54 protein-coding genes, 1 tRNA gene and 2 pseudogenes (1 of these 57 only partly in view) are annotated in these 55043 nt (G+C 66.7%); 28 read left to right on the top strand and 29 right to left on the bottom strand.

Going from position 1 to position 55043, the window contains the following annotated elements; all coding sequences use genetic code 11:
• Positions 1 to 34: 34 nt before the first annotated feature.
• Entirely contained in the window at positions 35 to 196 is a 162-nt protein-coding gene (locus tag ABIB14_RS10705) for a hypothetical protein (protein WP_354235853.1), read from the bottom strand.
• A gap of 98 nt (positions 197 to 294) precedes the next feature.
• On the opposite strand from ABIB14_RS10705, the pseudogene ABIB14_RS10700 reads away from it, so the two are divergent.
• Positions 295 to 605, top strand: a pseudogene (locus ABIB14_RS10700) (Tn3 family transposase); the annotation flags it as partial.
• A gap of 77 nt (positions 606 to 682) precedes the next feature.
• Here the strand turns inward: ABIB14_RS10700 and ABIB14_RS10695 are convergent.
• Positions 683 to 763, bottom strand: a pseudogene (locus ABIB14_RS10695) (recombinase family protein); the annotation flags it as partial.
• Positions 764 to 1358: 595 nt separating this feature from the next.
• On the opposite strand from ABIB14_RS10695, the gene ABIB14_RS10690 reads away from it, so the two are divergent.
• On the top strand, positions 1359 to 1670 hold the full coding sequence (locus tag ABIB14_RS10690; protein WP_354235852.1) for a hypothetical protein: 312 nt from the start codon (positions 1359 to 1361) through the stop codon (positions 1668 to 1670).
• Between the two features lie 383 nt (positions 1671 to 2053).
• Here the strand turns inward: ABIB14_RS10690 and ABIB14_RS10685 are convergent, their stop codons facing one another.
• The 5 genes from ABIB14_RS10685 to ABIB14_RS10665 form a co-directional block, all read right to left on the bottom strand.
• Positions 2054 to 2905 (bottom strand): MBL fold metallo-hydrolase, encoded by an 852-nt coding sequence (locus ABIB14_RS10685; protein ID WP_354235851.1) that lies wholly within the window; start codon positions 2903 to 2905, stop codon positions 2054 to 2056.
• 83 nt (positions 2906 to 2988) lie between these two features.
• On the bottom strand, positions 2989 to 3567 hold the full coding sequence (locus tag ABIB14_RS10680) for a TetR/AcrR family transcriptional regulator (RefSeq protein WP_354235850.1): 579 nt from the start codon (positions 3565 to 3567) through the stop codon (positions 2989 to 2991).
• A gap of 65 nt (positions 3568 to 3632) precedes the next feature.
• The gene (locus ABIB14_RS10675) at positions 3633 to 3935 is read right to left on the bottom strand and encodes a hypothetical protein (protein WP_354235849.1); all 303 of its coding nucleotides are present in this window, start codon (positions 3933 to 3935) and stop codon (positions 3633 to 3635) included.
• Positions 3932 to 4435, bottom strand: a complete 504-nt coding sequence (locus ABIB14_RS10670) for a maleylpyruvate isomerase N-terminal domain-containing protein (RefSeq protein ID WP_354235848.1) — start codon at positions 4433 to 4435, stop codon at positions 3932 to 3934. Before ABIB14_RS10670 ends, ABIB14_RS10675 begins: the two co-directional genes overlap by 4 nt.
• 82 nt (positions 4436 to 4517) lie before the next feature.
• On the bottom strand, positions 4518 to 5102 hold the full coding sequence (locus tag ABIB14_RS10665; protein ID WP_354235847.1) for a TetR/AcrR family transcriptional regulator: 585 nt from the start codon (positions 5100 to 5102) through the stop codon (positions 4518 to 4520).
• A 72-nt stretch (positions 5103 to 5174) separates the two neighbouring features.
• Between ABIB14_RS10665 and ABIB14_RS10660 the strand changes: the two genes are divergently transcribed.
• The 3 genes from ABIB14_RS10660 to ABIB14_RS10650 are packed head-to-tail and all read left to right on the top strand — an operon-like array spanning position 5175 to position 7751.
• Positions 5175 to 6011 carry an SDR family NAD(P)-dependent oxidoreductase gene (locus ABIB14_RS10660; protein WP_354235846.1) on the top strand — a complete coding sequence of 279 codons (837 nt, stop codon included), beginning with the start codon at positions 5175 to 5177 and terminating at the stop codon, positions 6009 to 6011.
• A 10-nt stretch (positions 6012 to 6021) separates the two neighbouring features.
• On the top strand, positions 6022 to 6849 hold the full coding sequence (locus tag ABIB14_RS10655) for an enoyl-CoA hydratase/isomerase family protein (RefSeq protein WP_354235845.1): 828 nt from the start codon (positions 6022 to 6024) through the stop codon (positions 6847 to 6849).
• Positions 6850 to 6896: 47 nt separating this feature from the next.
• The gene (locus tag ABIB14_RS10650) at positions 6897 to 7751 is read left to right on the top strand and encodes an alpha/beta fold hydrolase (protein ID WP_354235844.1); all 855 of its coding nucleotides are present in this window, start codon (positions 6897 to 6899) and stop codon (positions 7749 to 7751) included.
• Positions 7752 to 8501: 750 nt separating this feature from the next.
• Here the strand turns inward: ABIB14_RS10650 and mshC are convergent.
• Both mshC and ABIB14_RS10640 read right to left on the bottom strand, forming a co-directional pair.
• Positions 8502 to 9785: a cysteine--1-D-myo-inosityl 2-amino-2-deoxy-alpha-D-glucopyranoside ligase gene (mshC, locus tag ABIB14_RS10645; RefSeq protein WP_354235843.1), complete on the bottom strand. Its 1284-nt coding sequence runs from the start codon at positions 9783 to 9785 to the stop codon at positions 8502 to 8504.
• A 15-nt stretch (positions 9786 to 9800) separates the two neighbouring features.
• Positions 9801 to 10634: an undecaprenyl-diphosphate phosphatase gene (locus ABIB14_RS10640; protein WP_354235842.1), complete on the bottom strand. Its 834-nt coding sequence runs from the start codon at positions 10632 to 10634 to the stop codon at positions 9801 to 9803.
• Positions 10635 to 10685: 51 nt separating this feature from the next.
• Between ABIB14_RS10640 and ABIB14_RS10635 the strand changes: the two genes are divergently transcribed.
• The 3 genes from ABIB14_RS10635 (at position 10686) to ABIB14_RS10625 (ending at position 13054) form a co-directional block, all read left to right on the top strand.
• The gene (locus ABIB14_RS10635) at positions 10686 to 11621 is read left to right on the top strand and encodes an aldo/keto reductase (protein WP_354235841.1); all 936 of its coding nucleotides are present in this window, start codon (positions 10686 to 10688) and stop codon (positions 11619 to 11621) included.
• Positions 11622 to 12119: 498 nt separating this feature from the next.
• On the top strand, positions 12120 to 12359 hold the full coding sequence (locus ABIB14_RS10630) for a DUF2188 domain-containing protein (RefSeq protein ID WP_354235840.1): 240 nt from the start codon (positions 12120 to 12122) through the stop codon (positions 12357 to 12359).
• 383 nt (positions 12360 to 12742) lie between these two features.
• Complete coding sequence (locus tag ABIB14_RS10625) at positions 12743 to 13054, top strand: hypothetical protein (RefSeq protein ID WP_354235839.1); 312 nt, start codon at positions 12743 to 12745, stop codon at positions 13052 to 13054.
• A 110-nt stretch (positions 13055 to 13164) separates the two neighbouring features.
• On the opposite strand, the gene ABIB14_RS10620 is transcribed toward ABIB14_RS10625, so the two are convergent.
• Positions 13165 to 13428 (bottom strand): hypothetical protein, encoded by a 264-nt coding sequence (locus ABIB14_RS10620; protein ID WP_354235838.1) that lies wholly within the window; start codon positions 13426 to 13428, stop codon positions 13165 to 13167.
• A gap of 39 nt (positions 13429 to 13467) precedes the next feature.
• On the opposite strand from ABIB14_RS10620, the gene ABIB14_RS10615 reads away from it, so the two are divergent.
• Entirely contained in the window at positions 13468 to 13701 is a 234-nt protein-coding gene (locus ABIB14_RS10615; protein ID WP_354235837.1) for a DUF5703 family protein, read from the top strand.
• A gap of 16 nt (positions 13702 to 13717) precedes the next feature.
• On the opposite strand, the gene ABIB14_RS10610 is transcribed toward ABIB14_RS10615, so the two are convergent.
• Together ABIB14_RS10610 and ABIB14_RS10605 are read right to left on the bottom strand one after the other, a co-directional pair.
• On the bottom strand, positions 13718 to 14878 hold the full coding sequence (locus tag ABIB14_RS10610) for an acyl-CoA dehydrogenase family protein (RefSeq protein ID WP_354235836.1): 1161 nt from the start codon (positions 14876 to 14878) through the stop codon (positions 13718 to 13720).
• A 30-nt stretch (positions 14879 to 14908) separates the two neighbouring features.
• Entirely contained in the window at positions 14909 to 16213 is a 1305-nt protein-coding gene (locus ABIB14_RS10605; protein WP_354235835.1) for a M20/M25/M40 family metallo-hydrolase, read from the bottom strand.
• Positions 16214 to 16364: 151 nt separating this feature from the next.
• Between ABIB14_RS10605 and ABIB14_RS10600 the strand changes: the two genes are divergently transcribed.
• Positions 16365 to 16447, top strand: a tRNA-Leu gene (locus tag ABIB14_RS10600).
• A 268-nt stretch (positions 16448 to 16715) separates the two neighbouring features.
• Here the strand turns inward: ABIB14_RS10600 and malQ are convergent.
• Positions 16716 to 18884 (bottom strand): 4-alpha-glucanotransferase, encoded by a 2169-nt coding sequence (gene malQ / locus ABIB14_RS10595; RefSeq protein WP_354235834.1) that lies wholly within the window; start codon positions 18882 to 18884, stop codon positions 16716 to 16718.
• 166 nt (positions 18885 to 19050) lie between these two features.
• Here malQ and ABIB14_RS10590 point away from each other — a divergent pair, with 166 nt between their 5' ends.
• The 4 genes from ABIB14_RS10590 to ABIB14_RS10575 all read left to right on the top strand — a co-directional run bounded on the left by ABIB14_RS10590 (position 19051) and on the right by ABIB14_RS10575 (position 22616).
• The gene (locus ABIB14_RS10590; protein WP_354235833.1) at positions 19051 to 19431 is read left to right on the top strand and encodes a TraR/DksA family transcriptional regulator; all 381 of its coding nucleotides are present in this window, start codon (positions 19051 to 19053) and stop codon (positions 19429 to 19431) included.
• Positions 19432 to 19436: 5 nt separating this feature from the next.
• Complete coding sequence (locus ABIB14_RS10585; RefSeq protein WP_354235832.1) at positions 19437 to 20225, top strand: M50 family metallopeptidase; 789 nt, start codon at positions 19437 to 19439, stop codon at positions 20223 to 20225.
• A gap of 56 nt (positions 20226 to 20281) precedes the next feature.
• A complete protein-coding gene (locus ABIB14_RS10580) occupies positions 20282 to 21349 on the top strand; it encodes a glutathione S-transferase family protein (protein ID WP_354235831.1) in 1068 nt (355 codons plus the stop codon).
• 172 nt (positions 21350 to 21521) lie between these two features.
• Entirely contained in the window at positions 21522 to 22616 is a 1095-nt protein-coding gene (locus ABIB14_RS10575; RefSeq protein WP_354235871.1) for an FUSC family protein, read from the top strand.
• A 10-nt stretch (positions 22617 to 22626) separates the two neighbouring features.
• Here the strand turns inward: ABIB14_RS10575 and ABIB14_RS10570 are convergent, their stop codons facing one another.
• Genes ABIB14_RS10570 through ABIB14_RS10560 form a run of 3 tightly spaced genes read right to left on the bottom strand, consistent with a single transcriptional unit; the run spans position 22627 to position 26258 of the window.
• Entirely contained in the window at positions 22627 to 23541 is a 915-nt protein-coding gene (locus ABIB14_RS10570) for a MaoC family dehydratase (protein ID WP_354235830.1), read from the bottom strand.
• A complete protein-coding gene (locus ABIB14_RS10565; protein WP_354235829.1) occupies positions 23538 to 24878 on the bottom strand; it encodes a 3-oxoacyl-ACP reductase in 1341 nt (446 codons plus the stop codon). The genes ABIB14_RS10570 and ABIB14_RS10565 overlap by 4 nt, the downstream gene beginning before the upstream one ends.
• A 9-nt stretch (positions 24879 to 24887) precedes the next feature.
• Entirely contained in the window at positions 24888 to 26258 is a 1371-nt protein-coding gene (locus tag ABIB14_RS10560) for an acetyl-CoA C-acetyltransferase (protein ID WP_354235828.1), read from the bottom strand.
• A gap of 62 nt (positions 26259 to 26320) precedes the next feature.
• Here ABIB14_RS10560 and ABIB14_RS10555 point away from each other — a divergent pair, with 62 nt between their 5' ends.
• Together ABIB14_RS10555 and ABIB14_RS10550 are read left to right on the top strand one after the other, a co-directional pair.
• A complete protein-coding gene (locus tag ABIB14_RS10555) occupies positions 26321 to 27061 on the top strand; it encodes a TetR family transcriptional regulator (protein WP_354235827.1) in 741 nt (246 codons plus the stop codon).
• A 66-nt stretch (positions 27062 to 27127) separates the two neighbouring features.
• Positions 27128 to 29323 (top strand): acyl-CoA dehydrogenase family protein, encoded by a 2196-nt coding sequence (locus ABIB14_RS10550; RefSeq protein ID WP_502909646.1) that lies wholly within the window; start codon positions 27128 to 27130, stop codon positions 29321 to 29323.
• A gap of 82 nt (positions 29324 to 29405) precedes the next feature.
• On the opposite strand, the gene glgA is transcribed toward ABIB14_RS10550, so the two are convergent.
• On the bottom strand, positions 29406 to 30605 hold the full coding sequence (gene glgA / locus ABIB14_RS10545) for a glycogen synthase (protein ID WP_354235826.1): 1200 nt from the start codon (positions 30603 to 30605) through the stop codon (positions 29406 to 29408).
• Positions 30606 to 30707: 102 nt separating this feature from the next.
• Here glgA and glgC point away from each other — a divergent pair, with 102 nt between their 5' ends.
• The 4 genes from glgC to ABIB14_RS10525 all read left to right on the top strand — a co-directional run bounded on the left by glgC (position 30708) and on the right by ABIB14_RS10525 (position 35403).
• Positions 30708 to 32126: a glucose-1-phosphate adenylyltransferase gene (glgC, locus tag ABIB14_RS10540; protein ID WP_502909645.1), complete on the top strand. Its 1419-nt coding sequence runs from the start codon at positions 30708 to 30710 to the stop codon at positions 32124 to 32126.
• Between the two features lie 126 nt (positions 32127 to 32252).
• Positions 32253 to 33776 (top strand): SDR family NAD(P)-dependent oxidoreductase, encoded by a 1524-nt coding sequence (locus tag ABIB14_RS10535; protein WP_502909644.1) that lies wholly within the window; start codon positions 32253 to 32255, stop codon positions 33774 to 33776.
• Between the two features lie 106 nt (positions 33777 to 33882).
• Positions 33883 to 34353, top strand: a complete 471-nt coding sequence (locus tag ABIB14_RS10530) for a pyridoxamine 5'-phosphate oxidase family protein (RefSeq protein ID WP_354235825.1) — start codon at positions 33883 to 33885, stop codon at positions 34351 to 34353.
• 315 nt (positions 34354 to 34668) lie between these two features.
• A complete protein-coding gene (locus ABIB14_RS10525; protein ID WP_354235824.1) occupies positions 34669 to 35403 on the top strand; it encodes a response regulator in 735 nt (244 codons plus the stop codon).
• A gap of 6 nt (positions 35404 to 35409) precedes the next feature.
• Here ABIB14_RS10525 and ABIB14_RS10520 read toward each other — a convergent pair whose 3' ends face one another.
• Positions 35410 to 37104, bottom strand: a complete 1695-nt coding sequence (locus ABIB14_RS10520; RefSeq protein ID WP_354235823.1) for a GAF domain-containing sensor histidine kinase — start codon at positions 37102 to 37104, stop codon at positions 35410 to 35412.
• A gap of 161 nt (positions 37105 to 37265) precedes the next feature.
• Between ABIB14_RS10520 and ABIB14_RS10515 the strand changes: the two genes are divergently transcribed.
• Positions 37266 to 37751: a pyridoxamine 5'-phosphate oxidase family protein gene (locus ABIB14_RS10515; RefSeq protein ID WP_354235822.1), complete on the top strand. Its 486-nt coding sequence runs from the start codon at positions 37266 to 37268 to the stop codon at positions 37749 to 37751.
• A 41-nt stretch (positions 37752 to 37792) separates the two neighbouring features.
• Here the strand turns inward: ABIB14_RS10515 and ABIB14_RS10510 are convergent, their stop codons facing one another.
• The 3 genes from ABIB14_RS10510 to ABIB14_RS10500 are packed head-to-tail and all read right to left on the bottom strand — an operon-like array spanning position 37793 to position 41161.
• Complete coding sequence (locus tag ABIB14_RS10510) at positions 37793 to 38644, bottom strand: transglutaminase family protein (RefSeq protein WP_354235821.1); 852 nt, start codon at positions 38642 to 38644, stop codon at positions 37793 to 37795.
• Positions 38641 to 39567: an alpha-E domain-containing protein gene (locus ABIB14_RS10505; protein ID WP_354235820.1), complete on the bottom strand. Its 927-nt coding sequence runs from the start codon at positions 39565 to 39567 to the stop codon at positions 38641 to 38643. The genes ABIB14_RS10510 and ABIB14_RS10505 overlap by 4 nt, the downstream gene beginning before the upstream one ends.
• Positions 39560 to 41161 carry a circularly permuted type 2 ATP-grasp protein gene (locus ABIB14_RS10500; protein ID WP_354235819.1) on the bottom strand — a complete coding sequence of 534 codons (1602 nt, stop codon included), beginning with the start codon at positions 41159 to 41161 and terminating at the stop codon, positions 39560 to 39562. Before ABIB14_RS10500 ends, ABIB14_RS10505 begins: the two co-directional genes overlap by 8 nt.
• 176 nt (positions 41162 to 41337) lie before the next feature.
• On the opposite strand from ABIB14_RS10500, the gene ABIB14_RS10495 reads away from it, so the two are divergent.
• Together ABIB14_RS10495 and pepN are read left to right on the top strand one after the other, a co-directional pair.
• Complete coding sequence (locus ABIB14_RS10495; RefSeq protein WP_354235818.1) at positions 41338 to 42369, top strand: YeiH family protein; 1032 nt, start codon at positions 41338 to 41340, stop codon at positions 42367 to 42369.
• 77 nt (positions 42370 to 42446) lie between these two features.
• On the top strand, positions 42447 to 45059 hold the full coding sequence (gene pepN, locus ABIB14_RS10490) for an aminopeptidase N (protein ID WP_354235817.1): 2613 nt from the start codon (positions 42447 to 42449) through the stop codon (positions 45057 to 45059).
• Between the two features lie 132 nt (positions 45060 to 45191).
• On the opposite strand, the gene lplAB is transcribed toward pepN, so the two are convergent.
• The 5 genes from lplAB to ABIB14_RS10465 form a co-directional block, all read right to left on the bottom strand.
• Positions 45192 to 46295, bottom strand: a complete 1104-nt coding sequence (gene lplAB / locus ABIB14_RS10485; protein WP_354235816.1) for a lipoate-protein ligase LplAB — start codon at positions 46293 to 46295, stop codon at positions 45192 to 45194.
• Positions 46296 to 46419: 124 nt separating this feature from the next.
• Positions 46420 to 46677 carry a type B 50S ribosomal protein L31 gene (locus tag ABIB14_RS10480; RefSeq protein WP_290258891.1) on the bottom strand — a complete coding sequence of 86 codons (258 nt, stop codon included), beginning with the start codon at positions 46675 to 46677 and terminating at the stop codon, positions 46420 to 46422.
• 209 nt (positions 46678 to 46886) lie between these two features.
• On the bottom strand, positions 46887 to 47696 hold the full coding sequence (locus ABIB14_RS10475; RefSeq protein ID WP_354235815.1) for a TrmH family RNA methyltransferase: 810 nt from the start codon (positions 47694 to 47696) through the stop codon (positions 46887 to 46889).
• Positions 47697 to 47703: 7 nt separating this feature from the next.
• On the bottom strand, positions 47704 to 48489 hold the full coding sequence (locus ABIB14_RS10470) for a sulfite exporter TauE/SafE family protein (RefSeq protein WP_354235814.1): 786 nt from the start codon (positions 48487 to 48489) through the stop codon (positions 47704 to 47706).
• An 18-nt stretch (positions 48490 to 48507) separates the two neighbouring features.
• Positions 48508 to 49293, bottom strand: a complete 786-nt coding sequence (locus tag ABIB14_RS10465) for an ABC transporter ATP-binding protein (protein WP_354235813.1) — start codon at positions 49291 to 49293, stop codon at positions 48508 to 48510.
• A 132-nt stretch (positions 49294 to 49425) separates the two neighbouring features.
• Here ABIB14_RS10465 and serB point away from each other — a divergent pair, with 132 nt between their 5' ends.
• Positions 49426 to 50322, top strand: coding sequence for a phosphoserine phosphatase SerB (serB, locus tag ABIB14_RS10460; RefSeq protein WP_354235812.1), 897 nt, complete (start codon positions 49426 to 49428; stop codon positions 50320 to 50322).
• An 85-nt stretch (positions 50323 to 50407) separates the two neighbouring features.
• On the opposite strand, the gene ABIB14_RS10455 is transcribed toward serB, so the two are convergent.
• The 3 genes from ABIB14_RS10455 to ABIB14_RS10445 all read right to left on the bottom strand — a co-directional run bounded on the left by ABIB14_RS10455 (position 50408) and on the right by ABIB14_RS10445 (position 52771).
• The gene (locus ABIB14_RS10455; protein WP_354235811.1) at positions 50408 to 51163 is read right to left on the bottom strand and encodes an SDR family oxidoreductase; all 756 of its coding nucleotides are present in this window, start codon (positions 51161 to 51163) and stop codon (positions 50408 to 50410) included.
• A gap of 303 nt (positions 51164 to 51466) precedes the next feature.
• Positions 51467 to 51886: an Hsp20/alpha crystallin family protein gene (locus ABIB14_RS10450; protein ID WP_354235810.1), complete on the bottom strand. Its 420-nt coding sequence runs from the start codon at positions 51884 to 51886 to the stop codon at positions 51467 to 51469.
• A 159-nt stretch (positions 51887 to 52045) separates the two neighbouring features.
• Entirely contained in the window at positions 52046 to 52771 is a 726-nt protein-coding gene (locus tag ABIB14_RS10445) for a beta-ketoacyl-ACP reductase (protein WP_354235809.1), read from the bottom strand.
• Between the two features lie 153 nt (positions 52772 to 52924).
• Between ABIB14_RS10445 and ABIB14_RS10440 the strand changes: the two genes are divergently transcribed.
• The 4 genes in view from ABIB14_RS10440 to ABIB14_RS10425 are tightly spaced (at most 44 nt apart) and all read left to right on the top strand, a layout consistent with a single transcriptional unit that may run on beyond the window.
• Positions 52925 to 53407, top strand: a complete 483-nt coding sequence (locus ABIB14_RS10440; RefSeq protein WP_354235808.1) for a DUF3099 domain-containing protein — start codon at positions 52925 to 52927, stop codon at positions 53405 to 53407.
• Positions 53404 to 53718, top strand: a complete 315-nt coding sequence (locus tag ABIB14_RS10435; RefSeq protein ID WP_354235807.1) for a hypothetical protein — start codon at positions 53404 to 53406, stop codon at positions 53716 to 53718. Before ABIB14_RS10440 ends, ABIB14_RS10435 begins: the two co-directional genes overlap by 4 nt.
• Positions 53719 to 54597: an SURF1 family cytochrome oxidase biogenesis protein gene (locus tag ABIB14_RS10430; protein WP_354235806.1), complete on the top strand. Its 879-nt coding sequence runs from the start codon at positions 53719 to 53721 to the stop codon at positions 54595 to 54597.
• 44 nt (positions 54598 to 54641) lie between these two features.
• On the top strand, positions 54642 to 55043 hold the 5' portion of the coding sequence (locus ABIB14_RS10425) for a maleylpyruvate isomerase family mycothiol-dependent enzyme (protein WP_354235805.1). Its footprint extends 282 nt past the window's final position; 402 of the gene's 684 nt are visible here — the first part of the coding sequence; its start codon is at positions 54642 to 54644; the stop codon falls past the right edge of the window.

Below are 55043 nucleotides of genomic sequence, written 5' to 3'. Positions count from 1 at the left end.
TTTCCGCCAGCGCCGACGGGGGTCAGTCCGCAGGTTAGGTGTCCTGGGTGCGGATGCTGATGTGCCCGGTGGGGCTGGCGGCGATACCAAATCGCGGGTCGTCGTCGGCGTCCGGCGCGGCCGTCGCAAACTTCACCATCGCTTCCAAGCCCAGGGCGCAACCAAGCATCTCCCCGGAGTCCTTGGCCAAGGGCACCCGCGTGACCGCAACGGGACTGTTGAAGTCGGGGGTAGGTGACCAACCTTCCGGCGGTGGCTTAGCGCTACTTTTCAGCGCATTGGTCCCGGACGCCCGACGAGGCGCTGGTACCGCCAGCGTGGCCTGCGGCGGTTTTCGGACGGGGCGAAGAAGTTGAAGTGTACCGGGATGCGTGGGTGGTGTGCGTGCTGGAGCAACGGCGCACGAATCTGCGCCGCCGTGACAAAAGCCGAGGTGCTCGATGCCGCTTGGCGGGGCCGGCGGACGCAATCGGGCAGTCAGGTGCCGAGGCGGGCGTCCGCCTGGTCGACGACGGCAACGGGAGGGTGAAACTCTCGGTGGCACCGCTGGGCGCCTTGGAGGCCCCGCATCACTGACCCGGTTGCGGGCGCTGGTGGCGGACATGCGAGCCTGTCAAGTTCTACCTGCTGGACACGATACTGAACCTGGACGGCGGTCCCCGGCCGGAAATGGTCACCTCCTGACTCGCTCAATGATGAGTTCGCGTTCGTATTCAGCGAGAGTGGCGAGCATATTCAGCATCAGCCGGCCTGTGGAAGTGGCATGGTTTTCGTCGAGACGAGTTCCTGAGACACGGGAATAGCCGAAACGGTGCAGGCACTGTCACTTTCAGAAGTCGTCTGCACCGGATATCAGAATTGCTCTGCACTATGGGTTGAGAGGCCCTTCCGTGGTGTCGGGAGGCTGTATCCATCGGCGGAGACCAGGCCAGCCCCTACTTGGACCCGGGTACGATCGCGCCCTGCAACTGGGGCTACGGGGATGTCAGCGTAGCGAGCTTTAACTCAGTGTATCTCGGCACAGTTGATCTTCGCTGCGGGGATTCCGTCTCGGGATACGTCCACATTCGGGATAATCACCAGTCCCACTGGCAGGATCGCATCAATCAGGTGGGTACCGGAGGCCTGTGGGATGACCTGATGGTCTGGGCGACGGCGCAGGAGGTCGAGCATCCTGCGGGCGGATATCCGAGGAGTGTGGGCGGCGGAAAGATCTGCTGCACAACGCCGATTTTCATGTCCGGCCCGTACGGCTCGATACAGTTCAATCCGACGGTCATAGTCTCCGACGGCAACCGAAAAATCATAACCTCATTCCCGTCAACCAGACCCGGTTGCTGAGAGGATACAGTTGTATTGTGGCTATGCCTTCACAAGATTCGCGACCCGAGATCCTTATCGACGTCGATTACGGGTATTCCTGGCCGATGTCCACCATATTCTGGGCTCCAGGAGATGTGCCTGATTGGCGGAGCGAACTTCCAGAGGCTCTGTACGAGGATCTGGTGGCCTGGGCGAAATTCTTCAACGAACATGCGAATGAAGAGACAGGGATGTTTGGGAGTGAGGGACGCCGTAAGCTCTTTGACCTGGAAGGGGTTCGCCTACGAGATGAACTCGAAAAAGTTCTGGGAGATAGATTTCGATTCCGTCTCCGGCTGTGGTTCTAAGTATAAAGTCAAATGATGCAACATTTTTTTGCGCACTCCGCTTAAGAAAGAACCCGGATTGGCCGGGGCCTCCAGGGGCAACAAAGAAGGGGGGCGCCAACTAGCCCGGCGCTCCTCTTCGTGTGCGCAGTTCTAAACGACCTTTCGGCTGAGACCACGCGGACGAATTGCCTCGAAAAGCTTTTGTATTTCGAGACGCCACCCGGAAGTCACAAAGAGCACTCTGCGGGCATTTTCCTCGGGTGGGCTACACATGGTGAGCACTCTGGGTGCTCTCTTTCGCCACCCGTGACCTGTGGAATGCAAAAGGTAGCCGGCCCCGGTGTCAGCTAGGCCGGTCAGGTTGGCATTCTGCTGCCGGCAGTACGGACCTAACTTCGCTTCTATGCCTGGCGGAGGCCCAGGAGAGCCGTGCCGAAGAGCAGTGTGCTCAGGTTGATCCTGTCCGGGTGAGCCTCGAGCATCTTGGTGGTGAACTCTTCAGCGGTCGGGTTTGTGGCGAGCAGTTCATTGGCGTCGCGGACGTAGGCGATGGTGGCGTCGAGGACTTCGCTGCCGAGGTCGGATTCGGCGCTGCGGTGGGCGGGCACGACGATTTCGGGCTTGAGGATCTGGATGGATTCGAGGGTCTTGATCCAGTTCCGGCGCGTTTCGGGGGTGCTGTCGACGAGGGTTGGGTGCACATCGCCGTAGGCAATGTCGCCGACGATGACGGCCTGCAGCTCAGGGATGTGGACGTAGGAGGAGTCGCTGACGTCAGACTGTCCGGTGGGAACGGCAAGGATATCGTGGCCCTCAAGCTCGATCCGGCCATTAACGACAGCTTCGGGAACAACAATCTCGGAGCCGATCTCCTGGACGAACATTGGAGTGTAGTTCGCCAGTGCCTTGCGGGTTTCGGCTTCCTCAGCAATGAGATCCACAGTCGGCCCGGTGGCGAGTACCCGGGCCTTGGGGAAGCGCTGCACCAGTGCTGCGGCTCCGAGGAAGTGGTCGAAATGCCCGTGCGTGATGTAGATGGAGGTCAGTTCCTTGCCGGAAGCTTCGATCCAGTCGGCAAGCCGCTGGCTGTCCGCAACGCCGGGGACAGTGTCCACCAGGATCGCCTCGCGCTCACCCGATACGAGGGTCACTGAGGTGGACGGCCAGGTCCACCCGCCCTCGGGTGCCGGCATGGGGACGCTCACGGGCTGGGCCGGTGCGGTGAAGATCGCGAGGGTCAGTGGTGCAGTCATTGCAGTGTCTCCTATGTCGATTTATTTGACTTACAGGTACAGAAAAAGCTGAAAAAATAATTGCGGACTAACCCCGGCGTCCCTTAAAGCAGGTCGACCGTCGCGCCAACAACCCGCTGCAGCCGCCCGTCGCCATGATCGACGCGGGCCAGGGCATGGAGTCCCGTGACCGTATTCAGCAGCATGCTGGCTACGGCGCCGGCATCCAGGTCGGAGCGCAGTTCCCCGGTGGCCTGGCCCTCGATGATGACCGAAGCAAAGGCCTGCTCGGTGTAGTCGAACAGGTTGCCCACCCGACCGGCAACCTCTTTGTCAGCAGTGCCGAATTCCACGGCACTGTTGGTAGCAAGGCAGCCCCGCTGGTGGGGGTCGGCAAGGTCGGTCTCCACCAGGAACGTCAACGCACTGCGGATGCGTTCCTTGACCGGCCCGGGGGCCTCGAGCCATGAGGCAAGAACGGCCCTCTGGGCTTCGAGGTAATGCTGCAGTGCCAGGTCGTAGAGTTGCCGCTTGCCACCGAAGGCGTTGTAAAGGCTTCCCTTGCCGATGCCGAGCGCATCGGCGAGCCCCTGGGGTGTTGTCGAGGCATAGCCCTGACGCCAGAAGACGTCCATCGCCTGAATGATGGCTGCCTCCGGATCAAACTGCTTGGCTCTGCCCATTACCCAAACCTACCTATTTTGTACCTGCAGGTCAAATATACTCCGGAGGTCCCACTGCCGACCACTCAGATGACGTTGACAGTGTCCAGGTATTGGGCGGCCAGGCCGGCGTCGCCCTCCACGGAAACCTCCGCATCGCGCCAGGATGAGCGCTGGGTCCCCCACTCCGGGAAGGAAATGGCGGAAGCCGTAATGCGTGCCGCAGGAGTCCTGGTTCCGGGCTTCGAGAGGCCATGTGAATCAATCCACCAACTGCCGCCGCCGGGACCGGTCAGCGTCAGGGTCAGACCTGCGTCGAGACCCGGCACGGGAGCCATGGCCGTCTGGTTACTCAGGACCGCTGTCATCCAGGTGAGCACAGCCTTCATCCGTTCATTATCAGAGGGAGGAGTGGGCAGCCCCAGGGCAGGAGCCATGTCGTGACGAAGGTGCGTGTGGAGATCGAACACGAGGGCCCCGCCCACCAGCAGCGCCATGGGGATTTGCCCAGCTCGTTGAGCTGCATGGGGACGTTCCGCAGCGGCGTGCGCCGGACCATGCTGAGCAAGCGATCCGCCGTCCGGGTCGAGGTGGCGAACTCGGCCATGACCCGTTCCCTGCCCCAGCTCCGGCGAACCTCCACCGGGCCCTCGTTGGCTGCTTCAAGGCTGGGCCTGCGGGAGGAGAGGACGCCGGCGGGGATGTACATGTTGTGGGCAGTGGAGCCGATATGCCCCACCATGTCCGCAATGCTCCAGCCGGCCGCCTTGCTGGGCGCGTTCCACTGGGCATCGGTCAGTCCGCCCACGAAATCGAGCATCACAACGCTTTCTGCACGGTAGGCGTCCTGGAGATTCTTGAAGTCAGGGGCGGGGAGCGTGCGTGTCATGACGAATCTGCCTTCGTGAGGTGGGCCCGGATGAGGGCAGCCACGGATGGCCTAGCGACTGGTGAAATGGCAGCGGAGCCGGTCATGGGGTGCGCACCGCTGCTATTGCGGTGTCATACAGGTCGAACAATGGCTTTGCACCCTCTCGTCGAAGCCATTCCTCCGTGGCGCCTTGGAGGCAAATGATGGCGGTGCCCACGATCGCCCTCGCCTGAAAAGTCTTGTCGCCCGAGTCAGGGATCTTCGCCTCAACCAGAGGTGCCAGCAGATCGGTCCACCGCGCCTGCTTCTCAGCATGACCGGCCCGGAGCGCGTCGTTGTCGAAAAGCATCGAGGTGATTTCAAGCCTGTGCTGAGGGGTGGCCTCTATCTCGTCGAGAACCTGGAACGCGTAGCGCAGCGATACCCAGACGTTTTCATCGGCAGGACGACCGCTGAGCCTTTTGGCAATAACGTCCCCCTGCTCCGACAGGCCGCTGAGCGCGAGGTCCTCTTTGGTGCGGAAGTAGTTGAACAGGGTGCGCCGGGACACTCCCGCCGCCGCGGCGACCTCATCGACGGTGGTTTCGTTGTATCCCTTCTCGGCAAACAATGCCATCGCGGTCTGGGCAAGGAGCGATCGGACGACAGCCCGGGTCTGAAGGCGGAGGGGGGAAGGAGTGGGCATGCACCAATAGTACAACGGTGCAGTTTTAGAAACAACTTGCACTTTGTGCAGAACTCTGCATAGAGTGTGCCTATGAAAACTATTGACTACAGCACACAGACCGTCATCGTCACCGGAGCCAGCTCCGGCCTCGGTGCGGAATTCGCCCGCCAACTTGCCGCCCGCGGCTCCAGCCTTGTCCTGATCGCCCGCCGGGAAGACCGGTTGGTTGCCCTGGCAAAGGAACTGACCGCCAAGCACGGGGTCAAGGTCACCACCATTGCCCGCGAATTGGATAGGCCCGACGCCGGCCGCACACTCCGCGCAGAACTCGAGTCCCGGGGGATCTTCGCAACAGGCCTGGTCAACAACGCAGGCTTCGGTACGCACAACCCCTTCGGCGAAGAAGACCCCGAGCGGTTGCAGCAGCTCATCACCTTGAACATCGGCGCCCTGGTCGACCTCAGCCACGCCTACTTCGACGTCTTCGCCAAGCAGGAGACGAGTATCCTCATCAACGTCGCCAGCTTGCTCGGCTTCATGCCAACCCCGTACCTCAGCGTCTACGGCGCTTCCAAGGCCTTCGTACTGAGCTTTACCGAATCCCTCTGGGAGGAGGCCCGCGGAACGGGCCTGCGCGTTCTCGCCATCTCACCCGGTGCGATGAAGACGGAGTTCTTCGACGCCGCCGGCAGCCAGGCCGCCGACTACGGCGCCCGCCGGGCCCGTCCCGAAGACGTTGTGAAGACTGCCCTGGAAACCGTCAGCAAGCCCTCGCACCGCCCATCAGTCATCACCAACGGACGCCCGCTGGCCATCGCCGCCCGCTTCCTCCCACGAAGCGCCGTCGTGCGTTTCATGGGCTCCACCATCCGCCGCAGCAAGCACTCATCCACCGCGCCCCACCGATCCATCCAGCACGCCCGTTAGGAGCATCATCATGAACACTGCAAGCACCGTCATCCTGGAACGCCCCACCCCCAAGATCGCCACTATCACCTTCCACAATCCGCCGGCCAACGTGGTGGCCGCCGAGACCGCCATCCGGCTGCACGAAATCGTCGAAGAGATCGAAAACGACGCGGATGTCCAAGTGGTCCTCTTCAAGAGCGACGTGCCTGACTTCTTCCTGAACCACTTCGACATTGCCGCCGTCGACGAACTGCCGGTGCCCAACCCCGGCGAACTGCCCATCTGGACGGACCTGGTGGTGCGCCTGACGAATGCCCCCTTCATCACCGTTGGTTCCATCCGGGGCCGCACCCGCGGCGGCGGAAACGAGCTGGCACTGGCCCTGGACCTGCGCTACGCCAGCCTGGAGAAGGCCTTCTTCGGACAGCCCGAGGTGGGTGCGGGGCTGCTGCCCGGCGGTGGCGGCACTGAGCGCCTACCCCGCTTCCTGGGCCGGGACCGCGCCCTGGAAGCCATCCTCGGCAGCGGTGACTACGACGCCGCGCAGGCCGAGAGGTGGGGCTGGGTGACGCGCGCCCTCCCCGACGCCGAGCTCGATGCCTTCGTCGATGCCATGGTGGCCCGCCTGGCCAGCTTCGACAAGGCCTCACTCGCCGCTGCCAAGGCCGCCGTCAACCGCGCCACCCTGCCGCCGGTGGGCGACCTTGTCACGGCGTTCTCGGAGTTCGTACAGTCACTGGCGCTTCCGGGATTCCAGATGCGGGCCGCAGCCACCCAGGCAATCGCTGCCGAGGTCGGCCTCGATTTCGAATACAACATGGGTGAATACGTCGCCAAGGCCAACGCCCAGGTATGACCACCCCACTCCCCAAGAAGCAACGGACACCAGAGCAGGAGAAAATCATGGGCAGCAGCACTTACTCAGCAGCAACCGCAACCACGCAGTACATCGAGTCAGGCGGAACAAGCTTCGCGTACCGCCGATTGGGACCCACCGGCGGCGTACCCCTCCTTCTGCTGCACCGGTTCCGCGCCACCATTGACTGGTGGGACCCGCGATTCATCGAGTCGCTGGCGGCAGAACGCGACGTCATCCTCTTCGACAACGTCGGAATCGGCTACACCGAAGGCGCCCCGCTGACAACCGTGAACGGCTTCGCGGACGGTGCCATCGCGCTGGCCGAAGCCCTGGGACTGCAGCAGGTGGATCTCTTGGGCTGGTCCTTCGGCGGCGTCGTCATCCAGGAAATGGCACTGAAGCGCCCGGATCTGGTCCGCAAGCTGGTCATCGCCGGCAGCGGTTCAGGCACGGCCCCCGGCATGGTGGCCATGCCGGACCGGGTGGCCACCATCATGACCAAGCAAGATTCAGGCCTGGAGGACCTGCTGTACCTCTTCTACCCGGAGACCCCGGAGGCCCGCGCAGAGGGCCTGGACCACTTTGGCCGCGTCCAGGTGGAGATGCCCGCAGGCGCACCGCAAGTCACGCAGGATGCAGCCATGGGCCAGCTCCAAGCCATCACAACAGCACTCTCCGCTCCCTGGGAGGACGTGGCGCGGGAACGGGCCACCATCGACGCCCCAGTGCTCTACGCTGGCGGCGCCCACGACGTCATGATTAACGCCTACAGCTCCTACGCGGCGGTGCAGGAACTACCCAACGCCAAGCTAGTCCTTTACAGCGACGCCGGGCACGCATTCCTGTTCCAGCACCTCGAAGAGTTCGTCCGTGAAGTCCAGATGTTCCTAGCGAACTGAACGGCACACAGGAGTCGGAGCAATGCAGGAAGGGGGCCATCGAGGCGAAGCCGCGTGCCCTGCACTTCGGCCAACATGCTCCGGATCCCAGCGCCCCGACCGAGGCCATAGTAGCTCTCGAACTATCTTCGGCTCTGGCCCACAGAGGGAGAGCTTCCGCGAATGAGTCCTTCCGACTGTCAGTTATATGAGTTAGCCGGTCCCGTGCTAAAAGTTCGCGTGCAAAAACCCGCACTTTGCAAGGGACTTGCAATTGGTAGCACAAGCGATTGTGTCCACGCCCACCCCGTCAGCAGTTTCCTAGCGCCAAACAGCGATCACAAAACACCGCCAGGAAGCGTTAACCACCACAGGCCGGGGCGGCGGCCTTTTGGAAAAGCGCACCAGGTGCTGCCGCGGCCGGTGGAGGACCGGCTTACGGGCGCTGGTGCGAGACCGAGCGATCACAAAACGCCGCCACATTGTCGTTTTCAGAAGTCGTGTGCACCAGTTCTGAAAACGACAGGATTCAGGGTGTCGGCAATGACCCTTTTCACGACGTCTGCCCGTCACTAGCCCTAGTCAAAGTCGATGAAGTCCAGCAGGTGCCGGTTTTGGCTATTCTGCCGTACTCCGCCAACGCTCGTCCGAGACGGGTGGGTGTTCCTCCGGCCGGGTGACCCGCAGGACTACCCCAAAATGACGCCAAAGGGCTTAGCGCGCAATTTCACGCCGTTATTACCAAGACCCCATCTACAGTTCGACTCGCAGCTACAGTTCGACGCCGAGCAGCGCGTCGACGGCGTCGGCCACCTGGGCGGCGTCGACGGACGAACCGGCCGTTGCGCCGGGTGCGAGGGCCGCTGTAGCCCAGGCATCCACGGCGGTCAAGGCACGCGGGGCGTCGAGGTCATCCGAGAGCGCGGCCCGCAGCTCCCCGACGAGTGCCGCGGCGGAGCCAGCCGGGGCGTGATCCGCGGCGGCACGCCACGCACGCAGTCTGTTTTTGGCTTCAGCGAAGCCTTCGTCGGTCCAGGACCAGTCGCTGCGGTAGTGGTGTGCCAGGATGGCGAGCCGGATCGCGGCGGGCTCCTCCCCCGCGGCGCGCAGCCTGGACACCAGCACGAGGTTGCCCTTGGATTTGCTCATCTTTTCGCCGTCAAGACCCACCATGCCGGCATGCGCGAAGTGACTGGCGAGCGGCACCCCGGTCAGGGAGTACGCGTGGCCCGCTCCCATTTCGTGGTGCGGGAAGACGAGGTCGGAACCGCCGCCCTGGACCGTGAAGGGCGCGGGCAGGTATTTCTGCGCGATGACGGTGCATTCGATGTGCCATCCTGGGCGCCCCTCCCCCAGTTCGCCGCCCCGCCAGCTCGGCTCACCCTCCCGGGCGACGCGCCAGAGCAGCGGATCCAGGGCCTGGCGTTTCCCGGCACGGCCGGGGTCGCCGCCGCGTTCGGCGAACAACTCGAGCATTTCGGCGTCGGAGAGTCCCGAGATGGACCCCAGAGTCCAGGCGTCTTGAGCCTCGGCGGAGTGCTTTCCGGCCGCTTCCACGTCGTAGTAGATATCGCCGTCGGGCTCTCCGGCAATGCCGGCCACGGGGTAGGCCAGTCCGCGCTGCACGAGTGACTCGATCGCCGGAACGATCAGCGGGATGGCTTCGACGACCCCCACGTATTCGTCCGGCGCCAGCACGTTTAGCGCTTCCATGTCGGTCTGGAACAGTTCGATCTGGCTCGCCGCGAGGTCGCGCCAGTCCACACCGGTCGCCGTCGCGCGCTCCAGCAGTGGATCGTCGACGTCGGTGACGTTCTGGACGTACGCAACCTGCTGGCGGCCGTCGCGCCAGGCCCGGTTGAGCAAATCGAAGGCCACGTAGCTGGCCGCGTGGCCCATATGGGTGGCGTCGTAGGGGGTGATCCCGCAGACGTACAGCGACTGGTTCCCCGTCGCTTCAAGAGTGACGTAGGCGCGCTTGGCGGTGTCGAATAGGCGCAGCGCGGGCATGCTGCCCGGAAGGTGGGGAACAGGGCGGGAGGTCCAGGATTTCACATCCCAAGCCTAGTGCTAGGCGCTGATGACATTGAAACCGAGCAGCAGGTACAGCGCGAGGCCCAGGAAGATCCGGTACCAGACGAAGATCCGGTAGCTGCGGGTGGAAACATATCGGAGGAACCAGCCGATGATGAAATAGCCGACCACGAAGGCGATCACGGTGGCGAGGCCGGTCTCGGGCAGGCCGTAGGGACCGGTGATCCCTTCCTTGGAGACGACCTTGTACAGCTGGTAAAGGCCGCTGCCGAAGACGGCCGGAATGGCGAGCAGGAAGGAGTACCGTGCCGCGGCTTCGCGGGTGTAGCCCATCAGCAGACCGGCGGTGATGGTACCGCCGGAGCGCGACACCCCGGGGATAAGCGCCATCGCCTGGGCGAGCCCGAAGAAGATGCCGTGCTTGTACGTGAGCTGGGTGAGGTCACGTTCCTGGCGGCCGACGGCGTCCGCTACCGCGAGGATCATCCCGAAAACGATCAGCGTGGTGGCAACGACCCAGAGGCTGCGGAGTACCGATTCGATCTGGTCCTGGAAGAGCAGGCCCAAGATAATGATCGGAAGGCTGCCTAGGATCACGAGCCAGCCCATCCGGGCGTCCGGGTCCTGCCGGGACACCTTTCCGGTCAGCGATCCAAACCAGGCCTTGACGATCCGGACGATGTCACGCCAGAAGTAGACGATCACCGCGGTCTCGGTTCCCAGCTGGGTAATGGCCGTGAAGGCCGCGCCGGGATCGGCGGCGTCGGGCAGGAGAGCGCCCACGATCCGCAGGTGGGCACTCGAGGAAATGGGGAGGAATTCTGTCAGTCCCTGCACAAGGCCCAGAAAGGCCGCTTCTAACCAGTTCACGTTTATAGACCCTACGTTATGAATATTCCGAAGCATCGTAAGCTTGCAGTCATGCAGCAGCGATATGTCGGCAACAGTGGGTTGCGAGTCTCGTCCTTATCCCTTGGCACCATGTCGTGGGCCGGTGAGACCGATGAACAGGATGCCTCCGGCCTGCTCCGCACCTTTGTCGACGGCGGCGGCACACTGATTGACACCGCTGCTTCCTACGCCGGAGGCCGGGCCGAGGCCCTGCTCGGCGGCTTGCTTGGCGACGTCGTCGCCCGTTCTGAAGTGGTGATCTCCACCAAAGCCGGGCTGACGACGTCGGGCGGCCGGCACAGCGTCGACACGTCCCGTAACGGGATGCTGTCCGGCCTCGATGCGAGCCTCGCACGGCTGGGAACCGATTACGTGGACATCTGGTTCGCCCAGGCTTGGGATCCGAACGTGCCGCTGGAGGAAACCCTTTCCGCCCTGGACTTTGCGGTGCGTTCCGGCCGGGCACGGTACGCCGGTGTCTCGAATTTTAACGGCTGGCAGACCGCCAAGGCCTCGGCCGTGGCGGGTTTCCCGCTGGTGGCGTGCCAGACCGAGTACTCGCTGGTGCGGCGACAGGCCGAATCCGAATTGATTCCCGCCGTCGAGGACGCCGGGCTCGGACTCATGGCGTGGGCCCCGCTGGGACGCGGCGTGCTGACCGGAAAGTACCGCGGGCATATTCCCGCCGACTCACGAGCCGCGCACCAGAAGCTGGCCAGCTACGTTGAGCCCTACCTTGAAGGCAACGCCTCGAGTGTCGTTGAAGCAGTAGCGATGGCGGCCAAGGGGCTGGGGCGTACCGCCTTGGATGTAGCGCTGAGCTGGCTCCTGTCCCAGCACGGAGTGGCGACGGCGGTAGTGGGCGCCCGGACTCCGGTTCAGTTGAAGGAAATCATGGACGCGGTGCTGACGCCGTTGCCGCCGGAGATTGCCACGGCCCTGGAGGATGTTTCCAACCCGGCCTGAGCGCCTGCTGCCCTTGATTTCCAGACCTCTGCCCTGACCGGCTGTACAACGCGATGCTGAAATCCGCCAGGATAGCCGGCCCCAAGAGCAAGCCGATACGGGCGATAACGCCGGTATCGATGACCCGGACGGGGACACCGTGAGCAGCACAGGAAGCTTCGACGCAGGCTGCCAGTCTCGACGGTCAAGCATCACGCACCCCACTGCGCCCAAATGGCAATGGCACCGGACCGATCCTCGACCGACGAGGACGACCACTGCCTGACCGGATGGGCCCGTCTGCTATTTAGCCGTGAGCACGAGGGCTTCCTTTTGTCACAGGCTCCGGAGTGGACCAGCACCGACAACACTAAGGAAAGTTCCCTAAAGAGTAGGGCTCAAAGGCTTGTTTTTCCTACGAAGCAGGAGTGGAATGACGCCATGGCTTGTGCTGCGAGCCAGTATTGTTCGAGTGGCGAAGCCTGGTCAACGAAGACAAAATAACGGACGGGGATTGTCATGAGCACAGCGAGACTCGAAAAAGAGACGGTGAAGCGCGCCATCTTCCATGTACAGCCCTGCGACGGGACGGATGGCAACAAATGGGATCTGCATAAGTTCAGGACCAGCAAGCACCAGTATTTCCGCACGCAGAAGGAAGCCATAGCCGCTGCGCACGTTGCCGTCGGATCGCAGCCCGCGCATGTGGTGATGCACGCCCTGGACGGGCACGCTTACCGGGAATTCGACCTGAACTGAATCAGAAAGGAAACGGACGACGGTCGATTTTCCCGCCGTCGTCCGTTTTCTGCGGTGACCCGACTCCTCTATTGCCGCGTCCTAGTTCCCGCCGCAGAGGTCTCAACTCGGCACTGCTATTCAGGCAAAGAAAAGGCGCCGCGACCCGCGCCGCCTTTGAGTTCTTGCCAGGCATTCACGGACTTAGTTAGACGTTCGACAGCATCCGGCTCGGAAACGAAGACCCCTTGGCCCAAATACGGGACGATGCTTTACCCTGTGGTTGCGGTCTGTAGTTCCGAAGACCTGCCAACCAGCCCCGAGATTGATATGCCGCCACCGCCGATGATCCTGCCCTCCCACGAGATTCCTGCAGCATTTAGCCTAAAGAGCTGCCCGTCGAGGTGTCCGAACTGCTTGGCGGCCGCGACGATTTGCAGGTGCTGCAGGCCGTGGCGGGGACGGCGGAGGAATGCGCCCTGGAGCTGGCGCAGGACATCCTCAGCCGGTTCGTCGCCGTCCTTGTCGATCGCGTCCAGCCAGAGGCAGGTGATCCGGGCCTCAAAGTCCGGATCAGGCTCGACGGCGGTGCGGGTTCAGGGCGTGTTCCCTTCGGAGCCGCGCTCACCACAGGCCGGACGGGTTGCCCGACGGGCGGCCGGACGAGAGCCGAGCACCGCACCGATTCCCATGAATCAAGCCTGCGAGCGGGGTAAGACCTTATGAGCCGCACCCGAACAGCCTGCGGCAGAATCCACGTCCGAAGATGCGCCGGGACCGGATGCCCGCCGACCGGAAAACCAAGCAGCCTGAACCCGCCCCGCCACTAGTCCTGAAGCAGTTCGAGGTCTTCCTCATCGTCGACGTCTTCGCTTTCGTCGTCATCTTCTTCCTCGATGACTTCGAGCGGCGTCACTTCGCCGTAGGCTTCGTAGAGCGAGTCGTCGTAGACTTCAAAGGCATCGGCTACGGCAAAGAAAGCCGCTTCCACCGCGGGATCGCCGTCCCCCCGCCGCGCTGAGGCAGCGGCCAAGTGTTCTTCCAAAGCCGCGGTAAGGGACTCAAGCGCGACGCGCGGATCGATGCTCATGACTTCACGTTAGCCCGAAACAGACGAAAATGGAGAGCGATGAAGGAACATTTTCCGAGCAGTTCCGTCCGGCGCGAGAGGGACTACGTGAGGCAGTACGAGTACCTCGTGCTGACGGTCAGCCCTGAGGATTCCCTGCCCGAGGCCCGCCGCCTTCTTGCCGCGCACTCCGAATATGGCAAATGGGAACTCGAGCGGAGCGTCCTCTATGTCGGCGGCGGACGGCGCTTCTGGCTCCGTCGGAAGGTCATCCAGGTCCAGCGGACCGTGTAGGGGTTCCGTGGACCGTTTAGGACTCCAACGGGCCCAGCCAGGCGCTGGCCACAGTGTTGTGCGCCGACTCATCGTCCGAGGGATGAAACATGCCCGCGAGGACATCCCGATAGAGGCGTTCGAGTTCGGAGCCGCGGAAATAGCTTGACCCGCCGGACACCCTGATCGCCAGGTCCACCACAGTGCGCGCGGTTTCGGTGGCGCGCACCTTGACCCCGACAAGCCGTGGGAACCATTGGCCGCCGTGATCGGTAAGGGCGTCGACGTCGGCCGTAACTGCGGCGAGCTGCGGGTAGAGCGCATCCATGGCCATCGCCGCTTCCGCGACCTTCCACCGGATGTCCGGGTCCTGGGCGTAGCTGCGCCCGCCGTTCTTGAACGAGGTGCGACGCTTGACCGCCTCAACGCCAAGCTGCAGGGCGCGCTCCCCGATACCGGTATACACCGCCGCCAGCAGGGTCTCAAAGCAGGCAAAAATTGCGAAGATCAGCGGATCCGCGTTGGGGCCGACGGGGAGTTTGCGGAAGATCCGCTCGGGCGGCACCACCGCGCCTTCCAGGACCGTGGTGTTGGACTGGCTGGCCCGCATGCCCAAGGTGTCCCAGTCGGACAGGATTTCGTAGCCGGGAGTTTCCCGCTCAATGAAGCCGTGTACCAGTTCGCCCTCGCCGTCGCGCGCCGCAGCGTCTTTCCCGAAGATTCCCAGCCGGGTCCACGCCGGCGAGAGGCTCGTGAAGATCTTCCGCCCGGTGAAGCCGTAGCTGCCGTCCGGCAGCGGCGTAGCCTCGGTGCGCGAATCAAAGAGCACGGAATCATTGCCGGCCTCGGAGTTGCCGAAGGCGAAGATCTCGCCCTGCGCGGCCTCCTTCAGGACGAAGTCCAGCGAGGAGTCGCCCCTGGCGGCCAGGACGTGGGCGACGCCGGTCCAGACCAGGTGCATGTTGATGGCCAGCGCGGTGGCCGGGGCAGCCGTGGCCAGCCGCCGCTGCAGCTGCGCTGCCCCGGCCAGTCCCAGTCCCAGGCCGCAGTCGGCGGGCGGCACGAAGATCTTCAGGTAGCCGGCGGCCGCGAGGTCGTGGAGGTCTTCGGTGAAGAAGGCGTTGTCGCGGTCGTAGCCGGCCGCCCGGCTGCGGATCCGTTCCAGCAGTGCGTCGGGCAGGATGTCTTCGGGGGTCATGTCATGCCCGGCCATTCCTTCGGTTTCCCCTTAGTAGTTGCTCAGCAGGGTGTTCAGCACGCGGGCGCCGAACTTGAGCGAGTCGGCCGGTACCCGTTCGTCCACGCCGTGGAACATACCGGTGAAGTCCAGTTCATCCGGCAGCATCAGCGGCGCGAAGCCGTATCCGGTGATGCCCAGCCGGCTCAGCGACTTGTTGTCTGTGCCGCCGGACAGTGTGTACGGGAGGACCTTGGCGCCCGGGTCCTGGGAGTGCAGCGCATCGATCATGGAGTCCACGAGGTTGCCGGCGAACGGCACCTCAAGGGACACGTCCTGGTGGACATAGCTGATGTCAACTCCGGCGCCGGCCAGTTCGCGGACCACCTCGAGGACGTGTTCCTGTTGGCCCGGAAGCGTCCGGCAGTCCACGAGGGCTTCGGCCGACTCGGGGATGACGTTGTGCTTGTAGCCGCCCTTGAGCAGGGTGGGGTTGGTGGTGTTCTGCAGCGTGGCGCCGACAAAGCGGGCCACCGTGCCGAGCTCCTTGAGGATCTTGTCCGGGTCGTCCGGGTCGAACTCCACGCCCGTCAGTTCGGTCACGCCGTCGAGGAACTGCCGGGTGGTGGGGGTCAGTTCGACCGGCCAGCGGTATTCGCCGATTCGGGACACGGCGCTTGCGAGCCGGGTCACGGCGTTGTCTGTGTTGATCTGCGAGCCGTGGCCCGCACGCCCCTGGGCTACCAGCCGCAGCCAGGAGAGGCCCTTTTCCGCCGTCTGCAGCAGGTACGTCCGTTGGCCGCCGATGTTCGCCGAGAAGCCGCCCACTTCGGAGATCGCCTCGGTAGCGCCCTCGAACAGTTCCGGCCGGTGGTCGACGGCGTAGCTGGCGCCATACTTGCCGCCGGCCTCCTCGTCAGCAAAGAACGCGAAAATCAGGTCCCGCTTGGGTTTACGGCCGGTGCGGGCGAAATCCCGCATGACGGCGAGGATCATGGCGTCCATGTCCTTCATGTCCACGGCGCCGCGGCCCCAGATCATACCGTCTTTGAGTTCCGCACCGAAGGGGTCCACGGACCACTGTTCTCGCAGCGCTGGGACGACGTCGAGGTGGCCGTGGACCACCAGCGCGGTGGCCGACGGGTCCTCCCCGGTCAGTCGGGTAACCACGCTGGCGCGGCCCGGCGCGGATTCGAAGATCTCGGCGTCCAGTCCGACTTCCGTGATGAGTCCGGCAGTGTACTCTGCGGCGGCGCGCTCTCCCGGGCCGGATCCGTCACCGTAGTTGGACGTGTCGGTCCGGATCAGTTCCTGACAGATCCGGACGACCTCATCTTCGGGCCGAATATCACTCATTGCGCTCCTCGTGGCGGTGGGTCAGTGCTGGCTTCAGCCTACCCACTGGCCCCGATTATTTGTTTGCCGAATCTTCGTGCTAGAGTCTTTCTCGCTGCTTCCGAGAAAAGCAAAACGCTGAAAGGCGAATTGGTTCCCGGAATTACCACCTGCGCGGGTGGCGGAATGGCAGACGCGCTAGCTTGAGGTGCTAGTCCTCGAAAGGGGGTGGGGGTTCAAGTCCCCCTCCGCGCACTACAGGAAATGCCCTGGAATCCAAGGATTCCGGGGCATTTTTGTTGCCCGACCCGCCCCGCTGCCCCCGGACGGGAAGCAGCTTCCTGTTAGCACTTCCCATCTGCACCTGTCGTGTCCTATCCGGGCTGGTTGACGGCGCCGCCTCAAGAATTTCCGCCCGGAGCCGGGCGAAAGTCCCGGTGGCAAGCCGTGGGTCCTCGGCGGACGCGCCATGGCGTTGTGCCAGGTCTTCACGCGACATGGGATCTCTCCGTTCGTAGGAAGATCACCGGTCGTTGCTAACCCCAGCGGCGTCTGGGCGGAGTGCGTGCCGGACCGTGCCAAGGAGCGAACGGAACCGGGCGTCGTCGGGCAACTCCTCGATGAGAACGACGCCGTCCGGTCCGGCCAGCGGGATGCGCCAGTTGGGGTACTGGGTGCTGGTGCCGGGCTGGTTCTGCGTACGGGTCTCCCCCACAGCATCGACCAGCGCCACGCCCAGCAACGACGACGGCGTGAGCGCCGTAAATGCATACAGCGCTTCAATCGTTTCCTGTACCCCTGCCCGATGGGTCTCCGGCCCCGTGCCGGGCAGGAGTCCACGCTCCCGCACGAGGGTCAGCACCGCTTCCTGCTCCGCGGAGTCTGCGGCGCGTTCTTCCGCGACGGGACGGAGCAGCAGCCCCAGAGACTCACGCAGCGTGACATGTTCGCCAGCCAGGTAACCGGCGGTGGGCGGCAGGTCATGGGTGTTGACGCTCGTGAGGCACTGCTGCCGGTAGCGTTCGGGCGCCAGCGGGCCGGCGTCGTCGTGCTCGAACCAGAGGATCGAGGTGCCGAAGATCCCGCGGTCGGCCAGGTAGTCCCGCACCCAGGGCTCGAAGACGCCGAGGTCCTCGCCGATGACGACTGCCCCCGCGCGCTGCGCCTCGAGGGCAAGGATCCCGATCAGCGCTTCATGGTCGTAGTAGACGTAGGTGCCTTCGCCCGGCCCGGCGCCCGCCGGAATCCACCAGAGACGGAACAGACCCAAAACATGATCCACGCGGATGCCGCCGGCATGGCGCAACACGGTCCTCAGCATGTCCCGATAAGCGGCATAGTCGGACTCCGCCAGCCGCCCAGGGTGCCACGGCGGCTGGGTCCAGTTCTGGCCCTGCTGGTTGAACATGTCCGGCGGGGCACCCACCGTCACTCCATGCGCGAGGACGCCGGACAGTGTCCAGGCGTCGGCGCCGTCGAGTTTCACCCCGACCGCCAGGTCATGCACGACGCCGATCCCCATGCCGGCCCGCCGCGCGACGTCCTGCGCCGACTCCAGCTGCTGGTCACAGATCCACTGGAGCCAGCAGTAGAACTCGATCCGGTCCGCGAGCGCCGCCCGTTGTGTTGCGCAGTACCCGGTGTCCGGTGTTGCGGCGTCGTCGGCCCACTCCGGGGCCGAGCGGTCAAGGGTTTCGCTCAGCGCACACCAGAGCGCGAAGTCATCGAGGCCCTGGCCGTGGTCCTGGCAGAAGTCGCTGAACTGGCGTGAGCGGGCGGGACCGCGGCGGACGAGGAACACCTGCTCGAGGACGGTCAGCTTGGCCTCATAGCTGGTGTTGCGGTCCAGCAGCCCCGCCTCGCGGTTGGCGGCGTGCAGCCGGGACGCCAGACTCTTCGAGGCGGCGAGCGCCTGAGCATCAAGATATGCGAACTCCGGAATGTCCTCCACTCGGATGTACAGCGGATTGAAGAAGCGCCGGGTGGCGGGAAGGTACGGCGAGTCCTCGACCGGCGGCCGGGGCTCGGCCGCGTGCAGCGGGTTGACCTGGACGAAGTCTGCCCCCTCCGCCGCAGCCGTCGCGGCGAGATCGGCCAGGTCCGCGAAGTCGCCAATCCCCCACGACCGGGTGGAACGTACGGAGTAGAGCTGCGCCGCGAGTCCCCAGCTGCGGCGCCCCGCCAGCGCCCCGGTGGTGTTCAGCCGCTGCGGCGTGACCACCAGCGGGCATTCGGCCGGACCGCTGCCCGCGTCCGCCAGGATGGTGTGCCAGCCGAGATCCATCCCGTCCGGCGTGGTGAAGGTCGCGCGGCCGGTGAGGACGCCGTCGACGTCCGCCGGAGCCTCCCAGTTCTCCAACTGCCGGGCCTCGTGCCGTGTACCGTCCTCCGAAACGATCCAGACGCCGACGCGGCTTCCGTGCGGAACATGGACGTCGAAGGACGCAGCCCTACCCTCCCGGGCCACCACGATGGCCGGCAGGAACCGTCGCCAGGGTGCCAGTTCCTTTTCTGCCAGCGACTGCCGGATCTGCTCGTTACCGCCGGACCTGATGCCGAGGGCGGTGAGGACGTGCCGCAACGTGCCGGACGCCACTGCCCGTTCCACGCCGTCCCAGCCCCAATAGGAGGTGCCGACGCCGTGGGCCGCGGCCAGTTCCCGCAGCAGCGGATCGGTAACCGGCGTGTCCATTGAATCTCCTTCGCTGGCGGAACTAGGTAGCCACTGAATCAGAACCCACTGTACGGGCGGCCGGGGTGCGGGAAAAGGTCCGGTGGACTCCGCGGGACGGCTGTCCCCGATGACGTCCCGGGGCTGTTTCGACGGCGCCCGACCCGCCACGCTAACCTTGCACCCTATGGACGACGTCGAACGGTTCCGGATTCTCCTCAGCGAGGAGCGCGAGCGGAAGCTTGCCCTGCTCCCTGCTCTCCGGCAGGACATTTCCTCGGTGAATGCTGCCCGGCAGGACTCCAACGTCGACGACGAACACGATCCGGAGGGCGCGACGATCGCCTTCGAACTCTCCCAGGCCGCCGCGCTGCTGGAGCGGAGCGAGGCGGGCCTGGCACAGATCGAGGCGGCCCTGGCCCGGATCGAGGCCGGGACTTACGGCATCTGCGCGGTCTGCGGCGGTCCGATCGCCGAGGGCAGGCTCGAAGCCCGTCCGTGGACCCCCTACTGCATCCGGCACTCCGGTGGCAGGCAGAACACGGCAGGCCTAACCGGGAAGGCATGACCGCTATGACTATTCCCCCGCTGAGCATCGAGTCAGCGGCCCTCGCCGCCGGTAACCTGGCCGGTACGTGGTGGCAGCGGATCGTTGACGGGTTCAGCCACGCCGCTGCCCCCGAGGTGACCGGTACCGAGCTATGGGTGGCGGTCGGCCTCGCCATCGCGCTGTGCTTGCCGCGTGCCAGCTGGCGGTACTTCGGCCTGCTCGCCACCGTGACCCATGAACTGGGCCATGCCTTCGCAGCGCTCATGACGGGCCAGCGCCTCGGCGGCATCCGGCTCAGCCTGGATCATTCCGGCACGACCACGAGCTATAGCCGGCGTCCGCTGGCCGCCGTCTGGTCGACGTTTTGGGGCTACCCGGTGCCCGCGGTCGTCGGCGCCGCCATGGTCTGGTGCGGCTTCAACGGCTGGGGTCCGGCGGCGATGTCTGTCGGCACGCTCCTGTTACTCGCTTCCTTTCTCTTCCTGCGCAACCTCGGCGGCGTGCTGATCACGGCTGCCGCCGTGCTCGCCGCGGCGCTGCTGGTCCTGTTTGTGCCGGCCGGATTCATCGGCCACGTGATGATCGTGCTGGGCCTTGCCCTGCTCGTCGCAGCTGTTCGGGACCTGGGCAAACTGGCGGCGGTCCACGCCAAGCACCGGAACAGGCTGTCGACGTCGGACGCGTACCTGCTGTCCCGTTCCACGGCGTTGCCTGCCGTTGTCTGGATCGGGCTGTTCGCCGCGGTGGTGGCCGCGGCCTGGTGGGTTGCCTGGCAGCCGATGGCACCGGTCCTCGCAGGCCTTTTCGTCTAGGCCCCTCTGCCGGGCCTCGGCTCCCTACGGCTCCGCGCTGCGCCTAGGCTGGGAGGATGAGTGAGACAACCACGAACCATGCCCGGTCCTTCAGCACCCGCGGCGCCTACGTCACGGGCGGCGCGGAGTTCAACCGGGACACCAACTACATCGAGGACCGGATTACCCGCGACCGTACCCCCGGGGCCAACGGCGAGCCCGGCTGGCCGGTGGAGGCCGGCCGCTACCGGCTGATCGCGGCCCGCGCCTGCCCGTGGGCCAACCGGACCGTGATCGCGCGGCGGCTCCTGGGCCTGGAGGACGTCATTTCGCTGGGCCAGCCGGGCCCCACCCACGACGCCCGCTCCTGGACCTTCGACCTCGATCCGGGCGGCAAGGATCCGGTGTTGGGCATAGAGCGGATCCAGCAGGCCTATTTCCGCCGCTTCCCGGACTACCCGCGCGGCATCACGGTGCCGGCGATCGTCGATGTGCCCAGTGGCGCCGTCGTTACCAACGACTTCCCGCAGATCACCCTCGACTTCGCCACCGAGTGGACGGAGTTCCACCGCGACGGCGCCCCGGACCTCTATCCCGAGCACCTCCGGAAGGAAATTGACGTCGTCAATAAGCGCGTCTTCACCGAGGTCAACAACGGCGTTTACCGCTGCGGCTTCGCCGGTTCCCAGGCGGCCTATGACGCCGCCTACGACCGGCTCTGGACGGCGCTGGACTGGTTGGAGGAGCGGCTCACCGGACAGCGCTACTTGGCGGGCGATACGATCACCGAGGCGGACGTCCGGCTCTTCACCACGCTGGCCCGCTTCGACGCCGTCTACCACGGCCATTTCAAGTGCAACCGGCAGAAGCTCAGCGAAATGCCGGTGCTGTGGGCCTACGCGCGGGACCTGTTCCAGACCCCTGGCTTCGGCGACACGATCGACTTCGTGCAAATCAAACAGCACTATTACATCGTCCATGAGGACATCAACCCCACCGGGGTCGTCCCGAACGGGCCTGAGCTGGGCAACTGGCTCTCGGAGCACGGCAGGGAGGCGCTCGGCGGCCGGCCCTTCGGCAACGGCACCCCGCCCGGGCCGGTCCGGGCCGGCGAAGAGGTCGCGGCCGGACACGGCGCCGGCTGAGCAGCTGCCGGGCATCCACTGCACCCGGCCGTGATGCAGGCGGACTCAGCCTTGGGGGTTTCGTCCAGTTGTCGCAGTACCACCACCGGCCCTAGGGTGAGCCGGGATGGCAAACGCTAAAGAATTCGACGCCGGTGCCCGCCCCTCAAGGACGCACAGGCTGTGGCGGACAATGGCCGGGAGCGTGTCCGCTGCCCTCCTGTGGCCCCGGCTGCAACTGGCCACCAAGGCGGCTCTCGCCGCCGGCGTCGCGTTCTATATCGCCCCGTTCATGCCCGGATCAGCGGCGGACTACCCGTACTACGCCCCGCTGGGCGCGCTCGTCGCCATGTACGAGAACGTCTCGGGTTCAATGCGTCAGGGTGTCCAGACCCTTGTGGGTCTGGCCCTCGGCATCGGGCTCGCCTATGTGCTTTTCAGCCTGGGGAGCCCGTCGCCGCTGACTGTCGCAATCGTGATGGGTCTCGGCGTCATCCTCGCCGGTCTGCCGCGGATCGGTTCGGGCAGTGACTGGATCCCGACAGCGGCCCTCCTGGTGCTGCTGGTCGGCGGCCACAACCCGGACAAGTTCTCCTTCGGCTACCTGGTCCAAATGGGCGTGGGCGTCACCGTCGGCATCGTCGTGAACCTGCTGGTCTTCCCGCCGCTGCATTTCAAGGCCGCGGCCCTCAGCCTGGCCGAACTGCGGCTGGCCCTGGCGCAGCAACTTTGGGACATGGGCAAGGCGCTCCAGGAAAGGTGGCCGCCGGAGCACGAGGACTGGTCACGCCGCTCGGAGTCGCTCGCGGGCCGCGCCCGCTCGGTGCGCGCCGCCGTGCAGAAGGCGGACGCGAGCCGGCACGCCAATCCACGGCGGCGCCTGCATCCCCGGGATGTGGACGGCGACTACCGCAACCTGCGTGACCTGGAACGGCTGACCTTTCACATCCAGGACGTGACCCAGGTGCTCTCCGACGTCATTTGGGCTGAAGACACCCCTTTTGTGATCCCGGACGGGTATGCCGAGCCGCTAGCGGACGCTATGACCCTGGTGGGGGACGTGCTGCGGGCCGCAGAGGAGGAGGAACCCAAGCGGCTGGCCGAACTCGTCGAGGAAGCCGACACCGCTGTCAAGGCCTTCACCGCCCGGGTCGCCGCGGACGACCAGCCAGGGGATGCCCCCAGCGCGGTCGAGTCGATCCTGCTCAGCCTGCACCGGATGCTGCGTGTCGCCAAGTCGGGCGACGGACGCCGCGAACCGAACGGCACCGCCAGCAACTCCAGCTAGCCGGGCTCCGCTACTTCAGCGAGGCCACCGACCCGCTGAAGTGCTTCCGTCCCGAATGCGGACTCCAGGCCACGTACTCGGAACGCAGCCACGCACCGTCCTCGGCCTGCACCGTGCCGATGTCCAGCGCGACCCGGGCCGGCAGGAAAACCGGCGCCTCGAACGCCACATCCCAGCTGAAGGCCTCACCCTTGGCGGCGCCGACGTCGGCCAGTGCCCTCGAGGCGAGGTACATGCCGTGGGCGATGGAGCGCCGCATGCCCAGGGCTTTGGCGCTGAGCACGCTCAGGTGGATCGGGTTGAAGTCACCCGACACGGCGGCGTAGGCCCGACCGGTGTCCACACCGAGCTGCCATAGCGCCGTCGGATTCGGGGCGCTGAAGCCTTCGGCCGCTGCAGCGGCCGAGGCCTTGTCGATCCCCGGCAGGAACACCCCTTTAGCGAGGTAGCTGGACACTCCGCGCCAGCGGACGAAGTCCTCGCCCGCGCCGCGCACCTCTGCCACCAGGTCCAGCTGGGTCCCGGCCCGGTGCCCGCGCAGGTTTTCGGCCCGGGCCCGGATGTCCAGCGCCTCGGTAAAGCGCACCGGTGCGGACTGGACCACCTTGTTGGTGAGGTGGATCATCCCCAGCAGCGGCAGCGGAAAGTCGTCCCGGTTCATTACCGACATGGACAGCGGAAACGTCAGCGCGTGGATGAAGCCGGCTGGCAGCACGTCGCTCGCGGTTTCGCCGATCAGGTGCTGGTAGGCGGTCAGATTGGCGACGCCGGCCTGCACGCCGCGGACCTCGTGGCTGCCCCCGGGCAACTGCGTGCCCGCCTGCGCGCCGAGCAGACGCAGGCGCGCCGCTGTGGCAGCAGCGTTCACGTAGAGCTTGGAGAGGGACGGCATCTCGCCGAGGATCACGGACTGCGAAGCGGTCATGCCCCCACCAGGTTCTGCCCGCAGACGCGCAGCACCTCCCCGGAGATCCCGCCCGCGGCGTCGCTGGCCAGGAACGCGATGGCCTCGGCCACGTCACCGGGCTGGCCGCCCTGCTGCAGCGAGTTGAGCCGGCGGGCCACCTCGCGGGTGGCGAACGGGATCCGTGCTGTCATCTCGGTCTCGATGAAGCCGGGAGCGACGGCGTTGATGGACCCGGCGTACGCTGCGAGCAGCGGCGCGGTGGCGCGGACCATGCCGATGACGCCGCCCTTGGACGCGGCGTAGTTGGTCTGCCCGCGGTTGCCGGCGATGCCGCTGGTGGAGGCAACCGAGACGATCCGCGGCGAGTCGCGGAAGTGCTCCGAGGCCAGCAGCGCCTCGTTGATGCGCAGCTGAGCGGCAATGTTCACGGCAATCACCGAGTTCCAGCGGCCTTGGTCCATGTTGGCGAGCAGCTTGTCGCGGGTGATGCCGGCGTTGTGGATCACGATGTCCAGCCGGCCGTGCCGCTGCACGGCGTGGTCGATGATCCGCGCCCCGGCGTCCTCCCGGCTGATGTCCAGCTGCAGCGCGGTCCCGTGCACCTCGTTGGTAACCGTCGCAAGGTGGTCGCCCGCGGCCGGGATGTCCACGACGACGACGGTGGCGCCGTCGCGATAAAGCGTACGGGCGATCGCCGCGCCGATCCCGCGGGCGGCCCCGGTCACGACGGCGACCTTCCCCGCCAGCGGCCTCTCTGCGTCGGCCGGCTGCTCACCCGCCGTCGAGGAAACCGTGAGGAACTGGCCGTCCACGAAGGCGGAGCGGCCCGAGAGGAAGAACCGGAGCGCCCCGAGGGCACTGGGACTCGTGGTCCGCGCGTCCTCGGCCAGCACGATGCCGTTGGCGGTGGCCCCGGCGCGCAGTTCCTTGGCGAGGGAACGCAGCAGTCCGTCGACGCCCTGCCGGGCCGCCGCGGCCGCCGGGTCGGAGGCGCTGACGGTATCCCGGGAGACGGTGACCACACGGGCGTTGGCGTCGAGGTCCCGGAGCGAGGCGGCGGCGGTGAGCACTGGCTTTGCCAGGTCCTCGGGCCGTGCTAGCTCATCGAGGACGAGGATGATGGCGCCGAGCTTTTCGCGCGGCACGGCATGGCGGCGGACGTCGAGGTCCCAGGACAGCAGCGCGGCAGCGAGTTCATCGGCGCCGCTGCCGGTTCCCTGGACCAGGACCGGGCCACGGACCAGCGGCTGTCCGGGCTGAAAGCGCCGGAGGACCACCGGCTGCGGCAGGCCGAGCCGCTTGGCGACGTCCTTGCCGAAGCCCCTGCTGACGAAGTGAGTGTATTTGTCGGTCATCCGGTCCCCCTAGTGTGCTTCAAGAATGGCGACGACACCCTGGCCACCGGCCGCGCAGACGGAGATGAGCCCGCGGGCGGGGCGGCCGTCCACCTGTCCCTTGGCGTGCAGCATCTTCGCCAGCGTGGCAACGATGCGGCCGCCGGTCGCGGCGAAGGGGTGCCCCGCCGCGAGGGAGGAGCCGTTGACGTTGAGCTTGGCACGGTCGATGCTGCCCAGGGCGCCGTCCAGGCCCAGGCGGGCGCGGCAGAACTCCTCGTCCTCCCACGCCGCCAGGGTGCTCAGCACGGTACCGGCGAACGCCTCATGGATTTCGAAGAAGTCGATGTCCGCGAAGCTCAGGCCATGGCGGGCAAGCAGACGCGGCACCGCGAACGCGGGGGCCATCAGCAGGCCGTCCTTGCCGTGGACAAAGTCGACGGCGGCCGCCTCGCCGTCCAGGACGGTGGCCAGCTTGGGCAGGTCGTGCGCGTCGGCCCAGTCCTCGGAGGCGAGCAGAACGGTGGAGGCGCCGTCGGTGAGCGGAGTGGAGTTGCCGGCCGTCATGGTTGCGGCGGCCCCAAGGTTCTTACCGAAAACCGGCTTGAGGCCGGCGAGTTTCTCGACCGTGGTGTCCGGGCGGAGGTTTGAGTCCTTGCCGAGCCCGCGGTACGGGGTGAGCAGATCGTCGAAGAAGCCGGCGTCGTACGCGGCGGCGAGGTTGCGGTGGCTGTTGTAGGCCAGAAGGTCCTGAGCCTCACGGGTGATCTTCCACTGCGCGGTGGTGAGCGCCTGGTGTTCGCCCATCGACAGCCCGGTGCGCGGCTCGCCGGTGGTGGGGGCGTCCGGCGCGAGGTCCTTGGGCCGGAGCCGGCTGAGCACCTGGAGCCGCTGCGGCAGGGTCTTGGCGCGGTTCAGGTCCAGCAGGATTTCGCGCAGGCCCTCGCTGACCGCGATCGGGGCGTCGGAGGCGGAGTCCACACCGCCGGCGATAGCAGAGTCGATCTGGCCCAGCTTGATCTTGTTCGCCAGGCCCAGCACCGTTTCCAGGCCGGTGGCGCAGGCCTGCTGAAGGTCGTAGGCAGGCGTCTCGGCGGAGAGCGCCGAGCCGAGGACCGCCTCGCGGGTCAGGTTGAAGTCACGGGAGTGCTTGAGCACGGCGCCGGCGGCCACTTCGCCGATCCGCTCTTCCTGCAGGCCGAAACGGGCGATCAGCCCGTCCAAAGCCGCGGTGAGCATGTCCTGGTTGGAGGATTTGGTGTAGGCGCCGCCGGTCCGGGCGAACGGGATGCGGTTGCCGCCCACCACGACGGCCCTGCGGAGCTGCGGCGCGGTCGCGGGTCCGACGGCCGGTGCTGCGGCGTCGCCGGGTCCGGTCGTGGACGTTCCGTTTACAGGCATGGGCTGTCTCCTTAGGTCAAAGCGGATTACTGATACCCAGCGTACCTGATACGCTCGGTATCGTGAACATCCTCCAGGCAGATCCCGCCGGCCCGCCCCGCGGTGCGGACGGCAACCCGCATGCGGCTGCAGCCAGCACCGGCAGCGCAGCCGTCGATGGAAGAACGTCCCGCTGGCAATCCCACCGCGAGGAACGGCGCCGCGAGCTGATCAAATCCGCGCGGAAGGCCGTGCATGCACTCGGCAGTGAGGCCTCAATGGAGGACATCGCCGCGGCCGGGGGTACCTCGAAGTCCGTCTTCTACCGCTACTTCGGCGATAAGGCCGGCCTCCAACAAGCCGTCGGCGAAGTTGTCTTGAATCAGATGCAGCGGCGGATCCAGGAAGCCGCACAAAGCGCCCAGACCGCGCGCGAAGGGCTTTACGCCATGGTCTCCGCCTACCTGCAGATGGCCGAGACCAGCCCGAACGTCTACGCCTTTGTCACCCGCTACGCGCCCGGCGACGCCGGGAGCCACAACGGCTCGGTCGAGGCGGCGGGCGCGATGGGGCACTTCTTCGACGCGATCGGCGAGATGATCGCGCTGCCCATGAGGAGCCTGCTGCGTGCCGTGCCGGGCAGGGAGGCCATGATCGGCTACTGGCCAATCGCCGCCATCGGGCTGGTCCGGAATGCCGGCGAGCAGTGGCTGGCGAGCCCGGACTCCCTTCTCAAGCCCGGCCACGAAGCGATGGCCCGCCAGATCACGGACTGGCTCTGTTTCGGCGTCGCACCCGAACTCCAAGACCCGCCGCTCCCCTAACCAACCCTGCATCCCGGACCGCCCCTTTGCCCTACCCACAGTGTCAGCGCCAACGAAGGAATCGACATGACTGAACTAGCCGACCGCCCTGCGGAGCCCGCCATCTCCCGGGACCGCGCGCCGCAGACCTCGCCGGCCATGGCCCCCGCCCGGGCAACCGGAACCCCGACCCGAACCCCGACCCGAACCCCGACCGGAGCCCCCGCCGTCGACGTCGCCGCCCTGGGCGAACAGCTGCTGGGCAAGTGGGCCGCCGTCCGCCGGCAGGCCCGGGAACTTGCCGGCCGCCCGGAGCTCCACAAGACCGAGGGACTCACCCACACCGAGCACCGCCAACGCGTTTTCGGCCAGCTCAAGTTCCTGGTGGACCACGGTGCCGTGCACCGTGCCTTCCCGGCAGCGGTCGGCGGCGCGGACGAACACGGCGCCAACGTTGCCGGCTTCCAGGAGTTGGTCATCGCCGACCCCTCGTTGCAGATCAAGTCCGGAGTACAGTGGGGCCTGTTCGGGTCCGCGGTGAACCACCTCGGCACCGAGGAACACCACGCGAAGTGGCTGCCCGGCATCATGAACCTGGACATTCCCGGCTGCTTCGCCATGACCGAAACGGGCCACGGTTCGGACGTAGCCAGCATCGCCACCACCGCCACCTACGATCCCGCCACCGGCGAATTCGTCGTGCACACGCCTTTCCGTGCGGCCTGGAAGGACTACATCGGCAACGCGGCGCTCGACGGCGTGGCCGCCGTCGTCTTCGCCCAGCTGATCACCAACGGCGTCAATCACGGCGTGCACGCCTTTTACATGCAGCTGCGCGACCCGGAGACCACGGACTTCCTGCCCGGCATCGGCGGCGAGGACGACGGCGTGAAGGGCGGCCTGAACGGGATCGACAACGGCCGGCTGCACTTCACCCAGGTGCGTATCCCGCGGACCAACCTGCTCAACCGCTACGGCAACGTCGACGCCGACGGCAGCTACACCTCAGCCATTGCGAGCCCGGGCCGCCGCTTCTTCACGATGCTGGGCACCCTGGTCCAGGGCCGGGTTTCGCTCGACGGCGCCGCCGTGACCGCGTCCAAGCTGGCACTCAAGACCGCCATCCAGTACGCCGCCGAGCGCCGCCAGTTCAATGCCTCCTCGCCCACGGACGAGGAGGTCCTGCTGGACTACCAGCGGCACCAGCGCCGGCTGTTCACCCGGCTCGCGACAACCTATGCCGCCAGCTTCGCCAGCGAACAGCTGCTGCAGAAATTCGACGACGTCTTCTCCGGCCGGAACGACACCGACGAGGACCGCCAGGACCTGGAAACCCTGGCCGCCGCGCTGAAGGCACTGAGCACCTGGCACGCCCTCGACACCCTGCAGGAGTGCCGTGAAGCGTGTGGCGGCGCCGGTTTCCTGATCGAGAACCGGTTTGCCTCGCTGCGCGCGGACCTCGACGTCTATGCCACCTTCGAAGGCGACAACACCGTGCTACTGCAGCTCGTCGCGAAGCGGCTGCTGGCAGACTACGCCAAGGAGTTCCGCAACGTCGACTTCGGCGTGCTGGCCCGCTACGTCGTCGGGCAGGCCACCGGCGCCGCCATCCACCGGACCGGACTGCGCGGCGTCGCCCAGTTCGTGGCGGACTCCGGCTCGGTCCACAAGGCTGCCAGCGCCATCAAGGACGAGGCCAACCAGCGGGCGCTGCTGACCGAACGCGTCCAGGCCATGGTGGCCGAGGTCGGCGCGGCGCTCAAAGGTGCGAACAAGCTGCCCCAGCAGCAGGCCGCGGCACTGTTCAACAGCCATCAGAACGAGCTCATCGAAGCGGCCCAGGCACACGCCGAACTGCTGCAGTGGGAGGCGTTTACCGAGGCACTGGGGAACGTGGCGGACCCTGGAACCAAAGCGGTCCTGACCTGGCTGCGGGACCTGTTCGGCCTGTCCCTGATCGAGAAGAACCTGTCCTGGTATCTGATGAACGGCCGGCTCTCGATGCAGCGCGCCCGCACCGTGGGCGAATATATCAACCGGCTTCTCGTGAAGATCCGTCCGCACGCCCTGGACCTCGTGGACGCCTTCGGCTTTGGCCCCGAACACCTGCGCGCCGCGATCGCCACCGGGGCGGAGAAGACCCGCCAGGACGAGGCCCGGGAATTCTTCCGCGTCCAGCGCGCCAGCGGCCAGGCGCCGCTGGACGAGAAGATCCTGCTGGCCCGCACCGCACGCGACACGAAACCGCAGGGCGGCAAGAAATCCCGCGCCCAGCGGGGCTGAACCGGCACACCACGACGACGGCGCCGCTCCCTTGTTCCGGGGGCGGCGCCGTCGTCGGTACTGCGCTCTTTAATGTGGGCGGTCAGTCCGGTAGCACCGAGCGGTAGACCTCAAGGGTGGTTTCGGTGATGGATTCCCAGGAGAAGTGCTCCTCGGCCCGGCGGCGGCCGGCCCGTCCCATGACACGGGCACGCTCCGGGTCGGAGACCACTTCGGTCAGGGCTGCGGCGAATTCTGTGACGAACTTCTCCGGATCCAGAGGGGTGCCGGTGCCGTCGGTGACCTGCTCGAGCTGTACGAGGAGGCCGGTCTCGCCGTGCTGAACCACCTCCGGGATGCCGCCGGTGGCGCTGGCCACCACTGCTGCGCCGCAGGCCATAGCCTCCAGGTTCACGATTCCGAGTGGCTCGTAGATGGACGGGCAGGCGAATGCGGTGGCGTGGCTGAGAACCTGGATTAGCTCGTGGCGCGGAAGCATCCGCTCCACCAGGATCACGCCGCTGCGCTGGGACTGCAGTTCCTCGATCAGCCGGGCGGTCTCCGCGGCGAGTTCGGGGGTGTCCGCGGCGCCGAGGCACAGCACCACTTGTACATCCACGGGAAGTTTGGCGGCGGCCCGCAGCAGGTACGGTACGCCCTTCTGCCGCGTGTTGCGGCCGACGAAGACGACGCTGGGCAGCGCCGGATCGATCCCGAGGGCGCGGATGGCGTCCTCGCCTTCGTCCCGATTCCAGAGGCTGACGTCGATGCCGTTGTGCACCACGCGGACCTTGGCCGGATCCACCTCGGGGTAGCTGCGCAGGATGTCCCGGCGCATGCCTTCCGAGACGGCGATGATCGCGGCGGCGGACTCATAGGCGGTCTTCTCCACCCAGGAGGAAAGGGCATAGCCGCCGCCGAGCTGCTCGGCTTTCCAAGGCCGCAGCGGCTCCAGGCTGTGGGCACTGAGCACGTGCGGAATGCCGTGCAGCAGCGAGGCGATGTGCCCGGCCATGTTGGCGTACCAGGTGTGCGAGTGCACCAGGTCAGCCCCGGCAATGTCCGGCACGATCCTGACGTCCACGCCCAGCGTCTGTACGGCAGCGTTGGCGTCAGCCAGATCCCCCGGCACTGGATAGGAGCTGACGGCGGCGCCGTAGTAGTCGGGAGCACGTCCCGCACCGAAGGCCCGGACGTTCAACTCCACCCTGCTGGCCAGCACCCGGCTGAGTTCGGCTACGTGGACGCCGGCGCCCCCATAGATTTCGGGCGGAAATTCTTTGGTCACAATGTCTATTCGCACAAACCCTAAGGTAGTCGTTTAGGCTGATCTGTTCTAGTGTGAAGACGTTCGGGCAGACCGGACGAATTTGGGGAGCAACGAAGGCGTTCAGGAGCGATCACTATGCCGCAGCAGAAGAAAGTTTTGGCCATTGTCCTTGCAGGTGGCGAGGGAAACAGGCTGATGCCATTGACGGCTGACCGGGCCAAGCCCGCGGTTCCGTTCGCAGGGAGTTACCGACTCATTGATTTTGCCCTTTCCAACCTGGTGAATTCCCGTTATTTGCAGATTGTCGTCCTGACGCAATACAAATCCCACAGCCTTGACCGGCACATTTCCGAAACATGGCGCATGTCCACGCAGCTCGGGAACTACGTTGCCTCCGTACCGGCCCAGCAACGGGTCGGCAAGAGCTGGTTCCTTGGCAGCGCCAACGCCATCTACCAGTCGCTGAACCTGATCCACGACGCCAACCCCGACATCGTCGTCGTGGTCGGCGCGGACCACGTCTACCGGATGGATTTCGCGCAAATGGTCGCCCAACACGTCGCCAGCGGCGCCAAAGCAACGGTGGCCGCGGTGCGCCAGCCGCTGCACATGGCAGACCAGTTCGGCGTGATCGAGGTGGACCAGGAGAATCCGCAAAAGATCGCTGCGTTCGTGGAGAAGCCGTCCTCCACTCCCGGCCTCGCCGCTGACCCCTCCCAGTTCCTGGCCTCCATGGGCAACTACGTCTTCAACGCCGACGCGCTCGTCGAAGCTCTGCACGTCGACGCGGAACGCCTCGACACCAAGCACGACATGGGCGGGGACATCATCCCGTACTTCGTTGACCAGGGCGAAGCCGGGGTCTACGACTTCACACTCAACGAGATCCCCGGATCGACCGAACGTGACCGCACCTACTGGCGCGACGTCGGCACCATCGATTCGTTCTACGACGCCCACATGGACCTGATCTCCCCCGTCCCGGTCTTCAACCTGTACAACTCCGAGTGGCCCATCTACACCCGGCAGAGCATCTCCCCGCCGGCCAAGTTCGTCCGCGGCGACCGAGGCACCGTCGGCTCGGCCCTGGATTCGATCGTTGCCAGCGGGACCGTGATCTCCGGCGGCATCGTGGAGGGCTCCGTGCTCTCCAACGACGTCTACGTCAGCACGTCCAGCCGGGTCCTTGATTCCGTGCTGATGGACAAGGTGCGGGTCGGCGCGGGCGCCGTCGTCAAACGCGCCATCGTCGACAAGAACGTCCGGATCCCCGCGCATGCAGCTATCGGCCTGGACCCCGAACTGGACCGGTCCCGGGGCTTCAAGGTGACCGACTCCGGCATCACGGTCCTTTCCAAGGGACAAATTGTCCCGGAACCCGGCGACGCCGAGCGTGCCCTCTCGGCCGCCAATCTCATCCTGGTACCGGATGCGGTCAGGGCCGCCACGGAAAATTGGCCGGCCCTGCGGCACTCCGTGGACAAGGCCGCCGAAGCGCAGGCCGCCGCCGTCGGCGTCAAGGTTTCCGGGAAGGCCTCCACCAAGGCGTACTGAGCAAGCCGTACCAAGGCCGGACTAAGCCGGTACCCGACGCCGGGATCCCGCCAGGTGGCCCCCGCGCCGGGGCTGGCGGGATTCCGGCGTCCGCCCGTGCGCCGGCCGGGCTGTAAAATTGGGCCAATGAGCTCCCCCGATCTGCCCCCCGCCCCGGCCAGCGATTCACCGGACCCGGCCGCGTCCGCCCCTGCCGGGTTGACTCCGGCCGGGCTGACCCCTGCGGAAATCACTGCCTGCCTCAAAGTGCTGGACAGCATCCACGTCTACGACGAGGAGCACCCGGACTATCTTGCGATCCGGCGCGCGACGGGGAAGATGTTCAAGGCCGTTAAGCGCCACCGCAGGGTCACCAAACGGGACCTGATCGCCGAGGCGGACCGCGCCGTAATCGCCCAGACCGCGACGGCGGCCCCGGACCGGATCGATGACGAGACGCGCGGCAACAAGCTGGCGCCCTCGGCCACCGGCGAAGTAGCCGGGCACCTGATCAAGTCGCGGCCGTGCTACATCTGCAAGCAGCACTACACCCAGGTGGACGCCTTCTACCACCAACTCTGCCCGGAGTGCGCGCTCTTCAGCCACAGCAAGCGGGACGCGCGGACGGACCTGAGCGGCCGGCGCGCGCTGCTGACCGGCGGCCGGGCCAAGATCGGTATGTACATTGCGCTGCGGCTGCTCCGCGACGGCGCCCACACTACGATCACCACGCGTTTCCCGAAGGACGCCGCCCGCCGCTTTGCCGCGATGGAAGACAGCGCCGACTGGCTGCACCGGCTGCGGATTGTGGGCATCGACCTGCGTGATCCCTCCCAGGTGATGGCGCTGACGGATGCCCTCGACGCCGCGGGGCCCCTGGACATCATCATCAACAACGCCGCCCAAACGGTACGGCGCTCAGGCAACGCCTACCAGCCGCTGGTCGACGCCGAAGCCGAGACGCTGCCGGCGGAACTTCAGCCGGCCAACGGAGGCCCCGAACTGGTCACCTTCGGCCACGCCCACGACAAGCACCCGCTGGCGCTGGCCAGTTCGGTCCTGGACCATCCGGTGCTGGCGGGGGACGCCATCACCTCACTGGCCCTGTCCACCGGCTCCGCATCGCTGGAACGGATTGCCTCCGGCACCGCGATCGACGCCGGCGGCCTGGTCCCGGACCTTGCAAGCATCAACAGCTGGACGCAGGTGCTGGACGAGGTCGATCCGCTCGAGATGCTCGAAGTGCAGCTGTGCAACGTCACCGCACCGTTCCTGCTGGTGAGCCGGCTGCGCGGGGCGATGAAACGCTCCACCGCGCGGCGCAAGTACATCGTCAATGTCAGCGCCATGGAGGGCCAGTTCTCCCGCGCCTACAAGGGGCCCGGGCACCCGCACACCAACATGGCCAAGGCCGCGCTGAACATGATGACCCGCACCAGTGCCAAGGAGATGCTCGAGACCGACGGCATCCTGATGACCGCGGTCGACACCGGCTGGATCACCGATGAGCGGCCGCACTACACGAAGGTCCGGCTGATGGAGGAGGGTTTCCACGCCCCGCTGGACCTCGTGGACGGCGCTGCCCGGGTCTACGACCCCATCGTCACGGGCGAGGCCGGGGACGACCAGTACGGCGTCTTCCTGAAGGACTACAAACCCAGCCCCTGGTGAGGCCGGCGCGGATCCGTTCTGCGGCTGCCCGGCAGACGGACCTCAGTCAGTGCCACGGGCCTTATGGCCCTAATGACGGCCCGCAGGCTGTCCGTAACGTGGAGCTGTGAATACGACGTCGACACCCCCGCCCAATTTCCAGCTGTCTATTGAGCAGTGCTGGGTACTTTTGGACAGCGAGGTGGTGGGGCGGATCGCACTGATCGTGGACGGCCATCCGGAGGTCTTTCCGGTGAACTTTGTCCTGCAGCGCCGGTCGATCGTGTTCCGCACCGCGGGCGGTACGAAACTCTGGGGCGCGATCACCGCCAAGCCTGTTGCATTCGAAATCGACGGCTACGACACGCATGAGCAGGCGGCATGGAGCGTCGTCGCCCGCGGCGAAGCGGAGCTCATCGAGGACCAGACCGACAAGGACGCCGTTGACGGGCTGCTCCTGGAGCCGTGGCATCCGGGCGAAAAGAACTATTACGTGCGGCTGGCCCCGAAGGCACTCACCGGGCGCCGCTTCAAGGTCAATAACCCGGATGTGTGGCACACCAGGCTCGGAGACCCCCGGCGGGCCTCCTTCGAGTAGGCCGGGGCCGGCCTTGCGCTTTGAGGGGCGTGAACCACCGGAAACGGGCAGTGCCCGTGGCTACGAGGGCGGAGCTCACCGATCCCAGCAGCAAACCCTCGAAGCCGCCATGTCCGCTGTGCCAGGGCCGAAAGTCACGGCGGCGGCCGGGTTCCGTAGGCCGAATGACCCTTGTTGCGGGCTCGGCGCCGGGCGAAGAATTGGGGTGCCCGGCACACAAAAACTTCCGGATTCGCCTCCATCGGGGGCGTTAGGCACCACAATGGTAGCTATGCCTGCACTGCGTGCGAGCGACCTACAACCAGCGGGAGAAACATGATGGCCTGGGCAGATGCCGGTGTCAACGAGGCGGAGGGGCGCCCGGCGGTTGTCCGCGTTTTCATCCTCGACGATCATGAGCTGGTCCGCCGCGGCCTCCAGGAACTGTTGGAGGGCGAGGGCTTCCTGGTGGTCGGCAGCTCGGGCTCGGCGGTGGAGGCGACGCGGCGGATTCCGGCGCTGCACCCCGACGTCTGTGTCCTGGACGCCCGGCTCCCTGACGGAACCGGCATTGAGGTCTGCCGGGACGTGCGTTCCGTGGATCCCTCGCTGAACTGCATCATCCTCACCAGCTTCGACGACGAGCGGGCACTGCGGGGCGCTGTCCTCGCCGGCGCCTCCGGCTACATCCTGAAGGAGATTGGCGGCACTGACCTGATCGGTGCCCTGCGGCGGGCCGCGGCGGGCGAATCACTCTTCGAGGAAGGCGTCGCCGCGGGTGTCGTCGAGAGCATGGTGGAAACGCAGGAAGTCGATCCGAGGACCGCGGCCCTGACCCCGCAGGAACGCAGGGTACTGGAGCTGGTCGGCGGCGGACTCACTAACCGGCAGATCGCCGCCGAGATGTTCCTGGCCGAAAAGACGGTGAAGAACTACGTCTCGTCCCTGCTCGCGAAGCTGGGTTTCGAGCGCCGTACCCAGGCAGCCGTCTTCATTGCCAGCCCGGCCGGCCAGGGGTTCCCGTGGGTCGACGCCGCGGCTGACGGAGTATGGCGGCACGGTGGGCGCTGACGGCGGCTAGAGCGGGACGGACCACTCCACGCTTGTGCCGGCATCCTGCGCGGAGGTGACCGTGCACTGGCCGTCCAGCATCCTGGCCCGGTCTTCCAAGTTGTCCAGGCCATTGCGTTCGGCGGTGACGTTGAAGCCGGACCCGTTGTCCGTGATGACCACCGTGACACGGCCCTTGATGACGGCGACGGAGACCGAGATGGCGTCGGCCCCGGAATGCCGGATCGCGTTGCTGAGTCCCTCGGAGACCACGGCCACCACGTTGTCCGCCTTGTCCGGGGTGACGGCATCAACCGGGCCGGTCAGAGTGAGCCGGGGCGTGAAGGGCATGGACTTGGCCGAACTCCTGGCGACGCGGCGGATTCTGCCGCTGAGCAGTTCGGTCTCGCCGCTGCCGCTCCTGAGCGAATAGATCGTGTCCCGCAGGCTACGGATCGCCTCGTCCAATTCGCCGGTGATAGTGCGGATCCGTTCGGTCGCCAGTTCGTCCTTGGTGAACCGGGTCAGGCTCTGGACGCTCAGCCCCGCGGCGAAAAGCCTTTGGATGACAAGGTCGTGAAGGTCCCTGGCGATCCGGTCCCGGTCCGTGAACACGAGCAGTCTCTCGCGGAGCCGGTGAACGCGGGCCAGTTCCAGGGCCAGGGCCACATGCGAGCCGAAGACAGCGCCCATCTCGATGTCGGTCCGGGCGTAGCGCAGAGCATCCGGGTCACGGGCCAGCAGCAGCAGGCCATGATGGGCGCCTTGGGTGCTGAGGGCCACCGCGAGGAGTTGACCCATCCCGCCACCGTATGCTTCCAACGCAGCGGCGGAGTTGTTGAGCACGACCGGTTCGCCGCCGGCGAGCGCGTCCTGCAACTCGGGCGCGTCAAGGGCGAGTAACGTGCCGGATAAGTCCTTGGCGCGCTCCCCCGCGGCGCCCGCCACGATGTAGCCGGGCCCGGACACGGCGGGTACCACGATCAGCGCCAGCTGGGCCTCGGACTCCTGAAGCGCCCGGGCGGCAATGGGATCGAGGCCGCCCGAGGTGTAGTCCCGGTCGCTGCCGAGCATCAGGCCGGACACATCCATGCACGCTTCCAGCCAGCGGGCCCGGCGGCGGGCGTCGTCGTACAGTTTGGCATTTTCGATCGCGACGCCGGCGGCAGCAGCCAGCGCGACCGCGAGGCTCTCATCCTCGTCGCTGAAATCACCGCCGTCGTCCTTATCCGTCAGGTACAAGTTGCCGAAGACCGTATCGCGGACCCGGACCGGCACGCCTAGGAACGACTGCATGGGCGGGTGGTGCTCGGGAAATCCGTAGGCCTCCGGATGTTTGCGCAAGTCATGCAGCCGCAGCGGCCGCGGGTCCGTGATCAGCAGGCCCAGCACCCCATGGCCGACGGGGTGCGCACCGATCTGCCGGGCGAGTTCGCCGTCGATTCCGATGCTGATGAAGTGGCTCAGGGCATGGTCATCGCCGACTACGCCCAGGGCGCCGTAGCGGGCATGGAGGAGGCCGCAGGCCGACTGAACCACGCGTTCGAGCACGGCATCCAGGCTGAGATCCTCGGCTACGGCGACGACCGCTTCGAGCAGGCCCGCCATCCGCTCCTGGGACTGGAGCAATTCGCCGGCGCGGGGCACACAATCCTTGATCAGGTCCTCGATCCGCGGGTTGCCGGAAGTGGCTATGTCCGGACTGCTGCCTGCTGAACTCATCTTCGATGTCCCCCATTCCGACGACGTGCATCCGCGCCGATGACGTGTTGCCAGAATACCCCCATCGGTGCAGAGCGGGCCTGAGGGGGCGCAGCCATTGTTACATCGCCGGGACATAATGCCCTAGTCCCGGCTGCACTGCCTGACGTACGCTCGGCGCCATGAGCACTGATCCGAAATCGGCCGCCAACGGACCGCACAACGTTGAAAACCTGGACAACCACGAGTGCTGGAGGCTCCTGCGCAGCGTCACCGTGGGCCGCATGGCGGTGTGGGTGGACGACCACCCGGATATCTTCCCGATCAACTACAAAGTGGACCACGGAACCCTGGTGTTCCGCACGGCGGAGGGCACGAAACTCCAGGCCGCCACGGGCGACACACCGGTGGCCGTAGAGGCCGACGGCGTCGATTCGGACACCGGCATTGCCTGGAGCGTGGTGATCAAGGGCCAGGCCGCCGGGGTGAAGACCCAGGAGGAGGTCCTCGACACGGTGGGGCTGCTGCTGTTCCCGTGGCAGGGCGGCAAGAAAGAGCACTTCGTCCGGATCACACCGGACACCGTCACGGGCAGGCGGTTCAAGATCGTGCCGCCGCTGACGTGGTGGACGCCACTGGACGAAGCCACGCGCTCCGGCGTCGAGTAGCGCCACCCTTGCAGTGGCACCTGCAGGTCCTGGCAGGCGGCTCAGGCCAACCGGCTGATTTCCACGGTAACCGACAGCGCCGACCCTCCGCCGCCGGACAGGATACCCTTCAGCGGCGGCACGTCCCGGTAGTCCCGGCCCCGCGCCACGGTGACGTGGAAATCCCCGGCCGGCTTGTGGTTCGTCGGGTCCCAGCTGCGCCACTCACCGTCCCACCATTCCAGCCACGCATGCGACTGCCCGGCGACGGTCTCACCGAGATCCGCCGTCGACCGCGGGTGCAGATAGCCGGACACGTACCGGGCCGGGATTCCACAGCTGCGCAGCGCCCCGATGGCGAGGTGGGCGAGGTCCTGGCAGACGCCTTGCCGCTGGCCCCAGGCCTCCTCTGCGTTGGTGGTGACGCCGGTGGAGCCCAACATGTAGCTCATCTCACCGCGCAGCCACTCGAAGACGGCCATCGCCGCCTGGTGCGGGTTGCGCCCCTCGACGACGCCGGGCACGAGGCCCAACACCTCGGCGCCGGGGCGGGTCAGCTGCGACTGGGGGATCCAGTCGCTGAACTGGTTGAGTGTTTCCGGCGAGGACAGCACGTCCCAGCCGACGATGTCCGCCTCCGCCGCGACCCGCTCCACGCGGTGCACCTCCACCGTAGTGGTGGACAGGACCTCGAGGTGCTCGTGCGGCATCTGCATGTCGAAGGCCGTCACGCGGGTCCCCCAGTAGTCGCGGTAGCTGCTGACCGCCGCCTGCGCGGGTGAGACCTTCATCGAAGATTCCAGCACCACCTGCTGCGGATCCGTCAGCGGCGTCATCCGGGCCTCGTTGTAGGACAGGGTCACCCGCCTGTTGTACTTGTACGCTGTCTTGTGGGTGATGCTGAGCCGGGTCATGAAACTTCTCCCACCCAGGCCAGTTCGTCCGCCTGATTGAAGTATTTACGGGAAATGGCGTCCGAGGCCTGCGACACGGCTTTCTGCACCCGCTCCATGTGCTCCGGCAGTTCGGACATCAGGTCGTCGGTGCGGTGGAACTCGAGGAAGGTACGGGCCTGGCCGACGATCCGGCGGGCATCGTTGATGAAGCCGACGCGCTGCGCCGACGGGTCCAGCTTGGCCAGGCACTCATCGGCATCGCGCAGGGCGTAGACGATGGACCGCGGGAAGAGCCGGTCCAGCAGCAGGAACTCAGCCGCATGCTGGTCGCCGAACGCGGCACGTCGGGTCCGCAGGAACGACTCGTACGCGCCGGCGCAGCGGAGCATGTTCACCCAGGACATGCCGGCGGAGAGCACGTCCCGGGTGGAGAGCATGCGTGCGGTCATATCGGCCCGCTCGAGCGAACGGCCCAAGGCAAGAAAGAGCCAACTGTCATCGTGACTGACCGTGGTATCCGCCAGGCCGCTGACCATCGCGGTGCGCTCCAGCACCCAGGTGCAGAAGCGGTAGGTGCCCACCACGTCCTTGCGGTGCTGGTTGAGCCCGTAGTACGTGGTGTTCAGGCTCTCCCAAAGGCCGGAGGACACGGTTTCCCTGGCCCGCCGGGCGTTCTCACGCGCGGCGCCGAGGGACCCGGCGATGGAGGTGGCGCTGTGCTTGTCGTAGGCCAGGGCATGCAGGAGCTCGTCCAGGCCGAACTCCTCTGACTGCGGGCGGGCCCCCATGACGGCCAGGAGTTCCCGCGCGACGCTGCGCTGCTCCTCCATCGGCAGGTGGTTCAGCCGCTCGAGGTGGACGTCAAGGATCCGTGCGGTCCCGTCGGCCCGTTCCACGTAGCGGCCGATCCAGAACAGTGACTCGGCAATTCGGCTAAGCATTCGCGGCTACCTCCTGCGTCTTGGAAACCTGCTGCTGTTGCTGTTGCTGTTCTTTCTGGCTGTCGCGCCAGTTGCTCTCCACCGGCCAGACCGACACCCGGTCGCGGACCGTGACCGCGGGCCGCGGGATCGCCTCGACCGGGACCTGGGGTGAGTCCGCAAGCACCCAGGTGTCCTTGGAGCCGCCGCCCTGGCTCGAGTTCACGATCAGCGAGCCCTCCTTCAGCGCCACCCGGGTCAGGCCGCCGGGCAGAACCCAGACGTCGTCGCCGTCGTTCACGGCGAAGGGCCGCAGGTCCACGTGCCGCGGTCCGAACCTGTCGCCGCTGAGCGTTGGTACGGTGGAGAGCTGCAACACCGGCTGCGCGATCCAGCCGCGCGGGTCCGCGACGATGCGCTGGCGCAGGGCGTCCAGTTCCTCCCTGGACGCGTCCGGTCCGATCACCAGGCCCTTGCCGCCGGAACCGTCCACCGGTTTGACCACCAGTTCGTCGAGCCGGTCCAGCACATGCTCGCGGGCTTCCTTCTCCTCGAGGCGGAAGGTGTCCACGTTGGCTATCACGGGTTCTTCGCTCAGGTAGTAGCGGATCAGGTCCGGTACGTAGCTGTACACCAGCTTGTCGTCGGCGACGCCGTTGCCCACGGCGTTGGCGATCGTAACGCCGCCGGCGCGGGCGGCGTTGACCAGTCCGGGGCAGCCGAGCATGGAGTCGGAGCGGAACTGCAACGGGTCCAGGAACTCGTCGTCGATCCGCTTGTAGATCACGTCGACGCGCTGCTCACCGGCGGTGGTGCGCATGTACACGCGGTTGCCGCGGCAGATCAAGTCGCGGCCCTCAACCAGTTCCACGCCCATCAGGCCTGCCAGCAGTGTGTGCTCGAAGTAAGCGCTGTTGAACACCCCGGGGGTCAGGACCACCACTGTGGGATCGTCGACGCCGGACGGTGCCGTTTTGCGCAGCGCTGACAGCAGCCGGCGGGGGTACTCTTCCACCGGGCGGATCAGTTGCTGGCCGAAGGCCTCGGGCAGGCCCTTGGCCATGGCGCGGCGGTTTTCCAGGACATAGCTGACGCCGGAGGGCACCCGCACGTTGTCTTCCAAAACCCGGAACGTACCCGCCGCGTCGCGGACGACGTCGATGCCGGAAACGTGCACGCGCACGCCGCCGGCCGGTTCGAAGCCGTGGACCTGGCGGTGGAAATGCGCGCTCGTGGTGACGAGCTGCCGAGGGATGACGCCGTCGGAGACGACCGCCATCTTGCCATACACGTCGTCGAGGAAGGACTCCAGGGCTCGCACGCGCTGCGCCACTCCGCGCTCCAGGACAGTCCATTCGTCGGCCGGGATGACCCGGGGCACGATGTCCAGCGGGAACGGCCGCTCCTCCCCCGCGTAGTCGAAGGTGACGCCCCGGTCCAGGAAGGTCCGGGCCATCGAGTCGGCACGGGCCGTAACGTCGGCGAGCGACAGTGCCTGCAGCGCCCCGGCGACCTGCCCGTAGGAGCGCCGGGCCACATGGCCCGGCGCGAACATCTCGTCGTAGGCACCGCTGCGGCCGGCGGCCTCTGAGTAATCCTGGAAAAGGTCAGACATGTCCACTAGCCAACCATTTTTTCGGGTCGAACTCATAACGGCCCACTCCGCGGGGCGTGTTGCAGCTCACGCCGGAGACCGCCCGGCGCACCCCGTTTGCCCCGCTTCCGTGCTCCATGATTCGCTGCGGCGGTTCGCTGCGGTTTTTGACCCGCGGGTGGGGCAAGCTTAAGGGCGTGCCTGCTTCCAGTTCCGATTCCCGACAGCAGGGCGGTAGCCTGCGCCCGCTGGTGCCCGGTCTGCTCGCGTGCGCCGCCGCGGTCGGGACCGCGCTTGCCGTCCACCTGCTGCTGCCCGCGCTGCCGGCCATGACGGTGGCCGTCGTGCTGGGGCTGCTGGCGGCGAATCTGCCCGGCGTCTCCGGCTGGAGCGCCGGGTCCGGCCGGGCCGGACTGGACTTCGCCGGTAAGCACCTGATGCGCAGCGGAATTGTGGTGCTTGGGCTCAAGGTCAGTGTGGTGGATGTGCTGGGCCTGGGCTGGCCGGCCCTGCTGCTGATCGCCGGGGTGGTGTTGACGGCCTTCGCGGGTACCTACGGTATCGGCCGGCTGTTCCGGCTGCCGCCGCCGGTTTCCCTGCTGATCGCCACGGGATTTTCCGTTTGCGGCGCCTCCGCGATCGGCGCGATGGCCGCAGTACGACGGATCCGGCAGCAGGACACCGTGCTTCCCATCGCGCTGGTCACGCTGTGCGGCACTCTCGCCATCGGGGTCCTCCCGCTCCTGATCGGCCCGTTAGGGCTCGGTCCGGAAGCTTTCGGCGCCTGGGCCGGCGCGTCGGTGCACGACGTCGGGCAGGTGGTCGCCACCGCGCAGACCGCAGGCGCGTCGGCGCTCGCCGTCGCCGTCATCGTCAAACTCACCCGCGTGCTCCTGCTGGCGCCGATGGTCGCCGCGGCGGGCATCCACCACCGGATCGGGTCCGACGCGGGCGGGAAGTTTCCGCCCGTCGTGCCGCTGTTCGTCGTAGGGTTCATCGCGATGGTGGCACTGCGGTCCGCCGGCTGGCTGCCCCCAGGGGCGCTCGAGGCGGCTGCTGTGCTGCAGGACCTGCTGCTGGGCATGGCGCTGTTCGGCCTCGGCTCGGCCGTCCGGGTGGGGCACCTGCTCCGGACGGGGACCCGCGCCCTGCTGGCAGCCCTCGCATCCTGGCTGCTGATCGCCGCGCTGGGGCTGGCTGCCGCCGTCGTCCTCATCCCCGGCCGCTGACGCAGGGCCACCGGTCAGCGGCTTGTGACCGGCTGCCGGCCGCCACCCGCCGGCAGCGCCCGTGATTAGATAGCGGAGTGTCCAATCAGAACCTGCGCCGTGACGAAGCGGCAGCCCGCTCAGCCCTGATCACCACCCACAGCTACGACGTGTCCCTGGACATCCGGCAGGCGGCGGACCCCGAGGCCGCCGGTTACACCAGCCGCAGCATCATCAACTTCACCGCCCGCGAGCCCGGCGCCTCCACCTTCCTGGACTTCATCGGCAGCACGGTGCACAGCGTCATCCTCAACGGCACGAGCCTGCCCCTGGCAGACGTGGTGGACGGATCCCGGATCCGCCTGGACAAGCTGCAGGCCCAGAACCAGGTGACTGTCACCGGCACGGCCCTGTACAGCACCTCCGGCGAGGGGATGCACCGCTTCTTCGACCCCGCCGACGGCCAGTGCTACCTCTATACCCAGTACGAGCCCGCCGACGCGCGCCGGGTCTTTGCCAACTTCGAACAGCCCGACCTCAAGGCGGAGTTCGCTTTCCACGTGATGGCTCCCTCCCAGTGGCAGGTATCCTCGAACGGCATCGAAATCTTCCGCACCCCGCTGACCAGCGACCCGGCGACAAGCCGCTGGGATTTCGCCCCCACCAAGCCGATGTCCACCTACATCACCAGCGTGCTGGCCGGCCCCTACTTCAAGGCCGAGAACGCCTGGCACGGTACCCTCACGGACGGCACGGTGCTGGACGTACCGCTGGCCCTCTACTGCCGGGCCTCCATGGCGCCCTCGTTCGACGCGGCAGAACTGTTCCGGCTCACCCGCAACGGCCTGGATTTCTTCAACCGCCTCTTCGACTACCCGTACCCCTGGGGAAAATACGACCAGGCGTTCGTGCCCGAGTACAACCTCGGAGCCATGGAGAACCCGGGCCTCGTGACGTTCACGGAAAGCTACGTGTTCACCTCCCGCGCCGCCGACTCGCAATACCAGGCGCGCGCCAACACCCTCCTGCACGAGATGGCACACATGTGGTTCGGCGACCTGGTCACGATGCGATGGTGGAATGACCTGTGGCTCAAGGAATCGTTCGCGGACTACATGGGCACCCTCGGGGTGGACCGGACCACGGACTGGGACACCGCCTGGGTAAACTTCGCCAACAACCGCAAGGCCTGGGCCTACGTCCAGGACCAGCTGCCCACCACGCACCCGATCGTCGCGGACATCCCGGACCTCGAAGCCGCCAAGCAGAACTTCGATGGCATCACCTACGCCAAGGGCGCATCCGTGCTCAAGCAGCTGGTGGCCTACGTCGGCTTCGAGGCGTTCATCGCCGGGGCGCGCCGGTACTTCCGCGACCACGCGTACGGCAACACCACGCTCGAGGACCTGCTGGACGCGCTGGGCGCCGCGTCCGGCCGCGATCTCGGCCCCTGGGCGAGGCAGTGGTTGCAGACCTCCGGCATTTCGACGCTCACCTCCGACATAGAGGAGCACGACGGCGTCCTTGGCACCGTGGCCTTGATCCAGCACGCCGAGGACCCGATCACCGGCCGGCAGGAGCCGCGGCCGCACCGGCTTCGGATCGGCCTTTACAACCCCGACGCCGCCGGCAACCTGGTCCGCACCGACTGCGTGGAGACCGACGTCGACGGCGGACGCACCGTGGTGGGCCAGCTCGCCGGCAAGGCCAGGCCGGCCCTGCTGCTGGTCAACGACGATGACCTCAGCTACGCCAAGGTCCGGCTGGATCCGCACTCCGAGGCAACGGTGCGCAGTTCCCTGGGCACGATCAGCGACCCGATGGCCCGGGCCTTATGCTGGACCGCCTTGTGGGACTCCGCGCGCGACGCCGTCACCGCCGGGGACCGGTATGTCGAAGCGGTGCAGCGTTTCGGTGCGGCCGAGCCTGGCATCGGCGTGCTGCTAAACGTCCTCGGCAACGCCGGCACGGCAATAGAGCGCTATCTCCCGGCGGGCCGCCGGGACGTTGTGCGCAGCGGTTTCCTCGCCACGGCGGCCACGGAACTGGGCAGGGCGGCAGCCGGCTCCGACCACCAGCTCGCCTGGGCGCGCACGGTCGCCGCCACGAGCCGATTCGACGCCGGACGGCTTGAGCTGCTCGACGGGCTCCTGGACGGCAGCACCGTGATCGAGGGACTGTCCGTTGATGCGGAGCTTCGTTGGAACCTCTGGCACGCCCTCGCGGCCAACGGGCAGGCGGACCAGACCCGGCTGGATGCCGAACTGGCCCGCGACAACACCGCCTCGGGCAAGTCCGGGCACGCCACGGCCCTCGCGGCCCGGCCGGACCCGAAGGTCAAAGCCGCCGCCTGGGACGCGGCGGTCCACGGCACGTCGTTGTCCAACCAGCTGCTCAGCGCGACCATCGCGGGCTTCAACACGGCGCCGGCCGCCCTGCTGTCCGGTTATGTGGAGCCCTACTTCGAATGCCTCGAGCGGGTCTGGACGGACCGCAGCATCGAGATCGCGAGCCGGATCGTCCGTGGCCTCTACCCCGCAGGCCAGGACCTGGACGGGACGGGGGGCACTCCCGGGACACACCCGGTGATCGTCAGGTCGGACAAGTGGCTGGCCGAACATCCGGACGCCCCGCGGGCGCTGCGCCGGATCATCGTCGAACAGCGCAGCCACTTGCTGCGCGCGCTCACGGCACAGGCGTTGTCCGCCTGAACCTCATCGAATGCTCCGTAAAGGCCCTTTTCGCGCCGCAAAACGTCAGCTGGGCCCCCGCCGGCGGGGTTCCCTGGCCGAGCTTGCGAGGCGAGGGGGCCGGTGGGGAGCAATTGGTAGTGAGCGGCCAGGCTACGGGACCCGGTGCAGCCACTCCGTGGTACCGAACTTGGTGTCCACCCGCAGCCGGGCGGCGTCAAGTTCGGCGTCGGTGAGGTCCGACGGCGTCGCTCCGTACCGTTCCGTGAAGACCTCCATCATGGCGGCGACGATCTCGGCGCGGGCCAGCCCGGTCTGCCGGCGCAGCGGGTCCACCCGCTTCTTGGCGCTGGTGGTGCCCTTATCGGAGAGCTTTTCCTTGCCGATCCGCAGCACCTCAACCATCTTGTCGGCGTCGATGTCGTAGCTCATGGTGACGTGGTGCAGCATTCCGCCGTTGGCGAGGCGTTTCTGCGCGGCGCCGCCGATTTTGCCCTGGTCGGTGGCGATGTCGTTGAGCGGCACGTAGAAGGCGCTGATGCCCACCTTCTTGAGTGCCGCCATGACCCAGGCGTCCAGGAAGGCGTAGGAGTCGGCGAAGCTGATCCCGTCCACGAGCGTCTGCGGCAGGTAAAGCGAGTACGTGATGCAGTTGCCGGCCTCCATGAACATCGCTCCCCCGCCGCTGATCCGGCGGACCACGCTGATGCCGTGCCGGCTGACCCCCTCGGGGTGGACCTCATTGCGGACGGACTGGAAACTGCCGATGACCACGGAGGGCTCTTCCCAGTCCCAGAACCGCAGCGTCGGGTTGCGGCGGCCGGCGCCGACCTCTTCGGTGAGGACCTCGTCCAGCGCGACGTTGACGTGCGTGGGCAGCACGGAAGGGCCGATGATGTTCCAGCGGTGGTCGCCCCAGCCGGTAGCCTTGGCCAGCGCCCGGCGGACGGTGATGGCGACCGCCTCGGCGGAGAAGCCGAAGAGCACGGCGTCTTCGGGGAGGGCTGCGGTAACGGCCGCGGCAAGGTCGGCGGCGCCGGCGTCCGCGGGCACTCCGGTGAGGCTGCGGTTGATCTCAAGGAGCGCTTCGTCGGGTTCGAGGAAGAAGTCCCCGCTGATTGAGACGTGGGCCAGTGCACCGTCGACGACCTCGAGATCCGCCATCACCAGCTTGCCGCCGGGAACCTTGTACTCGCCGTGGCGCCGTCCGCCGTCGTCGTCGGTGCTGGCAACGGAAGCCGGGGGAAGGGTAGTCATGCCCTTAATCCTGCCACGATGCGATCCGGCTGGAGGCGCCGCACCCTGCGTCCCGGTCGCAGACGCAGAAAGCCCGCACCGTCGCCGGTGCGGGCTTTCCCAAAAGACCTTGCGGAGCAGAAGGTTACTTCTTGCCGCCGAAGCCCTTGAAGCGAGCGTTGAAGCGCTCGACGCGGCCTGCGGAGTCCATGATGCGCTGCTTGCCCGTGTAGAACGGGTGGGACTCTGAGGAGATTTCGACGTCGATGACCGGGTAGGTGTTCCCGTCTTCCCACTCGATGGTCTTCGAGGAAGACACGGTGGACTTGGTCAGGAACTTGACGCCGGAAGCCAGGTCGTTGAAAACAACAGCTTCGTACTTCGGGTGGATATCAGCCTGCATAATTGGACCTTTGTTCACGCAACTGGATTTTGCCAGCTGCCAGGTATGAGTGGGGATGGCTGCCCGGCGCCCGAAAGCGCAGCACGGCCAGCTACAAATTATAGCCCAGATCCGGCCGCCTACGAACCGTGCCGCCAGTCCGCAGCGGGCCGGCCGCCTAAGAACAGTACCGCCGGCTCCCGCCGGCAGGCGGCGGGCAGCGAGCGGCTTCAGCCGCGCGGCCGCAGCTCCCAGAACGCCACGGCGGACGCTGCCGCGACGTTGAGCGAATCGACGCCGGCGCGCATCGGGATCTTCACGGCAAGGTCGACGGCGGCCAAGGTTTCGTCGCTCATCCCGGCGCCTTCGGTGCCGAGCACCAGGGCCAGCCGTTCCGGGTCCCGGGCCGCCAGCACGTGGACGTCCACTGCATCCGCGGTCAGCTCCATGGCGGCCACGAGGAAGCCGTGTTCCTTCAGCACGGCCACCGCCGCCGGCCATTCCTCGAGCCGGGCCCACGGGACCTGGAAGACAGTGCCCATGCTCACGCGTACGCTGCGCCGGTAGAGCGGATCGCCGCAACGCGGGGTTATCAGCACGGCGTCGAGCCCCAGGGCGGCCGCGGAGCGGAAGATCGCGCCCACATTCGTGTGATCCACGATGTCCTCCAGTATCGCGACCCGGTGCGCTCCGGCGAGCAGTTCGGCCAGCTGGACGGGAGCCGGCCGGTGCATGGCGGCCATTGCGCCACGGTGGAGATGGAAGCCGGTGATCTCCTCCAGCAGCGCCGCCGACCCGATGTAGGCCGGCACGTCCGGGTACTGCTCAAAGACATCGGCGAGGTCCGGGAGCCATTTCTCCGCGAGGAAGAAGGAGCGAGGCCGGTGCCCGGCGGCGAGGGCACGGCGCAGCACCCGGGATGACTCCGCGATGTACATGCCTTCGGCGGGTTCACGGAGCTTGCGCAGGTGCATGTCGGTCAGTTGCGTGTAGTCGGCGACCCGCGGGTCGTCGGCGGATTCGAGGTGGTGGAAGCTCACCGGCCGGTCAATTCAGCAGCTTGGCGATCATAAACCCGAGGGCCACGCTGCCCAGGGTAAAGATGACGCCGCGCAGCACCGCCGGCGAAAGGCGGCGGCCCACCTTGGAGCCGACCAGGCCGCCGATAAGTGAACTGACGGCGATCAGCCCGACGGCTGTCCAGCTGATCCGGTCGAAGGCGAACAGCAGGTAGGACGCGGCCGCGACAATATTCACGCCGAGGACCAGGAAGTTTTTCATGGCGTTGGCGTTTTGGATGGTTCCGGCCATGAACACCCCGAGGATGCCGACCAGCAGGATCCCCTGCGCCGCCACGAAATAGCCGCCGTAGACTCCGGCGAGGTAGACCAGCACCACCAGCAGGATTCCGTGGCCCTTGTCCCTGATGGCATGTTCCGGGTTCTCTTCCCGGTTCTGCACCCAGCGCTGCAGCCTCGGCTGGAAGACCACCATCAGCAAGGCGACCACGATCAGGGCCGGTGCCGCGTATTGGAACACCACCTCCGGCAGGTGCAGGAGCAGGTACGCTCCGGTGATGCCGCCCAGCAGCGAGGCGGGCAGCAGCCGCAGGAGCTGGTTCCGGCGCCCGGCGAGCTCCCTTCGGTAGCCCCAGGCCCCTGCGGCGCTCCCGGCCACAAGGCCCATGGCGTTGCTGATCGAGGCCGTCACGGGCGCAAAGCCGAGCGCGATCAGCACCGGGAAGGTCACCAGCGTGCCCGAGCCCACCACGCTGTTGATGGTGCCGGCCCACAGTCCGGCGAAGAAAATGAGGATACTGCTAAGGAACTCCATGCGCTGTCAGCAGACCCGTTAGCGGCGGGCGGTGGCGGTGTAGCGACCGCCGGAGACACTGACGTCCAGGTCTACGCCGAACGTCTCACTGAGATTTTCGGCGGTCAGCACCCCGTCGAGCGGGCCGGCGGCAACCACGCAGCCGTCGCGCAGCAGCAGGGCGTGCGTGAAGCCGGGCGGAACCTCTTCGAGGTGGTGGGTGACCAGCACGATCGCGGGGGCGGCGTCGTCGCGGGCCAGTTCGCTGAGCCGGTGAACCAGGTCTTCGCGGCCGCCCAGGTCAAGGCCCGCGCCGGGCTCGTCAAGGAGCAGGAGTTCCGGGTCGGTCATAAGGGCACGGGCGATCTGCACGCGCTTGCGTTCGCCTTCGGAGAGTGAGGAGAAGGGGCGGTTGAGCAGCGGGCCCATCCCCCATTCGTTGAGCAGTGCGAAGGCGCGCCGCTCGTCGTCCTTTTCGTAGCCCTCGCGCCAGCGGCCGGTGACGCCGTAGGCCGCCGTCACGACGACGTTGAGGACCTTCTCCTGGTCAGGGATCTGGTTGGCCAGCGCGGCGGAGGACAGCCCGATCCTCGGCCGGAGTTCGAAGACGTCAACGGCGCCGAGGATCTCTTCGAGTATCCCGGCCATACCGGACGTGGGGTGCAGGCGGGCGGCAGCGACTTGCAGCAGGGTGGTCTTGCCGGCGCCGTTGGGTCCCAGGATCACCCAACGCTCGCCTTCCTTGACCTGCCAGTCGACCTTGTCCAGGAGCGTTTTGGCCCCGCGTACAACGCTGACGGCGGCCATTTCAAGAACATCACTCATAGGAGTAGACATTAGGACAAAAAAGCGAACGACTGCTAACCGGGCAGCCTTGCTGCCGGCGGCGCCAGCGGCCGCGTCGCCGGAGCGAAACGAATTCAGGGCGGCGCAGGGCGGCTCGCTAGGATTGGGGCCATGAGTTCGAACGTGACCGCGGTCAGCTATGGCGCAAACCTGTCCCTCTCAAAGGTGCAGCTGCTGCGCCGCTCGCTGGCCGGAGCGGGGCTGAGCATCGGCGCCGAAAACACCGTCGGCGACGGCCGCTACTCGGTCTTCTCCGCCGAGTGCACCCTGCCGGAGCCGATCACCGCGTCCGGGCTGGCCGGCGTCCGCCGGAGCCTTGCCGCGGACGGCGTCGACGGCGTCGACACCGCCATTGTTCCGGCCGCGCTGCGGCAGGCCGTACGGAAGTTCCTGATCATGGACGTGGACTCCACCCTGATCCGGCAGGAGGTCATCGAGCTGCTGGCGGCCTACGCCGGTAAACGCGGGGAGGTGGCGGCCGTGACGGAAGCGGCGATGCGCGGCGAGCTGGACTTCGCGCAGAGCCTGCACGCCCGGGTGGCGGTGCTCGCCGGACTACCGGCCGACGTCGTCGCTTCCGTCCGCGCCGAGGTGACCCTCAGTGACGGCGCCGCCGAGTTGGTGGCGGCCTTCAAGGCGGCCGGGCACGCCGTGGCCGTCGTGTCGGGCGGCTTCAACCAGGTCCTGCGTCCGATTGCGGAGGGCCTAGGGCTGGACTACTGGATGGCCAACGAGCTGGAAATTGTCGACGGCGTCCTGACCGGCAAGGTGCTGGGCGACGTAATCGACCGCGCAGCCAAGGAGAAGTACCTGCGCGAGTGGGCGGCCTTCGAGGGGATTCCGATGGAGCACACCATCGCGGTGGGTGACGGCGCCAACGACCTGGATATGCTCGGGGCCGCGGGCATCGGGGTGGCTTTCAACGCCAAGCCTGCCGTTCGCGAAGCCGCGGATGCGGCCGTGAACATGCCCTACCTGGACGCCGTCCGGCACATCGCCGGCGTCTGATGTGCGGTTGACGCCTTCATCCCGGAAGGCCTCCGGCGGCAATGCTCCTGCAGAACACTGCCGCCAAGTGCCATCCGGGTGGTTGTTAGTTGCTACCGCTCTTATCGAAGTAGTCCGCGCCGCCGACGTATTCGGTGTGGCCGGTCTCGACGTCGGCGGTGGCCATCCGGGCGACCTCCGCGCCGAATTCCTTGACCGAGTAGAGCTTGCCGGCCTCCGCGCGGCGGGCCTCGATGGCGCCCGGGTTGGAGCGGTCCAGCAGGGTGGCGGTGACGGTGCCTTCGATCATGTCGCCGGACACGACTACCAGCGAGATGCCCTTCTCTGCCAGGGCCGGCACGAGTTCACGGAGCGCGTCCTCGCCGGCGCGCTTGCTGCGGGCGACCGGCTCGTACTCGGGCATGGTGGGGACGGTCTGGATGAAGTGGGCCTGGTGGCTGGTGACGAAGACCACCCTGGAGCCCTCGGGCATCAGCGGCACGGCCGCGTTGAGCATGTTCACCTGGGCGTCGCGGTTGAGCTTGAGCGCGTAGCCCTCTTCCATCCCGGCTTCCATCCCGCCGGAGGCGTTGAGGACCAGCAGATCCAGTGAGCCGAAGTTCTCCATCGCTGCACTGGCGAGAGCCTGGACGCCTTCCTGCGTGGTCAGGTCCGCGCCCACGGCGGCGGCGCGTCCGCCTGCGGCCTCGATCTCGGTGACAACCTTGTTGGCGCGCGGTGCCTTCTGGCGGTAGTTAACGACGACCGCGGCACCCTCGGCGGCGAGGAACTTGGCGACCTCCGCGCCGATGCCTCGCGATGAACCGGTCACGATTGCAGTCTTGTTGTCCAGCAGTCCCATTCGAGCTCCTTTGTTCCAAACGTCCAGATAATGGTGAGTCTGTTGTCCATCATGCCAGCGCCGCAGGGCATTTCAGTTGTGCGGCATCCACAAAGAAGCCACCCAGGCCTAGTTCGGGAGGTGGCGCGCGGGCGGGCTCCGGCGGCGTACCGCTTTGTGGCGGGACATGCCCGCCGGGCGGCCCCGTCACAGGACATGGTGCCAATATGCCCGCTCGCCTCAGTCAGGAATGGGCATGTCCAACGACCGTGACCAGGGGTGGGCATGTCCCACGGGGTGGACTTGCGGTCCCGGCGGCCCGCGTCAGCCCCGGTCGACCCTGATCTTCTTGGAGGCCTCGCCAGTGGTTGGGGCCGGCGCCGGTGCGCGGACTTCGAGGACGCCGTCCGTGTAACTGGCGGTGATGTCTTCTCCCTTTACACCGGCAGGCAGGGCAATGCTGCGCACGAAAGAGCCGTAGCGGAACTCGGAGCGGTAACCCGTTTTGCTCTTGTGCTCGGACTTCTCTTCACGTTCGGCCTTGATGTGCAGCATGCCGTCGCTGACCGACACGTCGACGTCCCGCTCCGGATCGATGCCCGGTACTTCAGCCCGCACCACCAGGGTGCTTCCGTCCTGGAACTGCTCGACCTTGATGGTCGACCCCATCGTGAGGTCGCCGTCAAGGAAGCGTCGGACGGGCTCCAACATGTCCGACGGCGCCCATTTGCTGAGATCAGCCATGATTTTCCTCCTGGGTCCACGCCCCTGCCTTTGCGCGGTCAGGGGCCGCAACTCCATTACACGCCCCCGGCCGCGGCACCGCCAAGGGCCAAAGGCCCGACAACGCAGCGCCGCCCGGCGACGGCCGTCGTCGTCGTCGTCCGCTGCTGCCTTGGGGGCCTAGTGGCCCATGCCGAGCCCGCCGTCGACCGGGATAACGGCGCCGGAGATGTAGGCAGCCTCGTCGCTGGCTATCCAGCGGACGACGTCGGCGACCTCCGATGCTTCGGCAAAGCGGCCCGCGGGGACCTTGGACAGATAATCCTTCTGCGTCGCCTCCGGAAGTTCGGCGGTCATGTCCGTGTTGATAAAGCCGGGCGCCACAACGTTCGCCGTGATGCCCCGCGCCCCGAGTTCCCTGGTGAGCGAGCGGGCGATGCCGACCAGGCCGGCCTTGGAGGCGGAGTAGTTGATTTGGCCCGGGGCGCCATACAGGCCGGAGACCGAGGAAATCAGCACCACGCGCCCCTTGCGTGCCCGGATCATGCCCTTCGAGGCGCGCTTGATGACGCGGAAGGCGCCGGTGAGATTGGTGTCGATCACGGACGTAAAGTCATCTTCGCTCATCCGCATCAGGAGCGTGTCCTTGGTGATGCCGGCGTTGGCGACGAGGACTTCCACAGGGCCGTGCGTCGCCTCGACCTCGGCGAACGCCGCGTCCACGGAGGCTTCATCGGTGACGTCGGCCTTGACGCCGAGGATGCCCTCCGGGAGCGTTGCCTCGCTGCGGTAGGTGACTGCCACCTTGTCGCCGTTGGCGAGGAAGGACTCGGCGATGGCCAGGCCGATGCCCCGGTTGCCGCCGGTGATGAGGACGCTGCGGCCGCTGGAGGTTGCTTCAGACATGGTGGGCTCCGGAATTCTGCGGCTCAGTGGCGCCGCGCTGGGGGCTGGATTTTCCTGCCTCCGATCTTAGCGTCCGACGGCGTGCGCCTGCCCGCCCCGGCTGCCCGGCTGTTTGGGTGCCTCCGCCGATGGTGAGATAATTTGAGGAAGCCTATGGAGCGTGATTCAACAGCCGTGAAAAACAAGAACCGATCCGGGGAGCGGACGTCCGGGGAGTATTCCGGCGACACCGAGGTCCACAGCATCACCGACGCTGCCGCTGCGCACTCGGAAGAGATGCGCCAGCGGATGATCAAATACGCCGTGGCCATGGGAATCCGCATGGTCTGCCTCATCCTCGTGTTCGTGGTGGACGGCTGGTTCAAGATCCTTCCCGTGATCGGCGCCGTCCTCCTGCCCTGGTTCGCGGTGGTGATCGCCAACGGCGGCGATCACGCCGAAGTCCACAGCGAATCGCTGATCGACTACGTCCCGCAGAGCGAACTCGACGCGCCGCGCTCCGAGGGAGCCGACGGCGAGGGACCCGGCGGCGAGGAACCCCCAGGTGTACGCCCGCCGACGGCGGACAATCCCCCGATCACCCTGCAGGGCGAACTGATTGACGACGACGAGGACCACGGACGGGCTGCTTCATGAATATGTTTTTCTTGGCCGGCCCCGCGGCCGCGCCGGCCGCAGCGATGTGCTCCCGCAGGGGATGCCGCGCCCACGCCGGCTGGCAACTGCTGTGGAACAACCCCAAAATCCACGCCCCGGAGCGGCGCAAAATCTGGTTGGCCTGCTCGGAGCACCGCACCTGGTTGGAGGACTACCTCCAGACCCGCGGGCTATGGAAGGACACGCTTCCTCTGGAAGCTGCTGGCAGCGACGACGCCGGACACGCCGGAGGTGCGGACGCCGCCCGGCCCGCCTCGGGGTCGGCCGGCGGCCCGGTCAGGGCCAGCTGAATGTACCGCTTCCTCTTCTCCAGCAAGTGGCTGGGATACCTGCTGCTGGCCGCCATTTTCGCAACCGCCTGCGTCTTCCTGGGCCGCTGGCAGATGGACCGCCGGGCGGAAACCCTCGCAGAGATCAACCGGGTCGTCTCCAACTATTCAGCCACCCCGATTCCGTTCGCAGAGGCCCGGGACGAATTCGTCAACCTTGATGCCGACCGTGAGTGGACGCAGGTTGAATTACGCGGCAGCTACGACGCCGCCGGCCAACGGATCGTCCGGAACCGTCCGCTCAACGGCCAGCCCGGCTATGAGGTGGTGGTCCCCTTCAAACTGGACTCCGGCGAGACGGTCGTCATCGACCGGGGCTGGTTACCGATCGGCAACAAGACCCCCGGCAGTCCGGACGCTGTCCCGTCACCACCGAAGGGGCCCGTGACCGTGGTGGGCCGGCTCAAGCATTCCGAGCCGGAACTGCAGCGCGGCGCACCCGACGGGCAGCTCGCCTCGATCGACCTGCCAGCCTACGCCGCCGGGCTCGGATATCCCCTGCTCACCGGCGCGTACGCCCAGTTGGCATCCGAAACCCCGCCGGCGGCGGACATGCCAGTTGCCTTCCCCAAGCCCGCCACCGAGGAGGGCACGCATCTGTCCTACTCGCTGCAGTGGTTTGCCTTCGGCGTGCTGATGTTTGTCGGGTTTGGCTACGCGGCCCGGCAGCAGGCCCGTAACGCAGCGATTGATGCCGAGGACGCCGCAGACCGGGCCGCCGAGGGCGAGTATCTGCACGCCAGCAACCCGACGCCCCGGCGTCGTCCCGTGCCCCGCAAGCGGAAGAATGCCACGGCAGAGGAAGAGGAAGACGCGATCCTCGACGCCCAGGGACATTGAGGGAGCCGCGCGAGGACCGCGATGCGGGAGGGGAACCAGACGCTATGTCAACATTTTCGGAGGGTGCTCTTTGGGCTCTCGCGCATGCTGAGCGCGCCGCGCTGGCCGAAGACCTAGCGGGCCTTGGCCCGGAGCAGTGGCGGCACGGGACTTTGTGTGGGCAGTGGGATGTCGAGCAGGTCGTGGCGCATCTCACTGCCGCGGCCATCCTGAACCAGTGGCAGTGGCTGCGGAGTATGGTCGGCGCGCGGTTCCGACCAGATGTGCACAACCGGCGTCGACTACAGGAGCACCGCGGTAACACCTCGGCCGAGACCCTGGACCGGTTTCGCGCGGTCATCAACAGCAGCGTCGCGCCGTCCGCGCACACTCCGGCCTACCTCGGGGAAGTTGTCGTGCACGCCCAGGATATTCGCCTGCCGCTGGGGCTCCCCCGAACTCCGAGC

The sequence above is a fragment of the Arthrobacter sp. UYEF3 genome, from assembly GCF_040546245.1.
In the GTDB taxonomy this organism is placed as follows: domain Bacteria; phylum Actinomycetota; class Actinomycetes; order Actinomycetales; family Micrococcaceae; genus Arthrobacter.
This window is presented reverse-complemented; position numbering and strand designations above follow the sequence as displayed.

Excerpts from the sequence above, each read along its gene's own strand:
- ABIB14_RS10500 (WP_354235819.1), bottom strand. The coding sequence starts at position 41,161 with ATGTCTGACCTTTTCCAGGATTACTCAGAGGCCGCCGGCCGCAGCGGT.
- ABIB14_RS10615 (WP_354235837.1), top strand. The coding sequence starts at position 13,468 with ATGAAGGAACATTTTCCGAGCAGTTCCGTCCGGCGCGAGAGGGACTAC.
- ABIB14_RS10550 (WP_502909646.1), top strand. The coding sequence starts at position 27,128 with ATGACTGAACTAGCCGACCGCCCTGCGGAGCCCGCCATCTCCCGGGAC.
- ABIB14_RS10435 (WP_354235807.1), top strand. The coding sequence starts at position 53,404 with ATGAATATGTTTTTCTTGGCCGGCCCCGCGGCCGCGCCGGCCGCAGCG.
- ABIB14_RS10440 (WP_354235808.1), top strand. The coding sequence starts at position 52,925 with ATGGAGCGTGATTCAACAGCCGTGAAAAACAAGAACCGATCCGGGGAG.
- ABIB14_RS10455 (WP_354235811.1), bottom strand. The coding sequence starts at position 51,163 with ATGGGACTGCTGGACAACAAGACTGCAATCGTGACCGGTTCATCGCGA.
- ABIB14_RS10585 (WP_354235832.1), top strand. The coding sequence starts at position 19,437 with ATGACTATTCCCCCGCTGAGCATCGAGTCAGCGGCCCTCGCCGCCGGT.
- ABIB14_RS10570 (WP_354235830.1), bottom strand. The coding sequence starts at position 23,541 with ATGACCGCTTCGCAGTCCGTGATCCTCGGCGAGATGCCGTCCCTCTCC.
- ABIB14_RS10525 (WP_354235824.1), top strand. The coding sequence starts at position 34,669 with ATGATGGCCTGGGCAGATGCCGGTGTCAACGAGGCGGAGGGGCGCCCG.
- ABIB14_RS10620 (WP_354235838.1), bottom strand. The coding sequence starts at position 13,428 with ATGAGCATCGATCCGCGCGTCGCGCTTGAGTCCCTTACCGCGGCTTTG.
- malQ (WP_354235834.1), bottom strand. The coding sequence starts at position 18,884 with ATGGACACGCCGGTTACCGATCCGCTGCTGCGGGAACTGGCCGCGGCC.
- ABIB14_RS10560 (WP_354235828.1), bottom strand. The coding sequence starts at position 26,258 with ATGCCTGTAAACGGAACGTCCACGACCGGACCCGGCGACGCCGCAGCA.
- ABIB14_RS10430 (WP_354235806.1), top strand. The coding sequence starts at position 53,719 with ATGTACCGCTTCCTCTTCTCCAGCAAGTGGCTGGGATACCTGCTGCTG.
- ABIB14_RS10610 (WP_354235836.1), bottom strand. The coding sequence starts at position 14,878 with ATGACCCCCGAAGACATCCTGCCCGACGCACTGCTGGAACGGATCCGC.
- ABIB14_RS10535 (WP_502909644.1), top strand. The coding sequence starts at position 32,253 with ATGAGCTCCCCCGATCTGCCCCCCGCCCCGGCCAGCGATTCACCGGAC.
- ABIB14_RS10445 (WP_354235809.1), bottom strand. The coding sequence starts at position 52,771 with ATGTCTGAAGCAACCTCCAGCGGCCGCAGCGTCCTCATCACCGGCGGC.
- ABIB14_RS10655 (WP_354235845.1), top strand. The coding sequence starts at position 6,022 with ATGAACACTGCAAGCACCGTCATCCTGGAACGCCCCACCCCCAAGATC.
- ABIB14_RS10660 (WP_354235846.1), top strand. The coding sequence starts at position 5,175 with ATGAAAACTATTGACTACAGCACACAGACCGTCATCGTCACCGGAGCC.
- ABIB14_RS10505 (WP_354235820.1), bottom strand. The coding sequence starts at position 39,567 with ATGCTTAGCCGAATTGCCGAGTCACTGTTCTGGATCGGCCGCTACGTG.
- ABIB14_RS10565 (WP_354235829.1), bottom strand. The coding sequence starts at position 24,878 with ATGACCGACAAATACACTCACTTCGTCAGCAGGGGCTTCGGCAAGGAC.
- ABIB14_RS10515 (WP_354235822.1), top strand. The coding sequence starts at position 37,266 with ATGAGCACTGATCCGAAATCGGCCGCCAACGGACCGCACAACGTTGAA.
- ABIB14_RS10450 (WP_354235810.1), bottom strand. The coding sequence starts at position 51,886 with ATGGCTGATCTCAGCAAATGGGCGCCGTCGGACATGTTGGAGCCCGTC.
- ABIB14_RS10510 (WP_354235821.1), bottom strand. The coding sequence starts at position 38,644 with ATGACCCGGCTCAGCATCACCCACAAGACAGCGTACAAGTACAACAGG.
- ABIB14_RS10635 (WP_354235841.1), top strand. The coding sequence starts at position 10,686 with ATGCAGCAGCGATATGTCGGCAACAGTGGGTTGCGAGTCTCGTCCTTA.
- ABIB14_RS10590 (WP_354235833.1), top strand. The coding sequence starts at position 19,051 with ATGGACGACGTCGAACGGTTCCGGATTCTCCTCAGCGAGGAGCGCGAG.
- ABIB14_RS10675 (WP_354235849.1), bottom strand. The coding sequence starts at position 3,935 with ATGAAGGCTGTGCTCACCTGGATGACAGCGGTCCTGAGTAACCAGACG.
- glgC (WP_502909645.1), top strand. The coding sequence starts at position 30,708 with ATGCCGCAGCAGAAGAAAGTTTTGGCCATTGTCCTTGCAGGTGGCGAG.
- ABIB14_RS10480 (WP_290258891.1), bottom strand. The coding sequence starts at position 46,677 with ATGCAGGCTGATATCCACCCGAAGTACGAAGCTGTTGTTTTCAACGAC.
- ABIB14_RS10575 (WP_354235871.1), top strand. The coding sequence starts at position 21,522 with ATGGCCGGGAGCGTGTCCGCTGCCCTCCTGTGGCCCCGGCTGCAACTG.
- ABIB14_RS10630 (WP_354235840.1), top strand. The coding sequence starts at position 12,120 with ATGAGCACAGCGAGACTCGAAAAAGAGACGGTGAAGCGCGCCATCTTC.
- ABIB14_RS10670 (WP_354235848.1), bottom strand. The coding sequence starts at position 4,435 with ATGACACGCACGCTCCCCGCCCCTGACTTCAAGAATCTCCAGGACGCC.
- ABIB14_RS10665 (WP_354235847.1), bottom strand. The coding sequence starts at position 5,102 with ATGCCCACTCCTTCCCCCCTCCGCCTTCAGACCCGGGCTGTCGTCCGA.
- ABIB14_RS10520 (WP_354235823.1), bottom strand. The coding sequence starts at position 37,104 with ATGAGTTCAGCAGGCAGCAGTCCGGACATAGCCACTTCCGGCAACCCG.
- ABIB14_RS10650 (WP_354235844.1), top strand. The coding sequence starts at position 6,897 with ATGGGCAGCAGCACTTACTCAGCAGCAACCGCAACCACGCAGTACATC.
- ABIB14_RS10470 (WP_354235814.1), bottom strand. The coding sequence starts at position 48,489 with ATGGAGTTCCTTAGCAGTATCCTCATTTTCTTCGCCGGACTGTGGGCC.
- ABIB14_RS10465 (WP_354235813.1), bottom strand. The coding sequence starts at position 49,293 with ATGAGTGATGTTCTTGAAATGGCCGCCGTCAGCGTTGTACGCGGGGCC.
- ABIB14_RS10680 (WP_354235850.1), bottom strand. The coding sequence starts at position 3,567 with ATGGGCAGAGCCAAGCAGTTTGATCCGGAGGCAGCCATCATTCAGGCG.
- lplAB (WP_354235816.1), bottom strand. The coding sequence starts at position 46,295 with ATGACTACCCTTCCCCCGGCTTCCGTTGCCAGCACCGACGACGACGGC.
- ABIB14_RS10685 (WP_354235851.1), bottom strand. The coding sequence starts at position 2,905 with ATGACTGCACCACTGACCCTCGCGATCTTCACCGCACCGGCCCAGCCC.
- serB (WP_354235812.1), top strand. The coding sequence starts at position 49,426 with ATGAGTTCGAACGTGACCGCGGTCAGCTATGGCGCAAACCTGTCCCTC.
- ABIB14_RS10605 (WP_354235835.1), bottom strand. The coding sequence starts at position 16,213 with ATGAGTGATATTCGGCCCGAAGATGAGGTCGTCCGGATCTGTCAGGAA.
- ABIB14_RS10580 (WP_354235831.1), top strand. The coding sequence starts at position 20,282 with ATGAGTGAGACAACCACGAACCATGCCCGGTCCTTCAGCACCCGCGGC.